Source organism: Lysobacter spongiicola DSM 21749, assembly GCF_900167055.1.
GTDB classification, from domain to species: Bacteria; Pseudomonadota; Gammaproteobacteria; order Xanthomonadales; family Xanthomonadaceae; genus Novilysobacter; species Novilysobacter spongiicola.
Window position 1 is genome coordinate 112,813 of record NZ_FUXP01000002.1, and the last position, 55,640, is coordinate 168,452.

Sequence of the window (55,640 nt, forward strand, 5' to 3'; positions counted from 1 at the left end):
GGAATGGGCCGGGTGTCGCCGGTCCACACCACACTGCCGTGCAACCGCAGGCCGAATGACGTGCCGGGCCAGTGGTGCCGCGTCGCGAACACCTCCAAACGCACACCCTCATGCCAGAAGGCATCGCCAACCGGGATGACCTGGAAAGCATCCCAGAAGTTCGCCCCCCCTTCGGCCAGCGGATTGGGGTAGTCGCCCACGCGCTGGTGCAGCAACGGGACGAGGCCGGCGGGCACGTACAGACGCACCTTGCCGCGCCACCGCTCATCGAAGTAGCTGTCGACAAACAGGCGCTCGAACCCGGCGACGTGGTCGAGGTGGGTATGGGTAATGAAGAGCGAGCGCGGCGCCTCGCCATACTGCGCCATGTAGGCGGTCAGGCCTTCCCCGCCGCAATCGATGGTCAACCAGGGGCGGCTGTCGAGTTCGATCGTCGCCATGGCCGAGCCCAGCTCCACGGCCGACGCGTTGCCCACGCCCTGGGGACGCAACTGCCAGCCCATGTCAGTACCCCCTCGCCCAGATGCGGTCGTAGGCCTCGCGGAGGCGGGCGAAGTCGCGCTCCACGGCGTCGGTCGACCGCTGGCCGCGCAGCTTCATCAACGAGCGTTTCAGGCGCGCCAGGTTGCCCTCTCGCCAGCGCGTTGCCGGGATCTGCATGCGGCTGCGATCCAGGTCGATCAGCCAGCCCTGGCCGGTGCGATCGAACAGCAGGTTGTGGGCGTTGAGGTCGGCGTGGTCGAGGCCCGCCCGGTGCGCCCGGGCAATCAGTCGCCCTGCCTCCTCCCATGGCGCACAGTCCCCGGCGACCGCGGCACGATCGGCCAGCGTACGCACGTCGGGAAGCCGCTCGACGAGGATCGCGGCGCGATAGTGCATGCCTTGCCGCAGGTAGCACGCTGCGATCGGCCGCGGAACCGGCACGCCCTTCTCTGCCGCCGCACGGGTCAGACGGAACTCGGCGAAACTGCGGGTACGGGCCGCGCCGCGCCACAGATAGCGGTCGCGGTTCACATGGGCAACCAGGCCGCCACGCAGGTAGCATCGCAGCACCGACTGGCCGAATGGCGCATCGACGAACCAGGCACCGCCTCGTCCGCCACTCTCGACCGGTCGCGCGCTGTCGCCCCAGAACGCCGGCGAAAACCATTCGGCCTGTGCTTGCCGCACCACCTCGAGGTCGAACAGAATCGCGCCGATGCCGCCATCCTCGCGGAAAGGCGTCAATCCTTCGGTAGCGTCATACCCCGTCATCCCCCGGAGTCTAGCAATTACCATCCCGCCCGCACCCTCTTCCATCTGCCTCCTCCGCCTGTCCGCGCTGGGCGACGTCACCCACGTGGTGCCACTCGTACATACGTTGCAGGCGGCCTGGCCCGGCACCCGGTTTTCATGGGTGATCGGCAAGGGGGAGCATCGGCTCCTGCAGGGACTGCCCGGAGTGGAGTTCCTGGAGTACGACAAGAAATCGGGTTGGGCTGGCATGAAGGCACTGCGGCGAAGCATCCGCGAGCGCTCGCCAAGGGGGTTCGACGTCCTGTTGCAGATGCAGGTCGCCGCGCGCGCGAACCTGCTCTCGGCCTTCGTGCCCGCGAAGGTTCGGGTGGGCTACGACCGTGCACGCTCCAGGGACGGGCACGGACTGTTCATCAACCGCCGCATCCCGGACCGGCCGGGCATCCATGTGCTGGATGCAATCGGCAGTTTCTGCGAGCCGCTGGGGCTGAGGCAGACGCAGGTGCGATGGGACCTGCCGGTCCCGGACGACGCACGCCAATGGGCCCGTGACCAGTGGCCGGAGGATGGAACGCCGACGCTGATGATCTCGCCCTGCTCAAGCCACGTACTGCGCAACTGGCGGGCGGAACGCTACGCCGCACTGGCCGACCATGCCGTGGGACGCGGGTGGCGGGTGGTGCTGTGCGGCGGACGCAGCGAGCTGGAACGGCAGACCGCCGACGCGATCATCGCGGCCATGGACGGGCCGGCGATCAATCTGGTCGGCAAGGACACCCTCAAGCAATTGCCGGCCCTGCTGGAACGCGCCGACCTGCTGGTCACCCCGGATTCCGGCCCGATGCACATTGCCAATGCCATGGGTACCAAGGTGCTGGGGCTGCACGCGGCGAGCAACCCCGCCCGGAGCGGCCCCTACTCCGACCGCCGCTACTGCGTCGACCGCTATGACGATGCTGCCCGCAAGTACCTCGGCAAACCGGCGGCGGTACTTCGCTGGGGCACCAAGATCGAGCGCGAGGGCGTGATGGACCTGGTCAGCGTCGACGACGCCGTCGACGCATTCGAGCGCTACCGTGCCGACATCGATGCCTGAGCGTGCGGGGCCCGGTGGGGTTCAGGGGGCGTCGCCGCTCCGGTAGTCCTGGTAGGACTTCTCCTCGACGTACGAGGAACCCAGGGCCAGGTTGATCTCGCGCTTGAGGCGGGCGCGCTCGTCGTTCTCGAAGTAGACGCTGCGGGCCAGGCGGACGAACTCGTCGTCGAATTCGCGGGCCTTTTCCTTCACCCGGATGGCGTCCTCGATCTCCCAGAGACGCTCGTTGACCTGTTTGAGCTCGGCACGCAGGCGAACGACATCACCCACTGCCGCCGGGTGTCCCATCCAGGTCTTCTCGAGCGCCGAGAGCTCCTTGCGCACGTTCTCAAGCTTGGCGGCGTCTTCGATGCGCTCGGACTTGATCTGCAGGATCGCGATCTTGTCCAGGAGCTCGCCAAAGGACACGGGAACAAGGATCTCGGACATGGAGGAATCTCGCGCAGGCTGTCGGGGAGCGGGCAGTGTACCGTCGCCGGTGGTGGTGTCATGGCGCTTGTCCGCGCGCGCGGCGGACCGTATCATGGCGCCCCCACGGCAGCTTCCGGGCCGTCGGGATCCGGAGAGGTGGCAGAGCGGTTGAATGTACCTGATTCGAAATCAGGCGTACGTTAATAGCGTACCGGGGGTTCGAATCCCCCCCTCTCCGCCAGATGACGCAGGAGGGCTGCCCCGGCAGCCCTTTTTGCTGCCCGCGCGCCTTGTGCCGAGGCCGGCACGCCACGATTATTGCGTTATTCCCCGGAACGCAGACCACTCCGCATCAGGCATGCTCGACACATGATCGAATTCGGACACCTGACGCACGTCGGCCTGCGCCGCGAGCTGAACGAAGACAGCTATTACGGGGACAGTGAACTGGGACTGTGGCTGGTGGCCGACGGCATGGGTGGGCACGAGTACGGCGAAGTGGCCAGTGCGCTGGCGCGCGACACCATCGTGCGGGAGATCCGCGACGGTACGCCGCTCATCCAGGCCATCCGGGTCGCGGACGAAGAGATCATCCGCACCTCGCGCCGCCGCCATGACGCGCTGCCGATGGGCACCACGGTGGTGGCCGCGAAGGTCCATGGCAGCAGGTTCGAGGTCGCGTGGGTGGGCGACAGCCGCGTCTACCTGTGGCGCGACGGCCAGCTCGCACAGCTGTCGCAGGACCACAGTTACGTCCAGGAGCTGATCGCCAACGGTGCGATCACCCATGAGCAGGCCCGCAACCACCCGCACCGCAACGTGGTGACCCAGGCATTGGGCGTGACCGACCCGCGCAACCTCAACGTCGAAACGATGACCGGGGAACTGCGTCCCGGCATGCAACTGCTGTTGTGCAGCGACGGACTCACGGAGGAGGTCGGGGACCGGGAGATCGCGCGCGTACTCGCCAGGGGCGACTGCAGTGCCCAGGAGTGCGTCGACACGCTGGTGGCGGCTGCGCTCGACGGCGGCGGCTCGGACAACATCACCGTCGTCCTGGTCCGCAGCCACTGACGGCGGTTCAGGCCGGCACCGGCTCCCTGTCCCCGTTCGCCGGCTCGAACGCCAGGTCCCATACCGCACGACCGGCGCGCTTGCGCAGTGTCTCAAGCCGTGCCTCATGGGCCGCCTGTTCGTCTGCGGCCACCACCACCCGCGGTCGCGGGCGATCGGGATCGACGCGGAACACGATCTTCGTTTCCACCGCCGGGTCGTTGCTGCCGAAGCCGATCTCTTCCTGTCCGGACGTCAGGCCAATGTACACCTCGGCCAGCAACTGGGCATCGAGCAGGGCCCCGTGCAACTGGCGGTGCGCATTGTCGACCCCGAGGCGCCGACAGAGCGCATCGAGGGAGTTGCGCTGCCCGGGGTAGCGCTGCCGCGCGAGCAGCAGCGAGTCCTCGATGGCGCAACGATCGGCCAGGCATCCGTGCGCGGCACCCGCCAGCCGCAGCTCGTTGTCCAGGAACCCGACGTCGAAGGCCGCGTTGTGGATCACCAGCTGGGCGCCATCGATGAACTCGAGGAACTCGTCGACGACCTCTGCGAATCGTGGCTTGTCGGCAAGGAACTCGCGCGTCAATCCCGTGACTTCCTGAGCACCCTGCTCGAACTCGCAGTCGGGGTTGAGGTAGCGGTGGAACGTACGGCCCGTGGGACGGCGCTCCACGAACTCGACGCAGCCGATTTCGACCACCCGGTTGCCGCGTTCCCAACTCAGGCCGGTGGTTTCGGTATCGAGGATGACCTGTCGCATCGCCACAGTGTAGTCCAGCCTCGCCGTGCCCTACCGCGACCCGGCGCGCAGCTTGATCGCCTCATCGCGCGCCAGCACATCCACGCGTTCGTTGTCCGGATTGCCGGAGTGGCCCTTGACCCACCGCCAGTCGATCACGTGCCGCTGCGCGGCCGCATGCAGCCGCTCCCACAGGTCGCGGTTCTTGACCAGGCCGCCGCCGGCGGTCTTCCAGCCACGCCGCAACCAGTTCGGCACCCACAGGGTGATGCCCTGCCTGACGTACTGGGAGTCGGTATGCAGCACGACGGCGCACGGCTCGCGCAAGGCCTCCAGCGCGGCGATGGCCGCCATCAGTTCCATGCGATTGTTGGTGGTGTCCGGCTCGCCGCCGACCAGCTCGCGCTCGCGGTCCCTGTAGCGCAGCAGCGCAGCCCAGCCCCCGGGCCCCGGATTGCCCAGGCACGCGCCGTCGGTGTGGATCTCTATCGTCTTTCCAGCTTCAGTCATCCGGCCATTATCCCGACTTGCGGCCAGCCGAGGGGGTTTGCCGATAGCCCGGCTGCCGGCCCGCCGCGCCCTGCACCACCCCGGGCGACCAGCGCAGCCGGCGGACGGGATCCGGCGGCACCGCTGCATGCGTGCGCTTGTCCACGGTGAGCACGAGGCCACCCCTGACCCGATCCAGCGGCCCGACACCTGCCGGGTCGCCCGCCAGAGACCAGCGCGGTCCCACCCACTGCACGTTGACCGAACCGGCGACGAAACCCGCGCGGCGAAGTATCGCCTGCCAGCTGCCCGTGCCGCGGGCCCGCAAGCCACTTCGCATCCAGCGGGCGCGCCACGGCGACCACGGGTTGAGCGTCGCCAACCACAGCGTGCCACCCGGCGCGAGCACGCGGTGGCATTCCTCGAGCAGTGGCAATGGATCCCGGCGATCGTCCAGTGCGTGTTGCAGCATCAAGGCCCCGAAGGATTCGCTGGCGAGTGGCATCGGCAACGCGCAGCGCAGGGCGCCGTCGAAGCCCTCGCGCCGGCGCTTAAGCACCAGCCCGCGGCGCCCCGGCTCCGGCGACGGCGCAGACGCCAGGCCAAGCCATGCCCAGGGCAAGGCCGGGCAGCCTGCCAGTACGCGATCCAGCGCGCCCTGCTCCGCCGACAACAGCGCTCGGCCGTGGCGGCCGGCGAACCAGTCCAGCGGCGGAGCATCAAGTTGACGGTGGGGCACGATCGCGGGCATGGTCGCCGGTTCCGCCGTGGGCGTAACCGCCGATTCTGCGGCATGCACCGGCGCAGCCCAAGGAGTTCCGCGATGGACCTGCAGCCACTTCGAGCGTTCGACGACAACTACATATGGTTGCTGCACGATCAAACCGGTGGCGCCATCGTGGTCGACCCGGGGGAAGCAGAACCGGTCCTTGCCGCGGCCGAAGATGGCCTACGCCCCACGGCGATCCTCCTGACCCACCACCACGCCGACCATGTCGGTGGGGTGCCCTCGCTGCTGGAGCACTGGCCGGAGCTGCCCGTCGTCGCCCCGCCAGACCCGCGCATCACCTGCGCGAACCGGATCGCCCACGACGGCGACGCAATCGAAGTGGGTGGGCGCACATTCAAGGCCTTGTCCGTTCCCGGTCACACCTCAAGCCATGTCGCCTTCCACCTGGAAGAGGAAGGCGAAGCGGTGGTCTTCAGCGGCGACACTCTGTTCAGCCTGGGCTGTGGCCGCATGTTCGAAGGGTCGCCCGCGCAGATGCTGGCTTCGCTGTCGCGGCTGGCCGGGCTACCGGGCCTTACCCGGCTGTGCTGCGGGCACGAGTACACGATGTCCAATGCGGCATTCGCCGCAGCGGTCGAACCCCACAATCCCGATCTTCGACAACGCACCCGCGAGGCCCAGGCCATGATTGATGCGCATCGCCCGACCCTGCCCAGTTCGATTGCCAGCGAGCTCGCCTGCAATCCCTTCCTGCGCTGCGGACAGCCGGAAATCGTGGCCACCGTGGCGCATCGGTTGGGCCGTGAACCGGTCGACGCCGTGGAGGTGTTTGCCGAGTTGCGGCGCTGGAAAGACGGGTTCTCCGCATGACCGCGCTGCGCGCCGCAGTGGGCGCGGTGCTCGCATTGTGGCTGGTCGTGTTCGCTCCGGACTCGGCCGCAGCCCAGGATGCGGCGGGGGCCTCCCCGGTAGCGGAGGAAGCGACCGAAAGCGCCCCTGCCCGGACCGGCCTTGATATCTACCGCGAGTTCCGCGAAGGCCTCGCCGCCCCGGAATGCGGGGCCGACGTGAGCACGCGCTGGCGCAAGCATTTCGCCGCTGCACCACGTCGCCTTGCATCCGCCGATGACGAGACGTTGCTGTTGTTCGGATACGTGGTCGACGAAGTGCGCAAGTCGCACCTGCCCACCGAATACGCACTGATTCCGTTTGTCGAGAGTGGCTACCGGCCCGACGCACGCAGCCCGCTCGGGCCAGCCGGACTGTGGCAGATGATCAAACTGACCGCCCGCGACCACAAAGTACCGATCGGCAAGGGTTACGACGGCCGCCTGTCCCCAATCGACTCCACCCGCGCCGCGGTCCGCTATCTCAAGACATTGCACGGCATGTTCGCCGGCGACTGGCGGCTGGCAGTCATGGCCTACAACGCCGGCGAATACCGCATCCTCGGAGCGCTGAGGCGCGGCGGCCAGGTGGCCCGTGATGCGCAACCGGAGAGCCTGCCCGGGCTGCCCCGTATCACCCACGCCTACGTGCGCAAGCTCCACGCACTTGCCTGCGTATTACAGGACGCGGGGGAGGACGCGACTTGGATCGCAGCCCTGGAGCGCGGGGTGCCATCGCTCGAGGCCGTCGAGGTCGGCCCGGGTGTCACCCGCATCGCACAGTGGGCGGAGCGCCACAACCAGGACGCCGAGCGCCTCCGGTGGCTCAATCCGGTGCACAAAGGAAGGATCCGCCGCAGCGGACAGGGACCTGCGCAACTGCTCGCGGTCTCGCCAGTGGTGCTGCCGGTGCCGGACGAGGCACCCGCCGGCGGCGCTGCCGGGTCCCCCTGAGCGGCGGTTACACTTCCCGTTTGCCCGGCCATCCGGCCGCGGCCCTGATGATTCGAGGAGCAACCATGGGTTTCCTGCAAGGCAAGCGCGCATTGATCACCGGCATCGCCAGCGACCGCTCGATCGCCAGCGGCATTGCCGAGGCGATGCACCGACAGGGCGCGGAACTGGCCTTCACTTACCTCAACGACAAGCTGAAGCCCCGGGTCGAGAAGGCAGCAGCAGCGCTGGGAAGCGACATCGTGCTTCCACTGGACGTCTCCAGCGACGACAACATCAGCGCCTGTTTCGAGCAGCTTGGCCAGCACTGGGACGGTTTCGACATCCTCGTGCATGCCATCGCCTACGCGCCGCGCGAGGCCATCGAGGGCGAATTCCTGGACGGGCTGACCCGCGAGAACTGGAACATCGCCCACGAGATCTCTGCGTTTTCGCTGGCCGCCATGGCCAAGGCGGCCCGGCCGCTGATGGCCAACCGCAACGGATCGATCCTGACCTTGAGCTACCTCGGCGCCGAGCGTGCGCTGCAGAACTACAACGTCATGGGCGTGGCCAAGGCCAGCCTTGAAGCGACGGTGCGCTACCTGGCCCTGAACCTCGGACCCGAGGGCACCCGGGTCAACGCCATCTCCGCCGGGCCCATCAAGACCCTTTCGGCCGCCGGCATCGCCAACTTCCGCAAGATGCTCGGGCACTTCGAGCAGTACGCGCCGCTGCGCCGCAGCGTCACCATCGAAGATGTGGGAAACACCGCGGCATTCCTGTGCTCCGACCTGGCCGCCGGCATCACCGGCGAGGTCACCTACGTCGACTCCGGCTACAACATCCTCGGCATGACCGGCATCGGCGACGCCGACTGAGAAAGCTGCAGGTTCCGAACCGGAACCCCAAACGCGAAGAAGCCCGGTGCGAACCGGGCTTCTTCTGTTTCGGCTGGCGTGAAGCGACAGTCAGAGGTTCTCTTCCACTACCTCGACCTCCACCTGCTTCCGCAGGCGGGCCGTCATGGCCTGCAGATCTTCGGCACCGCCAATCTGGGCAAGCTGCTGGTAGAGCACCTCACGCTGCTCCGGCGGAACCTCCGCGGTGTCACCTGGAACCACCTTGTCCACGGTGAACACCACGGCGCGCCCATCTTCCAGCACCTCATGGCCGATGCCGGGCCCGCCTTCCCCGTCGATGCGCGTGGCGAATATCGCTTCGGATACGCCTTCGGCGACCAGCGGCGCGCCACGGGGGATGCCGGGGATCGCTTGCGGTGCAGGCAGGGTCTCGGCTTCCGCCAGCGCCTCCAGTGTCTCGCCGGCTTCCAGACGCTTGACCAGCGCCTCCACCCGCTCGGCAGCGGCCTTCCGGGCGAGATCGGCTCGAACCGCCGCCACGACCTCCTCCCGGACCTGCTCAAGTGGTCGGGCACTCTCCGGGGTGTGCTCCACCACGCGGATCCAGACGTGGTGGCGCGGCGCCACCTCGATCGGGTCGCTCGCGGTGCGGTCTTCGATACGCGTGCTGGAAAACGCCTCGCGCAGGATGTCCGGCTGGGCGGCAAGCCCTTGGGCCGATTCACGACTGAACGGGCCCAGCCTGCGGATTTCCGCACCAGCTACCTCGGCCGCGGTCTGCAGCGTGTTCGGGTCGCTCAGGACGGCATCCACCACCTGCCCGGCCACCTCGCTGAACGACTCTTCCCGATCGGCTTCGGCCTGCTCGAGCGCCAGGGTGTCTCGCAGCTCCTCGAACGAAGCCATCTCACCGCCGGTCCGCACTTCACGCAACTGGACGACGTGCCAGCCGAAGTCGGTACGCACCGGCTCGCTTACTTCGCCCTGCTCCATCCCGAACAAGGCTTCCTCGAACTCGCCGGGCATCATCCCGCGGCCGACCCAGCCCAGGTCGCCGCCGCTGTTGCGCGAACCCGGATCATCGCTGTGCTCGGCGGCCAGCGCGGAAAAATCGGTGCTGGCGGTACGGGCGCGCTCCGCCAGTTGGGCCGCTTCCTCGCGGGCGGCATCCCACGCGGCTTCGTCGGCGTCGTCGGCCACCTCGACCAGGATGTGCGAGGCGAGTCGTTCTTCCTGTTCGCCCATCTGCGAACGCTGCTCCTCGTATCGTTCGCGCAATGCCTGCTCATCGACAGGTGGTGCGGGCAGCGAATCGGCGGTGAGCTCGAAGTACTCGAGCGTGACCGTCTCCGGGGCGCGGTAGTCGGCGGCGTGCGCCTCGTACCATGCCTGGACCTGTTCGTCGGTGACGGAGACAGGCTCCGCCTGCTCCGGCGGCGGCACCAGGAGAACCGTGGCATCGCGGCGCTCGCCCATCAGCCGGATAAGGCGGTCGAGCTCGGAGGTCGTGACGAAGTTGCTCCCGGCCACGGCCGCAGCGACCAGGCTCTGCTGGAGGCTGTCGCGGATGATCTGCTCGAACTGGGCCGGCGTCTGGTTCTGCGACGCAAGCGCAAGCTGGTAGCGCTGCGGGTCGAAACGCCCTTCCAGCTGGAATGCGGGCACCTGCTGGATTGCATTACGCACCATCGCGTCGCTCACCACGATGCCCGCCTGCTCGGCCGCCATCGCCTGCACCTGCTGGTCGATCAGGGTGTCCAGCACCTCCAGCTTGGTTTCGCGACTCTGGAACGCCTCGTTGTCGAAGGCATCGGCCTGTTCGGCGCGGCGCTGCTGGCGAACCTGTTCGAACCGGTTGCGGAATTCGTCGACGGTGACTTCCTCGTGGCGCCACAGCACCGACACCGGCCAGAACGAAGGCGCCGATGACCACCACGTGGGCGGCGCCTTGATGTTCGCCACCGTGGTGTCGCTGCGCTGGACCATGTACTGATCCAACCCGAAGAAGGCAAAGGGAATGATCATCAGGCCGATGATCACGGTCGCAACCCAGCCTGTGGTCTTGTCGCGGAGATTCTGCAGCATGGTCCATTCGCGTCGGGGCGGAAGCCGCACAGTCTAGCGCGGTTGCCGCGGACAAAAAAAAGCGCCGTTGCCGGCGCTTTCGGAAATCAGGACTGGCGGAGCGGACGGGACTCGAACCCGCGACCTCCGGCGTGACAGGCCAGCATTCTAACCAACTGAACTACCGCTCCAACGTCCTTCAACTTTCCGGCGCCGCCTCCGTGCGATGCACGAAACCAACGCCCTCACTAAATGGAGAAGGCGCCGGGATGAACCCGACGCCTTCGGTACAACTGGCGGAGTGGACGGGACTCGAACCCGCGACCTCCGGCGTGACAGGCCAGCATTCTAACCAACTGAACTACCACTCCGCACTTTGAACTCTTCTACCGGTGCCTGGTGGGTGCTGAGGGTTTCGAACCCCCGACCCTCTCCGTGTAAAGGAGACGCTCTACCACTGAGCTAAGCACCCTTGAGTGCAGAACCGGCGCTGATGGGCGCCGGCCGGTGAGCTGCTTAGTTTACAGCGTCCTTCAGAGCTTTGCCAGCCTTGAAAGCCGGATTCTTCGAAGCCTTGATCTTGATGGTCTCGCCGGTCTTCGGGTTGCGACCCTGGCGGGCGGCGCGCTTGCGGACCTGGAAGGTTCCGAAGCCGACCAGCGTGACCGTGTCGCCCTTCTTCAGCGTCTTGGTGATGACGCTGACCACGGCGTCGACGGCATTGGCGGCGTCGGACTTGGACAGCTCTGCAGCGTCGGCGACGGCAGCAACAAAATCAGCCTTGTTCATTCGTATGGACTCCTGGGCGGTGGGAACCGCGGTGCTCTGAGAATCGGACGACCGCCGCGCACGGCGGCCCCCCGATCGACCTTGCCGCAAAGGCGGCCCTTGCGGGGCCGCCCTGCGGTTGCCAGTTGTTATACCAGCGGCATTTTGGTGGTGCAAGACGGAAAGCTAGCAATGACGCGGGTTCCAGCGCATTTTGCGTCATTTGCGGAAATCGAAGGCTCAATGCTTGACGTCAGGCTGCGCGGCAGGTTTGTTTTTGCCCCTGACGGGCAGGTCGCCCTGTCCCTGCGCGGGCGTCGGCGTCACCGGCCGCTCCAGCGCCACGTCCAGCACCTCGTCGATCCACTTGGCAGTGACGATCTTCAGCCCCTGCGTCACGCTCTTGGGCAGATCGACCAGGTCCTTTTCGTTCTCCGCCGGGATGACCACCGTGGTGATGCCACCACGGAGCGCGGCGAGCAGCTTCTCCTTCAGGCCGCCGATCGGCAGGACGCGTCCCCTGAGGGTGATCTCGCCGGTCATGGCGACCTCCGCGCGCACGGGGTTCTTCGTCAGCATCGAGACCAGCGCGGTCGCCATCGCAATGCCGGCGCTCGGACCATCCTTCGGCGTCGCCCCTTCCGGCACGTGCACGTGGATGTCCTGCTTCTGCAGGAACTCCAGGTCAATGCCGAGCGCCTCGGTACGCGCACGCACCACCGACAACGCGGCCGAAGCGGACTCCTTCATCACGTCGCCCAATTGGCCGGTCAGCATCAACTGGCCCTTGCCCGGCACCATCGTGGTTTCGACCTGCAGCAGGTCGCCGCCCACCTCCGTCCACGCCAGCCCGGTCACCAGGCCGATTTCGTTCTGCTCCTCGGCGCGTCCGAAATCGAAGCGGCGCACGCCCAGGTACCTGTCGAGGTTCTTCGCGCTCACCTGCACCGTCTTGGTCTTCTTCGCCTGCGGGCCCGCCAGTGCGATCTCCTTGACCACCTTGCGCGCGATCTTGGAGATCTCGCGCTCAAGGTTGCGCACGCCGGATTCGCGGGTGTAGTAGCGGATGATGTCGCGCACCGCGGCCTCGCCCACCTTCAACTCCTCCGGCTTCAGACCGTTGTTCTTGATCTGCTTGGGCAGCAGGTAGCGCATGGCGATGTTGAGCTTCTCCTCCTCGGTGTAGCCCGGGATACGGATCACTTCCATCCGGTCCAGCAGCGGGCCCGGGATGTTCAGCGAATTGGAAGTCGCCACGAACATCACCTCCGACAGGTCGAGGTCGACCTCCAGGTAATGGTCGTTGAAGGAGTGGTTCTGCTCGGGATCCAGCACCTCCAGCAGCGCCGAAGACGGATCGCCGCGGAAATCCATCGACATCTTGTCGATCTCGTCCAGCACGAACAGCGGGTTCTTCGTGCCCGCCTTGTTGAGGTTCTGCACGATCCTGCCGGGCATGGACCCGACGTAGGTGCGGCGGTGTCCGCGGATCTCCGCCTCGTCGCGCACGCCGCCCAGGCTCATGCGGATGAACTTGCGGTTGGTGGCCTTCGCGATGGACTGGCCCAGCGAGGTCTTGCCGACGCCGGGCGGTCCCACCAGGCACAGGATCGGCGCCTTCATCTGCTTCACGCGGGTCTGCACGGCCAGGTATTCGAGGATGCGCTCCTTGACCTTCTCCAGGCCGAAGTGGTCCGCGTCCAGCACCTCCTGGGCCGCGCGAAGGTCCTTGCGTACCTTGCTGCGCTTCTTCCACGGCACGCCCAGCAGCCAGTCCAGGTAGTTGCGCACCACCGCGGCCTCGGCCGACATCGGCGACATCTGCTTGAGCTTGTTGAGCTCGGCCTTGGCCTTGGCTTCCACCGGCTTGGGCATGCCGGCGGTAGCGATCCGGCGGGTCAGGTCCTCGATGTCGTTGGGAGCGTCGTCGATGTCGCCCAGCTCCTTCTGGATCGCCTTCATCTGTTCGTTGAGGTAGTACTCGCGCTGGCTCTTCTCCATCTGCGACTTGACCCTGCCGCGGATGCGCTTTTCCAGCTGCTGGACGTCGATCTCACCGTCGACCAGGCCGACCAGCTGCTCCAGTCGCGCACCGATGCCCGGCGTTTCCAGCAACTTCTGCTTATCGCCGATCCGCACCCCCAGATGGGCGGCGATGGTGTCGGCCAGCCGCCCCGGCTCCTCGATGCCCGACAACGTCTGCATCAGCTCCGGCGGCAGCTTGCGGTTGGTCTTGACGTACTGCTCGAACAGGCCAAGCAGCGAGCGGGTGATCGCGTGGATCTCGCGCTCCTCCCGGTCCACCTCCGGCTCAAGGGTCTCGGCGACGCCCACCAGGGCCCCGTCCTTCTCCTCCACCCCGGTCATGCGGACGCGGGCCACGCCCTCCACCAGGACCTTGATGGTGCCGTCGGGCAGCTTCAGCAGCTGCAGGACATGGGCCAGCGTGCCGACCTGGTAAAGGTCGTCGCCCGACGGGTCGTCGACTTCAGCCGACTTCTGGGCCACCAGGAGGATCTGCTTATCCCCCTCCATGGCCGTGTCCAGCGCACGGATCGATTTGTCACGCCCCACGAACAGGGGGATGACCATGTGGGGAAAGACGACCACGTCGCGCAGCGGCAGGACCGGCAGCTCGCTCAGCTCGATGGCGTCGCTCTCGGCGGTGTCGCGGGTAGGTTCAGTCATATGTGCTCCGGGGCAATCAGGGTCGTTGGCGGACTCGTCGACCACTGCAAGTTCCAGGCCCGCGGGATGCAGGGGGCCTCGGCACGGTTATGGGGGTAGCCGGAAAAGGATGCAAGGAACTGCGTTCAAGCGCCATGCATCACGAAATTATTCCCCAAAGAAATCAGCCGCTTGCAATCGCAAGCGGCTGATCGGGGCAAAGCGGACGGGCGCTCGGCGTTCAGTCGCCGGATGCGGCCTTCTGCGGGGCCACGGGCGGCGTCTCGTAGATCAGATAAGGCTCGGTCTTATGGTCGATGACAGATTCGTCCACCACGACCTTGGAGACGCTTTCCAGCGAGGGCAATTCATACATCGTGTCGAGCAGCACGGACTCCACGATCGTGCGCAGGCCGCGCGCGCCGGTCTTGCGCTTGAGCGCCTTCCGGGCGATGGCCGCCAATGCGTCGGTGCGGAACTCCAGTTCCACCCCTTCCATCTCGAACAGCTTGCGGAACTGCTTGGTGATGGCGTTGCGCGGCTCGGTCAGGATCGTGATCAGGGCGGCTTCATCGAGCTCCTCGAGCGTCGCCACCACCGGCAGGCGCCCCACGAACTCGGGAATCAACCCGAACTTGACCAGGTCCTCGGGCTCGACATCGGCCAGCACCTTGCCGATCTCCGCCTTGCGCTCGGCACTCTTCACCTTGGCTCCGAAGCCGATGCCACCCGCCTCCGTGCTGCGCTGCTGGATGATCTTGTCGAGCCCGGCAAATGCGCCGCCCACGATGAACAGGATGTTGCGGGTATCAACCTGCAGGAACTCCTGCTGCGGGTGCTTGCGCCCCCCCTGCGGCGGGACCGAGGCCACGGTGCCTTCGATCAGCTTCAGCAACGCCTGCTGCACCCCCTCACCCGAGACATCACGGGTGATGGACGGGTTGTCGGATTTGCGCGAGATCTTGTCGATCTCGTCGATGTAGACGATGCCCTGCTGCGCCTTCTCGACGTCGTAGTCGCACTTCTGCAGCAGCTTCTGGATGATGTTCTCCACGTCCTCACCGACGTAACCGGCTTCGGTCAGCGTGGTGGCGTCGGCCATGGTGAACGGGACATTGAGCATGCGCGCCAGGGTCTCGGCGAGCAGGGTCTTACCGGAGCCGGTCGGGCCGACCAGCAGGATGTTGGACTTGGCGAGCTCGACGTCGTCGTTCTTCTGGCGGCTCTCGATGCGCTTGTAGTGGTTGTAGACCGCCACCGCCAGCGTGCGCTTCGCGCGCGCCTGCCCGATCACGTACTGGTCCAGGACCTCGAGGATCTCCTTGGGCTTGGGCAGGTGGCTGCGGCCGGACTGCGCCTTCTCCTCGAGCTCCTCGCGGATGATGTCGTTGCACAGTTCCACGCACTCATCGCAGATGAACACGCTCGGGCCCGCGATCAGCTTGCGGACCTCGTGCTGGCTCTTCCCGCAGAACGAGCAGTACAGGATCTTGCTGCTGTCACTGGTGCTGCGGCTGTTTCGATCGTCGGTCATGCGTGTGCCTGGCTCTTCGTTCCGGGGGCGTCGGCCGGGGGCCGCGCCCTGAGTGTCGCGATTTCGAGAATAGCACAGCGATCCCGGCCACCTCGATGGCAGCGGGAATCGCGCAAATGCTTGTTAATCAAGTACTTGGGTATACCGCAAAGACGTCCGGTCAGCTCGCCTGGATGGACTCTTCCGGCCGCCGCTCCAGGACTTCGTCCACCAGACCGTACTCGCATGCCGCAGCGGCGCTCTTGAAGTTGTCGCGCTCGGTGTCGCGCGCGATGGTCTCCAGCGGCTGTCCTGTGTGGTGCGAAAGCACTTCGTTGAGCTTCTGCTTGAGCGCGAGGATCTCGCGGGCGTGGATCTCGATGTCGCTGGCCTGGCCCTGGAAGCCGCCCAGTGGCTGGTGGATCATCACGCGCGAGTTCGGCAGCGCATAGCGCTTGCCCTTGGTGCCGGCGGCGAGCAGCAGCGCGCCCATCGAAGCGGCCTGGCCCACGCAGATGGTGCTCACGTCCGGACGGATGTACTGCATCGTGTCGTAGATCGCCATGCCCGCGGTGACGACACCACCCGGGGAGTTGATGTACAGGCTGATGTCCTTCTCCGGGTTCTCCGCCTCGAGGAACAGCATCTGCGCCACGATCACGTTGGCGACGTGGTCATCCACCGGCCCGACCAGGAAGATCACCCGCTCCTTGAGCAGGCGCGAGTAGATGTCATAGGCGCGCTCGCCGCGGCTGGTCTGCTCGACCACCATCGGGACGAGGTTCAGGGCTTGGGTCTGGTTATCCATCGGGAGCGACACCTGTAGCTGCAAGGAGTGGGCGGGCACGACCAACGTGGGGCCGATGGCGCCTGCGCGCAAGTGGCAGCCGGCGCCACGGTGGGCGCCGGTTGTGGATCGGTTACTGGCGGATGGCTTCGGCGAAGGACATCGGCTTCTCGGTGTGCTGGGCGCGCTCGGCGATCCAGTCGATCACCTGCTCCTCCATCACCCTGCCCTGCAGTCCCTGCATCAGCTGCCGGTCGTTGCGGTAGAGATCGATGACCTGCTGCGGCTCCTCGTAGGTGGAGGCGATCAGGTTGAGGGTTTCATTGACCCGCTTCGGGTCGAGCTTGAGCTCGTTGCGACGGGCGACCTCGCCCACCAGCAATCCGACCAGCACCCGCTTGCGCGCGGCTTCCAGGAACTGCTCGTGCGCGTTCTCCGGCAGGTCGACCTTGCGGCCCTGGCGACGGGCCTGCTCCACCGCCTGGTTGGCCATGTCGCGTGCCTCGTTCTCGACCAGCTTCGGCGGCATTTCGACTTCGGCATAGGCGGCGATCAGCTGCTCGCCCACTTCGCGGCGCAGTCGCGACATCAGCGCGCCCTTGAGCTCGCGCTCCAGGTTGCTGCGGATGTCCTTGCGGAACTGCTCCGGCTCGCCACTCTTGATGCCGAAGCTGCGGATGAACTCGGCGTCGACCTCGGGCAGCACCGGCTCGGACACCTTCACCGGCTTGACGGTGACCTTGACCTTCTTGCCGGCGAACTGCTTGACCCGCCAGTCGGCCGGGAAATCGACCTCGACTTCCTTCTCCTCGCCCGCCTTCATGCCGACCAGCGCCGACTCGACCTCCGGGTACATGCCGCCGGTGCCGAGCACCGTGGTGCCGCGCTCGGCGCCCTCCGCCGGGAAACGCTCGCCGTCCACCTGCGACCAGGTCTCCAGCTCGACTGCATCGCCGTTCTGGGCACCCCGGTCGACCGGATTCCAGGTGCGGCGCTGCAGCCGGAGGTTCTCGATCATCGCGTCGATGTCTTCGTCCTTCACCTCGGAGGTGTGGCGGACGACCTGCAGCTTGCCGACGTCGATGTCGCCAAAGTCCGGCACCACTTCGAAGGTGGCGACGTAGGCGAGCTCCTCGCCCTCGGCGGGCTCGATGCGGGGGTTGCCGGCGATCTGGAGCTCCTGCTCGCGCACGGCGTTGCCGAAGGTCTCGCGCAGCATGCCGTCGAGGATCTCCGAGCGGACCTGCTGGCCGAAGCGCTGCTCAATCACGCGGGTAGGCACCTTGCCCGGCCGGAAGCCCTTGATCTTGGCACCGCGCGCCATCTCGCGGAGACGGCCACCCACCTGGTCCTCCAGCCGATCGGCCGGGAGGCTGAAGGTCATGCGGCGTTCCAGGGTACCGAGCGATTCGACCGAGACTTGCATATCCACTCCTGCGACCGCGGCACTGCCGCGGCAAGATGTTTGATGAACACTAGGGTTCGAGGGCTGTCGCCGCGACAACCATGCACCGCGGCGGAACGCACTAGTTTGGCGGATTCGGGCCGCGGCTGCCAGTGGGCGGGCTTGACAGCACGACAGGCTTCCGCGAAGCAGAAAAACCATCTCAACGGGCGGCGGCGACGCTCGCGAACGCTCGTTGAGCCCGCCGGGCTGTTCGTTCCCTGCCTGGGTTGGTGCGAAAGGGGGGACTCGAACCCCCACGCCTTGCGGCACTGGAACCTAAATCCAGGGCGTCTACCAATTCCGCCACTTTCGCCCGTCCGCCGTGCGGCGGGAGCCGAATTCTAGCCCGACCCCGCCCCAGGGTGCCGGACAAAAAAAAGCACCTGGCGCGAACCAGGTGCTTCCCTTGTTTGGTGGGCCGTCAAGGATTCGAACCTTGGACCTATTGATTAAGAGTCAACTGCTCTACCAACTGAGCTAACGGCCCGCTAGCACTGAATTATAGCAGGAAATTCCTGCCTGGAAACACCACCCGCTGACGCGGAATGGGGTGGAAGACGGGATTCGAACCCGCGACCCCCGGAATCACAATCCGGTGCTCTAACCAACTGAGCTACATCCACCACAGGTACCACTTGCTTCATCGTGTTGCTGGCGCGCCCGGCAGGACTCGAACCTGCAACCACCGGCTTAGAAGGCCGGTGCTCTATCCGGTTGAGCTACGGGCGCCTTCGAACATCCTACTGGCGCCGCCGAATGGTCGGGGCAGAGGGATTCGAACCCCCGACCCTCTGGTCCCAAACCAGATGCGCTACCAGACTGCGCTATGCCCCGATCCGGGCTCTCCGTTGCGCGCCTGCGCCGCGGAAGGCCGGCCATTCTGGGCTGGCCGCAGCCCTCTGTCAACGGCGCGCGGCTACCGCTATGCTTCCCGACATACCAAGACGGCCTTAGGGGGCATGCATGATCCGCAGTGGCAATCCGGCATTGAAGCAGTCGACCTTCCTCGACTCCAGCAGCGGCGCCATCGTCCGCGGCGGCGACAACGTGATGACGCTCAACGGCACGGTCAACAAGACCGGCATGCTGCTGCTGATGTGCGTGCTCACCGCGGCGTTCGCCTGGGGCCAGGTCAGCACGCCCCAGGGCATCGTCGGTGCCGCGCCGTACATGTGGGGCGGCCTGATCGGCGGCTTCGTGCTGGCGATGGTCACCATCTTCAAGAAGACCTGGGCACCGATCACCGCGCCGATGTACGCGCTGGTGGAGGGCCTGTTCCTGGGTTCGGTCTCGGCCATGTTCGAGAGCATGTTCCCCGGCATCGTGATGCAGGCGGTCCTGCTGACCTTCGGCACCCTGTTCGCCCTGCTGTTCGCGTACCGGTCGGGCCTGATCAAGGCGACCGAGAACTTCAAGCTCGGCGTCGCGGCGGCCACCGGTGGCATCTTCCTGGTCTACCTGGCCAGCATGGTGCTGGGCTTCTTCGGCATCCAGATCCCGCTGATCCACGAATCGGGCCTGGTCGGCATCGGCTTCAGCCTCTTCGTGGTGGTGATCGCGGCCCTGAACCTGGTGCTGGACTTCGACTTCATCGAAAGTGGCGTCGAGCAGCAGGCACCGAAGTACATGGAGTGGTACGGCGCGTTCGGCCTGATGGTGACCCTGGTGTGGCTCTACATCGAGTTCCTGCGGTTGCTCTCGAAGCTGCAGTCGCGCTGAGCTGCCGACGCATTTACGAAAAGGGGCGCTTCGGCGCCCTTTTTCTTTGGCGCGGATCCCCCGCCTGTTACCCGGATACCGCGACCCTTCGCCGTCCCGGCCAGAGCATGAACCCGATTGCGACGGCTGCCAGCAGCCAGCAATACCAGACCTTGCCGGCGATCAACAGCGGCGACAGGCCGGCCAGTGAGCCGGCCAGCAGGATCTGTGCGCCGTAGGGCAGCACGCCCTGCACGACGCAGGAGAAGATGTCGAGGATGCTGGCGGAGCGCCGGGCACTGACCCCGTGGCGCTGGGCGATGTCCTTGGCCAGGCTTCCGCCCACCAGGATCGCCACCGTGTTGTTGGCCGTCAGCGCGTCGCCGCCTGCCGCCAGGGCGGCAATGCTCACCTCGCCGGCGCGGCGCCCGGTGTGTCCGCGTGCGAAGCGCGCGATGGCGCCGGCCAGCCAGGCCAGACCACCGCTGGCCCCGATCAGCGCCGCCAGTCCGCCCACGAAAACGGACAACAGCGTGATCTCCACCATGCCCTCGAAGCCGGCGTAGATGTCACTGCCGAAACTTACGAGGTCATAACCGCCCCCGGCGAGCCAGCCCATCCCGCCCGCGAGCACCAGGCCCAGCGCAAGGACCAGCACGACGTTCATGCCGGTCAACGCGAGGACCAGAACCGCCACGTAGGGAAGCACCAGCCATGCCGGGACCGGGTCGGGCGCGGTGACAGGCGCGGCGTCGCCGGCGAATGCCAGCAACACCATGGTCACCAGCGCCGCCGGCAGCGCGATCCGGAAATTCTCCCGGAACTTGTCGGCCATGCGGCAGCCCTGGCTGCGGGTGGCGGCAATGGTGGTATCGGAAATGATCGACAGGTTGTCGCCGAACATCGCGCCGCCCACCACCGCCCCGAGCACCAACGCCCCGTCCAGGCCGGCGGCATCGGCAAGGCCCACCGATATCGGCACCACGGCCGCGATCGTACCCATCGAGGTACCAATCGACAGCGACACGAAGCCTGCGACCAGGAACAGGCCCGGGAGGATCAACGACGGCGGCAGCGCGCCCAGGCCGAGAGCGACGACGGCATCGACGGCGCCGATCGACCTGGAGACGGCCGCGAATGCGCCGGCCATCAGGAACACCAGCACCATCAACATCACGTTCGGGTGGCCCATGCCCTGCAGCAGGGTGTCCAGCGCCCGGATGCCGCGGCGATGTGCCAGCCACGCCCCCAGCGCCAGCGCCGGCAGGATCGCCACCGGCGCACGCAACTGGTAGAAGCCCATGGCCTCGCCCTGGGCGGTGAAATACAGGCCCGCCCCGAAGAACAGCGCGAGGAACAACAGCAGGGGGGTCAGCGCCAAGGCGCTCGGCCGTGGCTCCGGCTCCGGAAGGCGCGGACTATTCATCGCTCTATTCGGATGGAAATAAACAGCCGCGAGTGTGCCGTGCGGATGCAAGCTTGTCGAGCGCCGCGAGCGGGCTGGTGCCGGCCGCCACCCAAAAAAAAGGGCGCCGCGAGGCGCCCTTCTCCCGGGACCACCCGCCGGCGATCAGAGCCGGCTGGCGATGGCCTTGGCAAAACCCATGGTGGTGCCGCTGCCGCCCAGGTCGCCGGTGACGCCGTCACGGGCTTCCAGGGTGGCGACGATGGCCCCGCGCAGGCGGGTGGCCTTGTCGGCCATGCCGAGGTGGTCGAGCATCTGCGCCGCACCCAGCAGCAGTGCGCACGGGTTGGCCTTGCCCTGCCCGGCGATGTCCGGCGCCGTGCCATGCACGGCCTCGAAGATGGCCGCGTCGGTGCCGATGTTGGCACCCGGGGTCAGGCCGAGGCCGCCGATCAGGCCTGCGCACAGGTCCGAGATGATGTCGCCGAACAGGTTGGTGGTCACGATGACGTCGAACTGTTCGGGACGCATCACCAGCTGCATGCAGCAGTTGTCGACGATCATCTCCTCGCAGGCGATGTCCGGGTATTCGGCGGCCACTTCGCGCGCGGTCTTCAGGAACAGGCCCGAGGTGGACTTCAGGATGTTGGCCTTGTGGACGACCGTGACCTTCTTGCGGCCGGTCTTGCGGGCCAGCTCGAAGGCGTAACGCACGATGCGCTCGGAACCGCGGCGCGTGGTGCGGGTGATCGAGGTGGCCGTCTCGCCATCCTCCGACACCGCCTGTCCCTCGGCGCTGTAGGCGCCTTCGGTGTTCTCGCGCACCGTCACCAGGTCCACGCCCGAATCGAACCGGGACTTGGTGTTGGGGAAGGACTTCGCCGGGCGGACGTTCGCGTACAGGTCGAAACGCTTGCGCAGCTCGACGTTGATCGAGGAAAAGCCGCCACCGACCGGGGTGGTCAACGGGCTCTTGAGTGCCACGCGGTTCTTGCGGATGGAATCCATGGTCGCGGCCGGCAGCAGCTCGCCGGACTGCTCCAGGGCCACCAGCCCCGCTTCCGCGAACTCGTACTGCAGCCCGGTATCGAGCGCATCGAGTACGTGCAGGGTGGCTTCCATGATCTCGGGGCCGATACCGTCGCCACGGATCACCGTAATGGTCTGGGTCATTTGAGGGGGTCTTCCAGCTGGGGGGCGCGGCACGCGGGAAACCCGTACGGCACCGTTCGTGAACCCGTCAATTATGCCAAAACCGTGCGGTTCCTGCAGTCGGCGCCCCGGTTCCGGAGCGCCTTCGGCACCCTCAGGCGTGGTCGTGCCCGGCAGGAGCGGTTGCGGCGCCCTGCTCAAGCTGGTCGAGGAAATCCACCGCCCGGCGCAGGTGCGGGATGACGATGCTGCCCCCCACCACCAGCCCGACCGAGAACGTCTCGAACATCTCCTCCCGCGAAGCCCCCGCCTCGCGGCACTGGGCGACGTGGTAGCTGATGCAGTCGTCGCAACGCAGCACCAGCGACGCCACCAGGCCCAGCAACTCCTTGGTCTTCACGTCCAGCGCGCCGGCCTGGTAGGCCTGCGTGTCGAGGGCGAAGAACCGCCTCACCACCTGGTTCGGCTCGGCGAGGATCCGCTCGTTCATCCGCTTCCGGAACGCCGTGAATTCCGCGATGCGGTCGCCTTCGCCGGCTTCGGGTCCGGAGCTCAAGCGCCTAACTCCAGCAGCGCCTCGAGGCGACCGTCGCGATGCATCGCGATCATGTCGTCGTAGCCGCCCACGTGCTCCTCTCCGATGAAGATCTGCGGGACGCTGGTGCGCTTGGCGCGGGCCACCATGCGTTCGCGCTCGGCCGGGTCCAGGTCGATCCGGACCTCCCGCCACTTCTGTCCCTTGCTGGCCAGGAAGTTCTTCGCCGCCACGCAGTAGGGACAGGTGGCGGAGGTGTACATGACGATCTCCGGCTGGCCGGCGTTGTCGCTCTGGGTCGGGTTCAAGGCGTTCTCCTTCGGTGAACTCGAATGGCTGGATGTGGTCGAATGTCGCGTGGAAACATGTGGGTCCGCCCGGGCCGCATTTCCAGAGGGGGCGACCGGCCGGCCATTCAGGCGCGGTGCACGCCCCGGCGCCATTCTGCCAGTGACACCACTGCCTGCCTGCAGGCCCATCGGAGCAACCGCTTGCGCCGCATCGCCCTGATCACCGCCGCCGCAGTCTTCGCCCTGGCCCATGCCACTGCCCCGGCCCAGGACTCCTTGCCCGACATCGGTTCTTCGGCCGGGCGCCTGCTGACCCCGCACCAGCAGGAGGAATACGGGTCGATGCTGCTGGCGCAACTGCGCCACTACGAATACGTGCTGGAGGATCCGCTGGTCGACGACTGGCTGGACACCCTCGGCACCCGCCTCGCCGCCAACAGCGACAACCCCAAGCAGCCCTTCACCTTCTTCATGCTGCGCGAGCGGCAGGTCAACGCGTTCGCGACGCTTGGTGGCTACATCGGCGTCAACGCGGGACTGGTGCTGGCGGCCGAGCGCGAGGACGAGGTCGCGGCGGTGTTGTCACACGAGATCGCCCATGTCAGCCAGGAACACGTGCTTCGCGGCGTGGAGCGGGCGCAGCGCGACCAGTTGCCGATCCTGCTGGCGATGCTCGGCGCAGTGGTGGCCGCGCAATCCGCCGGGGGCAACTCCTCGGCCGAAGCCAGCCAGATCGCCATCTTCTCCGCCATGGGGCTGGCCCAGCAACGTCAGATCAACTACACGCGCTCCAACGAGCACGAGTCCGACCGCATCGGCATCCGCACCCTCGCCCGCAGCGGCTACGACCCGCAGGGCATGGCCGACTTCTTCGGCACGATGCTGGCGCGGTCACGGGCGGCGGGCGCCGGTGCCTACGATACGCCGGACTACCTGATGACCCACCCGGTCAGCACCACCCGCATCAGCGAGGCCAAGGCACGTGCCGAACAGATCGCGCGCTCGCCCGGCGGCTTCGCCCCGTCGCCTTTCACCACGGACAACCCGCTACTGCCGGGCGGGCTGGACCTCTCGACCGGCGCCTCCTCCGGTGCAGGCGCCGGGACCGGGCATTTCGACCTTGCACGCGAGCGCATGCGGGTACTGAGTGCGGCCACGCCGGCCCAGGCGATCCGCGAGTATGAGCAGACGGCGCGCGCCGGCGAGCTCGACCCCGCGCAACGCTACGGGCTTGCGATTGCACGGCTGAAAGCGAACGACGCGGCCGAGGCACGCAAAACCCTGGAAGACCTGGTGGCGGCGGAGCCGGGCAATATCTGGCTCGAACTGGGCCTGGCCGAGGCCGAGGCCCGCAGTGGCAGGCAGGCCGCCGCGGACGCGCGTTTCGAATCGCTGCTGCAGCGTGCGCCGCGCAACCGGCCGGTGGTCCTGACCTATGCCGGGCTGCTCTCGGAGCGCAACACCGTGGCTGCGGGACAGCGCGCGCAGGCGGTGCTCCGCCCACTGCTGTCCACCTCCGCCGACGACCCCACTTTCCAGCGCACCTATGCACGTGCCAGCGAGATCGCCGGTGAACCGATCCGGGCGGGCGAGGCGTATGCCGAAGCGGCACTGCTGACCGGCCGGGCGGAGCAGGCGCTGGTCCAGCTCAACACCCTCAAGCGCCACCCGGACGTGGATTACTACGCCCGGGCCAGGATCGAGGCACGCATCGCCCGCATCACCCCACTGGTGCTGGAACTCCACCGCCAAGGCATCCGCGACGATGCGCTCAACCGCAGGTAGCACGGGCTCTCCATCCTGCGCGCTTGCCGGGCATGACAGCTGCCTGACGCTGTCACCGTCGTGTCACAAAACGGTAGTGTACTGAGGCTGCTCCCGTCGCCGGCCCAATGGCAGACGGACATCCCGGTCCCTGCCCCTGGTGATACGTGCAGAAGCGAATACTGATTGTCGAAGACGAGCCGGCCATCCGCGACATGGTGGCGTTCGCCCTGCGCAAGGGCGAGTACGAACCGAGCCATGCGGGGGATGCCCGCGAGGCCCAGGCCTCCATCGCCGACCGTGTCCCCGACCTGATCCTGCTGGACTGGATGCTGCCGGGCACCAGCGGCCTCGAGCTGGCCCGGCGCTGGCGCAAGGATCCGCTGACGCGCGAGGTCCCGATCATCATGCTGACGGCCCGCGGAGAGGAAAACGATCGCGTGGGCGGCCTCGAGGCCGGGGTCGACGACTACGTGGTCAAGCCGTTCTCGGCGCGCGAGCTGCTGGCGCGGATCCGCGCGGTGCTGCGGCGCTCGCGGGAGGATGACGAGGACGGCAGCGTCGGCGCCGGCGGCCTTCGCATCGACGGCGCCGCCCACCGCGTCTTCGCCCGGGTCGACGGAGACGACCAGCCGATCCAGATCGGCCCCACCGAATACCGCCTGCTGCACTTCTTCATGACCCATCCCGAACGCGTGTATTCGCGCTCGCAGCTGCTCGACCACGTATGGGGCGGCAGCGTCTACGTCGAAGAACGCACCGTCGACGTGCACATCCGGCGTTTGCGCAAGACACTGGAACCGTACGCGCTCGACGGGATGATCCAGACCGTCAGGGGGAGTGGCTACCGCTTTTCCGCGGCGATGGATGCCTGAGCGCCGGCCCGCATCCATACTTGCCCCATGTCCCCACGCGTCCGTACCGCCTGGCTTCGCACGCTTGGCCTGCTCATCCTTGTCCTGGCCGCTGCGACGGCGGTCGGCCTCCTGCTGGGCCACCCGTGGCCGGTCATCACCCTTACCGCACTCGGCATCCTGGCGTGGCACTACTGGCGGCTTCGTAAGCTGCTGGATCGCCTGACCAGCCGGCGCCGGGCCAAGGCACCGACGGGATCGGGTGTCTGGAATGAGCTCGATCGCCTGCTCCACCGGGGACAATCCGAGATGCGCGGGCGCAAGCGCCGCCTGATCGAAATGTTGCGTGCCTATCGCGCCGTGGCTGCTGCGCTGCCGGACGCGGTCGTTGTGGTCGACAGGAACACCCAGCGGATCCTGTGGTTCAACGAGTCCGGCGGGCCCCTGCTGGGGCTGCAGTATCCGCGTGATGTGGGGGCTTCGCTGGTGGAACGCCTGCAACCCTTGCCGCTGGCGCACTGGCTCGCAGCGGGGCGCAACGCCGAGCCACTGGAGATCGCGTCCCCGCTCGACCCGTCCGCAACGCTGAGCCTGCGCCTGATCCCGTACTCGGAGAACCTCTGGCTGCTGGTGGCCCGCGATGTCAGCCGGCTGCTCGCGCTGGAACAGATGCGCAGGGATTTCGTCGCCAATGTCTCGCACGAACTGCGAACGCCGTTGACGGTGGTGCACGGCTACCTGGACATGATGGACGGCGACGAGCATCCGGAATGGAAGCCGATGCTGAAGGAAATGCAGACGCAGTCGCAGCGCATGGCCCAACTGGTGGAGGACTTGCTGACGCTGTCCCGGCTGGAATCCCAGGACGCACTGCCAGGCGCCGAGACCGTGGCGATGGCGCCGATGCTGCATGCGCTGGGCCGGGAGGCCAACGCCCTGAGCCAGGGCCGGCACCAGGTCAGCATCGAGGACGAAGCGGCCGTGGACCTGTGGGGCTCGACCCGGGAACTGCACAGCGCGTTTTCCAACCTCGTCAGCAATGCGATCCGCTATACGCCAGCCGGCGGCACGATCAGGATCCGCCTGTGCCGCCTCCCCGGTGGAGGCGCCGCCCTGGAAGTGCAGGACAGCGGCTACGGCATTCCAGCGACCCACCTGCCCCGCCTGACCGAACGCTTCTACCGCGTGTCCACCAGCCGGTCGCGGGAAAGCGGCGGCACCGGCCTCGGGCTGGCGATCGTCAAGCACGTGCTCAACCTGCACCAGGCACGTCTCGAGGTCCGCAGCGAAGTCGGACGTGGCAGCATGTTCGCCTGCCATTTCACCGCCGATCGCGTTCGCACCCGCGAGAACGGCGGCCCAATGCTGGAGAAGCATGCATGAGCCCCCCTGTCGCACCCGGCACGCCTTCCGCACCCCACACCGGCCCGGACCTGGCACCGCTGGACGCGGGGCTCTACAGCGACGGCACGAGGCAGGATCCGATTCGGGACCCGGCGCTCTACTTCAACCGCGAGCTCTCGCAGCTGGATTTCAACTTCCGCGTGCTGGCCCAGGCGCAGGACGACAAGGTGCCGTTGCTGGAGCGCTTGCGATACCTGTGCATCAGTTGCACCAACCTGGACGAGTTCTTCGAGATCCGCGCCGGTACCCTGCGACACGCGCAGGACCTCGGGCTGGTCCCCGGCGCCGACGGCCTCTCCCCTGCAACCGTGCTGTCGCGCATCCACGACCGCGCCGCCGAACTGGTCGAGGCGCAGTACCACTGCTGGAATGACGTACTGCGACCCAGGTTGAACGAGGCCGGCGTGCGGGTGCTCGGGCGCGACAGCTGGAATCCCGCGCAGACCGAGTGGCTGCGCACCTACTTCCGCGACGAGATCATGCCGGTGCTGTCGCCGCTGGGCCTGGATCCTGCGCACCCGTTCCCCAAGATCCTCAACAAGTCGCTGAACATCGTGGTGGTGCTGCATGGCCGCGACGCATTCGGCCGCAGCGGCAACCTGGCGATCGTCCGGGCACCACGCTCGCTGCCGCGGATCATCCCGATCCCCGAAGAGATCAGCGGCGGCCCGCACGACTTCGTATTCCTGTCCGCGGTGCTCTCGACCTTCGTGGACGAGTTGTTCCCCGGCATGGAGGTCAAGGGCGCATACCAGTTCCGCGTCACTCGGAACTCGGAGCTGCTGGTCGACGAGGAGGAGGTCGACAACATCGCCCTTGCGCTGCGCGACGAGCTGGTCGGGCGTGGCTACCTGCGTGCGGTGCGGCTGGAGATCGCCGAGCAGTGTCCGGATGCGATCGTGCGCACCCTGCTGGAGAACTTCGATCTCGGCGAGAACGCCGTCTATCGCATCAACGGGCCGGTGAACCTCAACCGCGTGATCCAGGTCTACGACCTGGTGCAGCGCGCGGACCTGAAGTTCCCGCCCTTCCAGCCCCGGCAACTGAAGGGCAGCGACGCGATGTTCGAGACCGTCGCCAAGGGCGACGTGCTGCTGCACCACCCCTTCGACGGCTTCGCACCGGTGGTGGACATGCTGCGCCAGGCGGCGGAAGACCCGCACGTCCTCGCCATCAAGCAGACGCTCTACCGCTCCGGCAAGGATTCGCAGATCGTCGAGGCGCTCATCCAGGCCGCCCGCAACGGCAAGGACGTCACCGTGGTGGTCGAGCTGCGCGCGCGGTTCGACGAAGAGGCCAACCTGGGCTTCGCAGACCGGCTGCAGGAGGCCGGCGTGCAGGTGGTGTACGGCGTCGTCGGCTACAAGACCCACGCCAAGATGTTGCTGGTGGTGCGGCGCGAGGGCAGCCGTTTGCGGCGCTACGTGCACTTGGGCACCGGCAACTACCACGCCGGCACCGCCCGGGCCTACACCGACCTGGGGTTGTTCACCGCCGATCCCGACATCGGCGACGACGTGCACCTGATCTTCCAGCAGTTGTCCGGGCTGGCGCCGCAACTGGGGCTCAAGCGCATGCTGCAGGCGCCTTTCACCCTGCACGCCGGCGTGCTCCAACGGATCGACCGCGAAACCGCACTGGCGCGCGATGGGCGCCCGGGACGGATCGTGGCCAAGATGAATGCCCTGAACGAACCGCGTGTGATCCGCGCCCTCTACCGGGCTTCCCAGGCGGGGGTGGAGATCGACCTCATCGTGCGTGGCGCCTGCACCTTGCGGCCGGGCGTGGCGGGCATCAGCGAGAACATCCGCGTGCGCTCGATCGTCGGACGCTTCCTGGAGCACTCGCGCATCTACTGGTTCGGCAACGACGGGCGGCCGGAGATCTTCTGTGCCAGCGCGGACTGGTTGGAACGCAACCTGCTGCGCCGCGTGGAAACCTGCTTCCCGCTCCTGGACCCGGACGTGGCCGAGCGCGCCCACGACGAGGCCTTGTCCAACTACCTCGACGACAACCTCAACGCCTGGATGCTGAAGGAGGATGGCCGCTACGAGCGCGTGCCGGAGGAGTCGGTACCGCATTCCGCCCAGGCGTCGTTGCTGGCGAAGCTGTGCGGATGAGGCGCGCGCCACGATGACCGACTTCCCCACCGCCGCCATGCCGCTGCAGGACGGCGACCTGCTCGCCGCCGTCGACCTGGGCTCCAACAGCTTCCACATGGTGGTGGCGCAATCGCTGCTGGGACAGTTGCGCGTGGTCGACAGGTTGCGCGAAACCGTGCGCCTGGCCGAGGGGCTGGATGCGCGCGGGGGCCTGTCGGCCGAAGTGCGCCAACGCGCGTTCGAGTGCCTCGCCCGCTTCGGCCAGCGCATCCGTGACATCCCGCCACAACGGGTCCGCGCGTTGGCCACCAACACCGTGCGCCGGCTCGCCGCGCCGCAGGCGTTCCTGATGCCGGCCGAGAGCGCACTGGGGCACGGCATCGAAGTGGTTTCCGGCCGCGAGGAGGCGCGACTGGTCTACCTCGGGGTGGCCCATGCGCAACCGTCCAAGCCCGACCGCCTGCGCCTGGTCATCGACATCGGTGGCGGCTCCACCGAGTGCATCATCGGCAGCGGCTTCGATGCGATCGAACGCGAGAGCCTGCAACTGGGCTGTGTCGCCACCACCCGTCGTTTCTTTGGTGACGGCAAGCTCAGCCGCCGGCGCTGGGACGAGGCCCTGACCGAAGTCACTGCCGAATTCCAGCAGTTCGCAGCCGCCTATCGCGCACTCGGCTGGGACGACGCACTGGGGTCTTCGGGCACCAACAAGGCCATTGGTGAGATCTGCGCCGCCATGAAGCTCACCAAGGGCGCGGTCATCGCCGATGCCCTGCCGCACGTGCGCGACCGGCTGCTCCAGGCCCGCACCATCGAGCAGATCGACCTGCCCGGGCTCTCCGCCGACCGCAAACCGATCATTGCCGGTGGCCTGCTGATCCTCGAGGCCGCCTTCGACGCGCTCGGTCTGCAGCGGCTCATGATCAGCAAGGCGGCAATGCGCGAAGGCGTGCTGTACGACATGCTCGGCCGGGGTGGCGCGGACGATCCGCGCGACGCGGCGGTCGCGGCGCTGATGCAGCGCTACGGCATCGACAAGGCGCAGGCCGAGCGTGTCGAGGTCACCGCGCTGCACCTGTTTGACCAGGTCGCCGAACCTTGGCAACTGGACGCCGACGACCGCCTGATGCTCGTGCGCGCTGCGAGATTGCACGAACTCGGCCTCACCATCGCCCACAGCCAGTACCAGGTGCATGGCGCGTACGTGGTGGAACACACCGACATCGAAGGGTTCTCCCGCCAGCAGCAACAGTTCCTCGCGGCACTCGTCCGCACCCATCGCCGGAAGGTCCCGAAGACCGCCTTTGACGCGCTGCCCGACCGGTTGTTGCCATCGGCGCGGCATCTGTCGGCGCTGCTACGCCTGGCGGTACTGATGCACCGGGCCCACGAGGGCGACCCGATCCCGCGGCTGGATGCCCGCGCCGGCGACGGCTCGCTGGCGCTGTTGCTCGATCGCCAGTGGCTTGAGGCGCGCCCCCTGCTTCGTGCCGACCTGGAAGGCGAGCCGCAGGGCATGGCGGCACTCGGCGTGCGCCTGCAGATCGGCACCGCCTGAGTCCTGCCGGCACACGGCTGCCGGGGCACCTGCTGCCGGAGCACGTGTCACCGCACCGTCATCGTCCTGTAACCCGGCCTACACCCTGTCGCCGCACCCTGCGCATGACCACAAAGGGGTGCGTGCATGCGCTACGCGATCGTCACCGAAACCTACCCGCCGGAAGTCAACGGCGTCGCGTTGACGGTGCGTGCCCTGGAAACGGGTTTGCGGGCCCGTGGGCACGAAGTCGATCTGGTCCGGCCACGCCAGCAGACGGCGGATCGCGCAGCCGCGCATGAGTGGCTGACCAGGGGCTCCAGCCTGCCGCGCTACCCCGGCCTCCGGCTCGGATGGGTCCGGCCGGCCGCACTCCGGACGCACTGGCAGCGCGCGCGCCCCGATGCGATCTACATCGCCACTGAAGGGCCGCTGGGATGGGCGGCCCTGCGGGCGGCGCTGCGCCTGCGCATCCCGGTGGCAACCGGCTTCCACACCCGCTTCGATCGCTACATGCATGATTACGGCGCGCCCTTGCTCGCCCCGGTGGCGCTGGCATGGATGCGGCGCTTCCACAACCGTGGCCAGGCCACCCTGGTACCGACGGTGGAGCTGTTGCACCAGCTCGACCAGGCAGGGTTCCGAAAGGTCCGGCGCCTGCCACGGGCGGTGGATTCGGCCGCGTTCCATCCCCGCCATCGCGACGCCACGCTGCGCGCCTGCTGGGGTGTCGGCCCGAGGGACCCGGTGGTGATTCATGTCGGCCGGCTCGCGGCGGAGAAGAACCTCGATCTCGCCGTGCGGAGTTTCCGGCGGATACAGCAGCGGCTGCCTTCCGCCCGGTTCGTCTGGGTCGGCGATGGTCCCTCGCGTGCCGCACTGGAGACAGCCAATCCGGACTTCATCTTCTGCGGCGTGCAGCGTGGCGCGGAGCTTTCCAGGCACTACGCGAGCGCCGACCTGTTCCTGTTTCCCAGTGCCACCGAGACTTTCGGCAATGTCACCCTGGAGGCCCTTGCGAGCGGGGTGCCGACCGTGGCCTTCGACTACGGCGCCGCCGCGGAACACCTGCCGGAGGGGCCGGCTGGTGGCACGGCAGCGGTAGGCGACGAAGCCGGATTCCTGGCCATCGCCGAACGCAGTGCACTCGCCCTCGCTGCCATGGACGGGCAACAGCGGGCGGCGCAGGTGGCCCTGTGCCGCGCCGCCGTCGCCGGGCTGGAACCCGCACGGGTGGCCGCGGACTTCGATGCGATCCTCTCCCACCTCCCCGGAGCCTGCCGTGAGCTACCGCATCCCGCTGCACAAGCGCTTCGTCGACGCTGAGTCGGGCTGGTGCGTCCGGCTCAACCGGATCTGCCGGGGCCGCCCCACCCGTGGTTTTTTTGCCGTCGTCAGCCGCCTCGGCGACGGGATGTTCTGGTATGCACTGATGGCGGCGCTGGTCGTGCTGGAAGGCATGGCAGGTCTGGTGGCCTCGGCACACCTCGCCGCTACCGGAGCCATCGCACTCGGTCTCTACAAGCTGCTCAAGCGGTGGACCCGGCGGCCCCGCCCGTTCGCCGCGGACCTCGGCATCCGGGCATGGGTGGCGCCGCTGGACGAGTTCAGTTTCCCCTCCGGGCATACGCTCCATGCAGTGGCCTTCAGCGTGGTCGCCGTTGCGCACGTGCCGTGGGTGGCCTGGCTGGTGTTGCCATTCACCGCCTGTGTGGCGGTGTCACGCGTGGTGCTGGGCCTGCACTATCCGAGCGACGTGCTGGCCGCGACCATCATCGGCTCGGCGTTGGCAGGCCTTTCGCTGTGGGTGGTCTCGCCGTGGTTGGCGCTCGCCTGACGCAACGCCGACGGGATCTCTCAGCGCGCGCGCTCCAGCGGCCTGGCCCAGCAGGCCATCGGGTGCGCCACCACTCCAGCGCCCTCTTCGGACCAGCCGCGGTCCATCGCCATCCGTGGCCGCGGGGAATAACCGCGCTTGTGCCAGAAGCCATCGTGCCCGCGGCCGAACGGCGGCCTGCGCGGATGGTCGGGCTCACGTTCGACGGCCCAGAAGGCCGTCAGGTCGAACCCTCCGATGATGCGGGCGTGCGACTCCCGCTCGTCGAAGAAGCGATGTCCGAGTCCGCGGCCGCGGTAGGCCGGCAGCAGCACCGATCCGCTGAAGTGGAAGATGCGCGAGGGGTCGATCCCGGCCCCGAGCGCAGCCTCGCGCCACTCGCGGCCGTCATCGGCCAAGGGGAGCCCGGTGGCCGCGCCGACCAGCGTGTCCCCATCGAACGCGAGCACCGCCACGCTCCGCCAGGAGTCCAGGCATGCCTGCAGTGTCTGCGGACCTTCCAGCGGGCTGGCGCCATCCCACAGGTACGGCCAGCCGGCCAGCACCCGGGCGCGGAGCTCGAGGATGTCGTCTCGGAACTCGCCGATCGCAGTTCCGACCACGGTCCGGACCCCCACGATGCGGGTGGAGGGATGGCCGGCCCGGCGGTCCTCGGTCATCGTCAGGGGATTCATGGCGTGCTGCATCGTAGGTCGGGCGACATGGGCGCTGCTGGAGTCGATGAACAGGATCAACGGGGTTAGCGCCCACTTCAGGACGCAGGGCCGCGACCACCGGAGGGTGGCCGCGGCCGCATTCAAGCACCGTGATGGTCAGGCCGGCGGCGACACCGCCGGCCGTGCCGCTCCGATCCGGTACCAGTCGACCCGGCGCGTGATCGTCATCAGGCCTGCCAGGATCACGAACAGCAGGCCCGCGCCCAGCACCAGTGCGTTGTCCTCCGAGACCAGCAATCCGTAGAGCGCCGCGTAGAGCATTGCCAGCATGCCGGCGAACCCCAGAGCTCGGCCCAGGCTCTGCAGCACTGCCGTCAGGTAGAAGGCGATCAGCCCGATGCAGGCACCCGCTGCCACGAGGTAGGCCCAGCCGAAGTCGATGTGCTCGCTCAGGCTCAGCAGCAACAGGAAGAAGATCGCCAGCGCCAGGCCGACCAGGCCGTACTGGATCGGGTGGATCGGCAGTTGCTTGGTCAGCTCGAAGATGAAGAACCCGACGAAGGTCAGCAGCACGAACAGGATGCCGTACTTGCTGGCGCGGTCGGTCTTGGCATAGATGTCGACCGGCTCGACCAGCGACACGCTCAACGCATCTTCCGACAGCGGCGGCACCCCACTGGCGTCGGAGCGGGCGGTGAGCATCAGGAAGCGCTGCTGGGCGTTGCTCGCCAGGCCGGGGATCTCCCATTCCGCGCGGAACCCGTCGGCACTGATGTCCCGGGTCCGGGGCGACGTGCCGCCGAAGCTGGGATGCGGCCAGCTGGACGACAGCGCGATGCGGTTCTGCGTGCCCAGCGGCAACACCTCCAGCCGTTCGGTCCCGGCCAGGGTGAACTGCAAACGGGTGTCGATGCGGTGGGTACGCCCGGCAGCCAGTCCGGGGAGGAGGACGTGCACGCCCTCGGCGTTGCGGTAGCCCTGCCCCTGCTCGAGCGCGACCGGGCGGCCGTCCACCTCGAGCTTTGAACCGATCAGCCCGCGGACGTCGCCGATCGCGTAGCTCAGGTACGGCACGCCCACCCGCCGCGTCGCCGAGGGATCGGTCTCGGAAGGAATGGCGATTTCGAAGGTGGCCTGCGCCACCGCTTCCCATTCGTAGACGGGCACCTCGTATAGGCCACTGCGCCTCATGCCCGGCTCCAGGTCACCGGTGACCGCGAGTTCGTCGGGGAAGAACGTCCATCGGTCGTCGCGCACGCGCTTGACCGTGCGCAGGACACCATTGGCGTCGGCTTCCTCGACCTCCACCGTCTCCCGGAACGGCACCACCAGCACCGGGCCGGCGAACGACTGCTGCCCCGCGTTGCTGCGCGCGACCGTCGCCACTGCTTCGGCGCGGTACTGCTGTCGTTCGTTGATCACGCCACGCACCATCGTCAGCGGAACCAGCACCGCCAACGTCATTCCCAGTACCACCAGCACCTTCAGCCAAAGCCGCATTTCATACTCCTGTCAGGGCAACGGCCGACAGGATCGCCAGCCGGGGTGCGGCGACGATGGCGCGACGGTGAAGCGGGGGTGAAGCGCGCGGACTACGCGTGGAGTGGCAGGTGCAGGCGGGCCACCGCCCCGCCGCCATCGCGGTTTCCGAGCGTGGCCCGCCCACCGTGCAGGGCCGCCACTTCGGCGACGAAGCACAGTCCAAGCCCGCTGCTCCGGCTGCCCCCGCGTGGGCGAGGCAATGAGAAAAAGCGCTCGAAGACGCGCGGCAAGGCATAGTCGGGCACACCGGGGCCTTCATCGGCGACTTCCAGCACCACTTCGCCCTCGCCATCCGCGGTCGCCGATGACAGCTCGACCTTCACCTTGCTCCCGGCAGGCGCGAAATCGATTGCATTCTCGACCAGGTTGGCGATCGCCTGGCGCAGCAGGAAGGCGTCGCCGGCGACGACCGGTGCATCCGTGATCTTCGACTCGAGCCGCACCGAGGCCGCCTCCAGCCGCGGCTCGCACAGCGCCTCCACCTCCCGGACCAGCAGGTCGAGCCTGAGTGGAATGGCGTCGATGCGCTGGCGGTGTTCGACGGCAGCGAGCGCCAGCAGCTTGTCGATCATCTGGGCAAGACGCTCACTCTGGGTCCGGATGCTGCCCGCGAAGTGCCTGCGGTCGGCCTCGGGCAGGGGCGACTCCAGCAGTTCCGCACTTCCGCGGATTGCCGCCAGCGGGCTCTTCATCTCGTGCGTCAACGTGTGCACGTACTGCTCGACGTACTGCTTGCCTTCCAGGCGCGTGCGCATCGTCTCCAATGCGCGGCCGAGCTCGCCGAATTCGCCGGCCGCACGTGGCGCGTCCGCCCGCTCGCCCGCGGTGACGGCGTGGGCATACTGGCGCAGCCTGCCGATCTGTCGCGACAGCCACCACGCCACCAGCAGGCCCACCAGCAGCGACACCCCCATCAGCACCATGCCCCATCGAAGCACCACCGCCTGGCTGCGCTCGATGAAGGGACTGATCGCGCTGTTCGGCTTGGCCACCGTCAGCACCCCGATGACCGCCCCTGCATCGTCGAGGATCGGCGCCGCGACGTGCATCACCGTCGACTCCGGATTGCGCGGATCCGGACTGGACCGGGCGCCATAACGGCCACGCAGGGTCAGGTGGACGTCGTTCCACTGCGAATAGTCGGCTCCGACGTCCCGGCCGCTGCTGTCGAACCGGACAATGCCCTGCGCGTCGGTCACGTAGACGCGGTAGCTGGCGGCACGTTTGCCAAATCCCCAGACCTCGGCACCGAAGTCCCGCTCGGCGAGCGCACGCACGCGGTGGGCAAAGCGGCCGTCGTCGATCCGACCCGCCTCGAAGTCATCGGTCGCCAGCTCCGCCAGCACGTTGGCGGTATCCACCAGGGTGTCTTCCATCGCCTGCCGCACGCCCGGCTTCACCTGGGCCAGGAATACCTGGGCCAGCAGCAGGGCAGCCAGCGCCACGATCAGGAAATAGCCCAGGAAGATGCGCAGCCCGATCCTCACGCCGCGCCGCCCTCCGCGTCGACCGAATAGCCCAGCCCCCGGTGGGTGCGCAGGAATTCGGCGGCCGGATCGACTTCGCGCAGCTTGGCGCGGATCGTCTTGACGTGCGTATCGACGGTGCGGTCGCCGCTCTCGAGCGCGTCGCCCCAGACGCGATCCATCAACTGCGCGCGCGACAGTACAGCGCCGGGGCGGTGCAGCAGCGCCGCCAACACGCCGTATTCGTAGCGGGTCAGGTCCAGCAGTTGGCCGCGGAAGCGGATGCGTCGACCTTCCACGTCATGTTCGAAACATCCCCGCATCGCCCCACGTTCGGTGCGCTGTCCCCGCCGCAACACCACCCGGACACGGGCCACCAGTTCGCGTGGCGAGAAGGGCTTGGTGACGTAGTCGTCCGCACCGATCTCCAGCCCGAGGATGCGATCGGCCTCCGCGCCCTGCGCCGTGAGGAAGATCACCGGCAGGCCATCGTCGCGCCGCAGTTCCCGGCACAGGGCGAAGCCGCCCATGTCGGGCAGCCCGACGTCCAGCACCGCGAGGTCGAAGCCGCCGCGTGCCGCTTCGTCCAGCGCAGCCCGCCCGGTCAGGCAGTGCACCGCTTCGAAGCCTTCGGCGCGCAGCGCATACACCACGGTTTCGGCGATGGCCGGTTCGTCTTCGACCAGCAGGATTCGGGGCATGGGCGGTTACCTGCCACTTGTGTGGGCGACAGGATAAGCGAGGCGGCGGGTACGACCGCTACCGCGCCGCCTGCAGCCGTGCCCGCAGTGCCATGCCCCGCTCCATCGCCCACGCGAACACCTGGCACGTGGCTGACGAAAGCCATGGCAACGGCACTTCGGGCGGCGGCGACCACGGCGTGCCGCGCAACATCTGCGCCCGGGCCAGCACCGGAGGCGGCAGCGTTTCTTCCGGGGTCCGGAACACACCGACGTCGCGTAGCCATCGACCGGCGTCCGGCGCCGAGGTCAGCGCCACGATCGGCATCGAGAGCACCATGCCGAGCAGGACCGGCAACATCCACAGCGCGAGCGCGGGCGAGATGGCATAGCTGCAGACCGCCCCGGCCAGCCCCCAGGCGGTCACGCCGCCGTAGCGCTGCAGCAGCCCCGACAGTGGCAGGGTGCCGTCGTCGCGCCGCTGGCTCTCCCAGCCGGAGTCGCGTCCGGCCAGGACCTCGGCGACGCCGCGCGATTGCACATACATCGTCACCGGCGCCATCAGCGTGGTCAGCAGGGTCTCCAGCAGCAGGCCCAGCGTCAGGCGCACGGCGCCGCCACAGCTGCGACGCGCCCACGGGTCGACCAGGGTCAACACGAAACCCAGCAGCTTCGGCCCCAACAGCAGGAGCATGGTCAGCATGAACACCCAGAGGAACCGGCCGGTCTCATCCGGCACCTGCCATCCCGCCGGTACCGTGCCCGAGTTGGCCATCGTCATGAACAGGCCGATGACCATCAACATGCCCCACAGCGGCGCGGTGGCGTAGTGGCCGATGCCGGTCATCAGGTGCCAGCGGCTGATCCAGTGCAGGCCCTTCGCGGGCAGCACGCCCGCGTGCTGGAGGTTGCCCTGGCACCAGCGGCGATCCCGCACCAGCATGTCGGTCAAAGACGGCGGACCCTCCTCATAGCTGCCGCCGAGGCCGGGCACCAGGTGCAGCGCCCAACCGCCGCGCCGCATCAGCGCCGCCTCCACGAAGTCATGGCTCAAAACGCTGCCGCCGAACGGTTTTCGCCCCGGCAACTTCGGCAGGCCCGCATGGGCGGCGAACGCGGCGGTGCGGATGATCGCGTTATGACCCCAGTAGTTGCCCTCGGTGCCGTGCCACCAGGCGTTGCCATAGGCCAGCACCGGGCCGTACACGCGCCCGGCGAATTGCTGCATCCGTGCGAACACGGTACTGCCGTTGACCACCACCGGCAGCGTCTGGATCAGCGCGACCCGCGGATTGCGCTCCATCGCCATCGCCAGCCGCACCACCGCCTTGCCGGTCATCAGGCTGTCCGCGTCCAGTATCAGCATGTGCGGATAGGCACCACCGAACCGGCGCACCCAGTCGGCGATGTTCCCGGCCTTGCGTTCGGTGTTGTCCTTGCGATGGCGATAGAACAGCCGCCCGTGGCCACCGACCCGCTCGCGCAGTGCGAGGAAGGCGGCAAGCTCGCGATCCCGGATATCCGGCTTGTTGGTATCGCTCAGGACGAAGAAATCGAACGCTTCCGGCTGCCGGGTGGCCTCGACGGATTCGTAGATCGCCTGCACGCCGGCCATGAGGCGTTCGGGGTCCTCGTTGTACGTCGGCACCAGCAGCGCCGTGCGCGTGGCAAGCGGCGGCAGCGGCCCGGCGTCGATCACCCCGAGCCGGCCCGGACGGCGATAGCCGTGCACGATCAGCGCGAAACCGGCCAGCGCACTGACGAAGCTCTGTGCGACCCAGACGAACAGCAGCGCGAACAGGACCAGCCCGATCCAGTCCAGGATCCCCACGCCACCCGCGCGCAGCGCCCACCACAACTGCCCCGTGGCCAGCAGGGTGAGGCCGGCGGTCCCGCCGAATACCCACGCCCTTCGCAGCTCGATACCGGCGGGCCTGCCAGGCAAGCGCATCGGGGCCGGCGCAGCCTCTTCGAAGGACTGCACCGGCATTGCCAGCGGCGTCTCCGGCGGGAGCAGGGGCACACCGGCGCCTGGCGCCGGCGGAGGGGTCGAAGCTGTCATCGCGTCCATCGATACAACCAGTTTTCGGATAAGGGTCGGCCATCGGCCGTGGCCAGGCGGGCCCGCATCTCGACCACGTCGGCATCGCCCGGCTGCATTTCAAAGCTGATCCGCCAACGGCCTTCGCCCGGCATCGGGTGGGCAACCACGTTGGCGACGTGCCCGGTGTCGGCGACGACCTGCGCGACCGGCTCCGGAGCCGCCGCCAGCGCGGTGCCGCCTTCCAGGTCGACCGCCACCCGTCGCGCCCCGTCGGGCGCGGCGCCGATGCGCGTGCGCACCACGCGGGCCAGTGCGGGATTCCAGCGGTGCCGATCGGTCCAGTGCAGGCGGTAGTCGAAGCGGTGTTCACGGCCGGCACGGAGAGGCCGCAGCGGGCGCCAGAAGGCGACGATGTTGTCCTGGTACTCGTCGGCAGTCGGGATCTCGACCAGATGCACCCGGCCCTGCCCCCAGTCATCCAGCGGCTCGACCCACAGGCTCGGTCGCCGGTCGTACCGCGCCTCCGCATCACCGTAGTCGGAGAACCCGCGCTTGCGCTGCATGAGCCCGAACCCGCGGGGTGTCCCGCCATCGAAGGTGCTGTGCTGGAGCGACGCGGGATTGTGCAGCGCCCGCCAGGAGACATCACCGGAGGCATCATGGATCGCCAGACCGTCGGAATCGTGCACGGCATCGCGGTAGTCATCGATGCCGGCTCGGTCGGCGGCGTCGAACTGGAACATGCTGGTCAGCGGTGCGATGCCCGCCGCGTCCAGGTGGACGCGCGGGAACACCCGCGCGGTGACATCGATGAGGGTCTCTTCCCCGGGCCTGATCACGAAGCGGAACGCACCCGCGGCACTCGGGCCGTCCATCAAGGCGTGGACCACGATCGAATCCGCTCCGGGAGCCGGGCGCTCCATCCAGAACGTTTTGAAACGGGGGAACTCTTCCCCTCGCGGATCAGCCGTGCGCAGGGCAAGCCCACGTGCCGACAATCCGTAGACCTGCCCCTTGGCCACCGCCCGGAAGTAGCTGGCGCCCAGGAACGCGCAGACCTCGTCGAAGTAGTCGGGGCGATTCAACGGAGCATGCAGCCGGAAACCGGCGAACCCGGCGCCGGCGGCACGCGTACCCGCATCGGCCACGGCCGGACCGAAATCGAACATCTCCGGACGGTATCCGACGGCGGTGGTCACTCCGCCGTCGACCTCGTACATGTCGACCGGTTCGCGGAACAGGAACCCCTGATGGAAAAACTGGGCCTGGAACGGGAGCCCCGTGTCGCGCCACAGCGCCTGCGCAGGATCGAAGCGGATGTCCCGATAGGCGTCGTAGCCGATCCCTTCCAGCCAGGCGGGGGCGCGCCGTGGATCGGGCACGAACGCCTGCTCCGCCAGTGCGCGCGCCATCGCTGGCACCGTGCCCGGGTTGAATGGAACGGGCCGCTCCCGTGCCGACGCCGACCAAGGCAGCGCCACACCCGCCAGCAAGGCGATCGGCGCGGATACTCCGGCGATGAGCAGTTCTCGGCGCTTCATGGGAATGGTCGGGGTTGCCGGCAAACCGGCCATTCTAGGAATGCCCCGTTAGCGCCAGATAAACAGGCCCCTGCCGGGTGTCGATGCCGGTAACCTGTCGCCATGAACTATCGCCACGCCTTCCACGCCGGCAACCACGCCGACGTGCTCAAGCACATCGTGCTGCTCGCGACCTGCGATGCCCTGACCGCCAAACCGGCGCCCGTATTCGCACTGGACACGCACGCTGGCCGTGGCTTGTACGCGCTCGACGGGAACTCCGCCCAGCGTACCGGCGAAGCCGAGGGTGGCATCGGCCGGCTGCTCGCCGAGGCACCGAAGCACCCGCTGGTCGCCCGCTATCTCTCCGCCATCCGGGCCTGCCGGGCAACGCACGGGCAGGCCAGCTACCCCGGTTCGCCGTGGCTGCTGGCGCATGCGCTGCGCGAAGACGACCGCATCGCCACCTGCGAGTTGCTGCCGGAGGAAGCGGCGCAACTGAAATCGAACTTCGCCGACGAGCCGCGGGTCGCCGTGCACGCGCGCGACGGCTATGAAGCGATGAAGGCCCTTCTGCCGCCGCGCATCGGCACGACCCGGTTCAACCGTGGACTGGTGCTGATCGATCCGCCCTACGAAGCACAGCTGGAAGAATTCGACCGGATCATCGGCGCAATACGCGATGCGCTGACGCGCTGGCCCCAGGCCTGTTACCTGGTCTGGTACCCGATCAAGCGGCGGCGGTCCCTGCAGCCGTTCTTCCGGCGCGTGGCGACGCTCCCCGTCAAGGGCGCGCTGCTGGCGGAACTCATGGTGCACCCCGACGACTCGCCACTGCGGATGAATGGCAGCGGCATGGTGGTGCTCAATCCACCGTGGCAACTCAACCAGTCCATTGGCGGCGTGCTGCCGGCGTTGCGTGACGTGCTCGGCGAGGCAGGTGCGTCGTCACGGATCGAGTGGCTGGCGGAACCGCGCTGACGGCTTCGGCGTACGGCCGGCAGATGAAGAAAGCCTTTACATTTGCTGTGCCAGTATCCCGGCCATGGCACGCGAACGTCTTCCGCCCTGGCACGAGCGCCAACGCTTGCCCAACGGCCGTGAACTCCTGATCCGTCCGATCCGTCCCGAGGATGCCGAGCCCCTGCGCGCCGGCTTCCCGTTGTTGCAGCCCGAAGAGGTGCGGCAAAGGTTCCTGCACGCGATGCGGGATCTCACGCCGGAGATGGCCGAACGCTTCAGCAAGGTCAACCCGAAAACGGAGTTCGCACTCGTCGCCGCGGAGCCGCTGCCCCCGGGCGAGGCACTGGTCGGTGCGGTCGCACGGGTGCTGGTCGACCCGGACGGGCGTGGTGGCGAGTTCGCCATCCTGGTGAGCCGCTACATCGCCGGCATGGGATTGGGGCGCTACCTGATGACCCGGCTGGTCAAGTGGGCGCGCAGCCGCAAGCTCGAGTACCTCTACGGCGATGTCTTCGAGCACAACCAGCCGATGCTGTCGCTGGCGCAGTCGCTGGGCTTCGAGCGCGAATCCCAGAGCGACGGCCTGGTCCGGGTGGTGCTGAAACTGGACGGCAAGCCCGGCGGCTGAGGTCGACGGGTCCGGCGACCTCCCACCTTCGCCTGCTAAAATCGCGGTTCCATGCCATCCCCCACCTTCCCCTCCCCGCCGCTGCCAAAGGCCGGCCAGCAGCGCGCCTGGTGGCGTGCGCCCGCCTCGCCCTCCGCACTCGCCTTCCACGTTGCCGGCGCCGCTGCCCACCACGCCGGGCCCGTGCTCGCGATCGCGAAGGCCAACCACGCCGCCCACCAGCTTGAATCCGACCTGCGCACGCTGATCGGCGCGGGCGGCGCGACTGGCCTGCCGGTGCTGCCGTTTCCCGATTGGGAGACGCTCCCCTACGACCACTTCAGCCCCCACCCCGACATCGTCAGCCAGCGGCTCGCCGCCCTGCACCGGTTGCCGGCGCTCGGGCGCGGCATCGTCGTGGTACCGGTGCAGACGCTGTTGCAGCGCCTGGCACCCCTGCGCCACGTCGTCGGAGGGAGCTTCGACGTGCGCGTGGGACAGCGGCTGGACCTGGAAGCGGAGAAGCGGCGGCTGGAGTCGGCCGGCTACCGCAACGTGCCACAGGTGCTCGACCCCGGCGACTTCGCGGTCCGAGGTGGCCTGCTGGATGTCTTTCCGATGGGCGCGGAACAGCCGTTCCGGGTCGAACTGCTCGACGACGAGATCGACACCATCCGTGGCTTCGACCCTGAGACGCAGCGCTCTTCGGACAAGCTCCAGGAAGTCCACCTGCTCCCCGGGCGCGAAGTCCCGCTGGACGAGGCATCGCTTAAGCGGGCGCTGGATGCATTGCGCGAGCGCTTCGACCTCGACATCCGTCGCAGCTCGCTCTACCAGGACCTGAAGTCGGGCATCGCGCCTTCCGGCATCGAGTACTACCTGCCGCTGTTCTTCGAGGACACCTCGACCCTGTTCGACTATCTCGCGACGGACACCTTGCCGATCCTTGGCGAGGGCGTGTTCGAGGCGGCCGAGCACTTCTGGACCCACACCGGCGACCGCTACGAGCAGCGCCGGCATGACCTCGAACGCCCCCTGCTGTCTCCCGAGGCGCTGTACCTGTCCCCGGCGTCCCTGCGCGAACGGCTGAACCAGGGCGTTCGGGTGGAGGTGTGCGGCGAAGGGCATCCGCAGCGCGAACGTGCCGAGGTACTGGCCAGCCAGCCGGCACCGTCGCTGCCGATCGCCGCACGTGACCAGGTACCGGCGCAGGAGCTCAAGTCGTTCCTGGAGCACTACCCGGGCCGCGTCCTGTTCGCGGCGGACTCCGCGGGCCGACGCGAAGCCCTGCTGGAGATACTGCAGGCGGCAGGCCTGCAACCCGCTATCGTTGCCGACTGGCCGAGCTTCGCCTTCGCCCCCGATGCCCCCGCCTTCGCCCTGGCCGTCGCTCCACTGGACGACGGATTCGCGCTCGACCAGCCACGGGTCACCATCCTCACCGAGCGCCAGTTGTTCCCGGAGCGCGCCAGCCAACCGCGTCGCAGGCGCCGGGCCGGGCGCGAGCCCGAGAGCATCATCCGTGAGCTGGGCGAGCTGTCCGAAGGCGCGCCGATCGTGCACGAGGACCACGGCGTCGGTCGCTACCGCGGCCTGGTGGTGCTGGAGGCCGGCGGCGAGAAGAACGAATTCCTCGAGATCGAATACGCCAAGGGCGACCGCCTGTACGTGCCGGTCGGCCAGTTGCACCTCATCAACCGCTACTCCGGCGCCTCGCCGGAGACCGCGCCGCTGCATTCGCTGGGTGGCGAGCAATGGACCAAGGCCAAGCGCAAGGCCGCCGAGAAGGTGCGCGACGTCGCCGCCGAACTGCTGGAGATCCAGGCCAAGCGCCAGGCGCGGGCCGGGCTGGCGGTGGATGTCGACCGGTCGATGTACGAGCCGTTCGCCGCCGCCTTCCCGTTCGAGGAAACGCCCGACCAGCACGCCGCCATCGAGGCGGTGCTGCGCGACCTGCAGTCCAGCCAGCCGATGGACCGGGTGGTCTGCGGCGACGTCGGCTTCGGCAAGACCGAGGTGGCCGTGCGCGCCGCATTCGCCACGGCGGTGGCCGGCAAGCAGGTCGCGGTGCTGGTGCCGACCACGCTGCTGGCCGAGCAGCACTACCGCACCATGCGCGACCGCTTCGCCGACTGGCCGCTCAAGGTCGAGGTGCTGTCGCGGTTCAAGAGCACCAAGGAGATCAAGGCCGAGCTGGAGAAGGCCGCCGAGGGCACCATCGACGTCATCGTCGGCACCCACCGGCTGCTGCAGAAGGACGTGCGTTTCAAGGACCTCGGCCTGGTGATCGTCGACGAGGAGCAGCGATTCGGCGTGCGCCAGAAGGAAGCGCTCAAGGCCCTGCGCGCGAACGTGCACCTGCTGACCCTCACCGCCACCCCGATCCCGCGCACGCTCAACATGGCAATGGCCGGGCTGCGCGACCTTTCGATCATCGCCACCCCGCCCGCCCACCGCCTGGCAGTGCAGACCTTCGTCGTGCCCTGGGACGATGCGCAACTGCGCGAGGCCTTCCAGCGCGAGCTCTCGCGTGGCGGCCAGGTGTACTTCCTGCACAACGACGTCGAGAGCATCGGCCGAATGGAGCGCGAGCTGTCCGAGCTGGTGCCGGAAGCGCGCATCGGCGTCGCCCACGGGCAGATGCCCGAACGCGAGCTCGAGCGGGTGATGCTCGACTTCCACAAGCAGCGCTTCAACGTCCTGCTCAGTACCACGATCATCGAGTCGGGCATCGACATCCCGAACGCCAACACCATCATCATCAATCGTGCCGACAGGTTCGGGCTGGCGCAGTTGCACCAGCTGCGAGGCCGCGTCGGTCGCAGCCACCACCGCGCGTATGCGTACCTGGTGGTCCCCGACAAGCGCAGCATCACCGCCGACGCCCGCAAGCGCCTGGACGCCATCGAGGCGATGGACGAACTCGGCGCCGGCTTCACCCTGGCCACCCATGACCTGGAGATCCGCGGCGCCGGCGAGCTGCTGGGCGAGGACCAGAGCGGCCAGATGACCGAGGTCGGCTTCAGCCTCTACACCGAGCTGCTCGAGCGCGCGGTGCGCAGCATCCGCCAGGGCAAGCTGCCCGATGCAGACGCCGCCGAAGAACGTGGCGCCGAGGTCGAGCTGCACGTGCCCGCGCTGATCCCGGACGATTACCTGCCCGACGTGCACACGCGGCTGACGCTGTACAAGCGCATCTCCGGCGCGCGCGATGCCGACCAGCTGCGCGAGCTGCAGGTGGAAATGATCGACCGCTTCGGCCTGTTGCCGGACGCCGCCAAGCACCTGTTCGCGATCGCGGAGCTCAAGCTGGAGTCCACCCGCCTGGGCATCCGCAAGATCGATCTCGGGCCCACCGGCGGCCGCGTGGAGTTCATCGAGAAACCGAACGTGGACCCGATGTCGATCATCAAGCTGATCCAGGGGCAGCCCAAGCTCTACCAGATGGACGGGCCGGACCGGCTCCGCCTGAAGCTGGAGCTGCCCGACGCGGCTGCCCGCCTCGCCGCTGCCCGCGGCCTTCTGGCAATGCTTGCCAAGGGCTGATCGGCGGTCGACACATTGCGGCGGGCCGAGCATCATCGGCGCTCCACCAAGTTGGGGCTGCCGATGAACCCGCCACGGATGCTGCACCGCCTGCTCATCGCAACGACGCTCACGGTGATGTCGGCTTGCTCGACCTCTCCGGTTGCCGAACCGGCGGGTGCCACCTTCGTGGTGGTCCGCCACGCGGAGAAGGCCGACGACGGCTCCAAGGATCCGCCGCTGACCGGTGCAGGTGAGGAACGGGCGCGCCGGCTGGCCGCGTCGCTTGCCGATGCCCCAGTGGTGGCCGTGTACTCGACCCACCTGCACCGCACCACCCGCACCGCCGAGCCCACCGCGCGCTTGCACGGACTGCCGGTAACGACCTACGACCCCGCCGAGCCCGCCGTGGACCTTGCGGCACGCCTGCGGTCGGCCCACCGGGCCGGGACGGTACTGGTGGTCGGGCACAGCAACACCGCACCCGCCATCGCGTCCGCGCTCTGCGAATGCGAGGTACCGCCCATGGACGAGCAGGAATACGGGCGGACGCTGACCATTTCCCCTGGTAGCGACGGAGCGCCAAGGCTCTCCCTCGGACACTGAAGCCTGACCGGCCCAGGCCGCGTGCGCACCTGGCGGTCACGCCCCGGGCACTACGGTCGAAACCCGATCCCGACCATTCCGAAGGAGCCGCCCGATGAGCCGATCCCTGCTAGTTGCCACCTTGCTTGCCATGACGGCGCCGGGCTGCGCCAGCGGCGGCGAGGATCCAGCCGCCGGTGCGCCGGGTGGCGAATACACGCTGCAACCGGGCGAACGGGTCGGCCTCGCTGACGACACCGCACTTCGCTATGTCGGGGTGATGTCGGATTCACGCTGCCCGCCCGGGGCCAAGTGCATCCGCGCCGGGGAGGCCGAGGTCCGTTTCGAGCTCACGCCCCAGGGCGGCCCCCCCACCACCGTGGATGTCATCACGCCCGACGCGCCCACCGCGAGCGGAGCCGGGTGGCGCCTGGAGTTGATTTCGCTGGAGTTTGGCGACGCACCGGCGGCACGGGTCCGCCTCGATCGCTGAGATCCATCGGGCCCCAGCGGATTCGGTTCGGAACATGAATCCGCGGGATTTGTCAACGCCCCCGAACTGCACTATTGTCGGAGCGTGGCCGGATCGGTTTCCGGCTGCGCACCAGGGGGAATACCGATGAGAAAGACGGCACTATGCCTGCCGTTCCTGCTGTTGGCGGCCGGGGCGGCGCATTCGCAAGACGTACAGGACCAGAGCGCCTGTCCACGCCTGCCGGCCGACGCCGGCCTGAGCTGGGAACACCTCAGCACCGGGGATGCCGACATCTGTCGGGCATTGCGCGAAGACGGCAGCGAAGCCTTCGGGCTCTACATCGCGGCGGACTCGCCGTTCGAACCCAACCGCCGGAACCGCGAAGAAGAAGGCAGCGTGGCGGGCCAGGAAGTGCTCTGGTATCGCGCGGAGCTGGCGAACAATCCCGACATCGAAGCCCGCGAAACGCTGATCGAACTCGACGACGGCCGCGTGGCCCATGTGTGGCTGCAGGCCCAGTCGGGCGACCAGTTGCAACAGGTGTTCGGGATCACCCGCGACCTGCGCTTCGGCGCTTCTCCGTTGCTGGAAACCCAGATCGCCGCGGGGCAGTAGCGGACGCCGGCGGGCGTCATTGATCCTGCAGGCAGAACCGATCGATTGCAGGGGAAGGCCAAGGCCTTCCCCTGCTCATTTCAGAACCTTCAGAACCTGCCGGCCCTGAGGTCTTCGAAAGCCTGCATGAGTTCTTCGCGGGTGTTCATGACGAATGGCCCGTGGCGCGCCACCGGCTCCCGCAGCGGGCGCCCCGCCACCAGGATCAATCGCGCTCCGCTGGCGCCAGCGCGGACCGCCAATCGCCGTCCACCGTCCAATACACCCAGTTGCCGCGTGGCCAGCTCCCGGGCGCCGACGCTATCCGCGCCCACCTGCACGGACCCTTCGAAGACATACGCGAAGGCGTTGTGCCCTTCCGGCAGCTCATGTTCCCAGGCGGCACCGGCCGCCATCGACACGTCCAGGTAGACCGGCCGGGTGGCGGGCTGGCTGATGGGGCCTTGCGCCTCGCCGACACGGCCCGCGATGACCTTGATCTCCACCCCGTCCGAGACCCTTACGCTCGGGATGCTTGCGGGGGAAAACTCCTGGTAGCGCGGCTCGCACATCTTTTCGCTGGCCGGGAGGTTGACCCACAACTGGAAGCCGCGCATCCGGCCCTCCAGTTGCTCCGGCATCTCCGAGTGGACCAGGCCACGGCCGGCCGTCATCCACTGGACGCTGCCGGGCACCAGCACACCCTCGTTGCCATGGTTGTCCCGATGCCGCATGCGGCCATCCAGCATGTAGGTGACGGTCTCGAACCCGCGGTGCGGATGGTCGGGAAATCCGGCCAGGTAGTCCTCGGGCCGGTCGGTGCCGAATTCATCAAGCAGCAGGAACGGATCCAGGTCGGGCAGCGACGCGCCGCCGATCACCCGGATCAGCCGCACGCCTGCGCCGTCGGACGCGGCCTGCCCGCTGACGATGCGATCGATCCGGACCTCGTGGGTATCGCTGGTGCTATGGGACATGGGGACCTCCTGCGTTCGATGGACAGGATCTGGTGGCCGCCGCGCCCCTTGCACAGGGCCGCGCCTGCAAACCTGCGTTCCAGCAGTGCAGCGAAAGCCCCGGCGTCAGCGTCGCCGCAGCTTCCAGCAACGATGGATCCGGGCATCCCTGGCAAAGTCCGGCGGGATCGTTTCGGCCGAGATCTCCTCGCACTCCGCGAATTCCGAAATCGCCGCCTCGTCCAGCTTGAAGCGGCGGAAGTTGTTGGAGAAGTACAGCACGCCGTCGCGCGCCAGCCTCGCCACCGCCGCCCGAAGCAGCCGCACGTGTTCGGCCTGGATATCGAAGTCTCCGGCGCGCTTGGAGTTGGAGAAGGTCGGTGGATCGCAGAACACCAGGTCGTACTCGCCCCCGTCGGCCTCCAGCCAGGCCATGGCATCGGCCTGCACCAGGCGGTGGCGGGCACCGGAAATGCCGTTGGCCTCCAGGTTGTCCGCGCACCACTGCAGGTAGGTCCCCGAGAGGTCGACCGTGGTCGTTGCACGCGCCCGCCCCACCGCGGCATGCACGGTGGCGGCGCCGGTATAGCCGAACAGGTTGAGGAAGCGCGTGTCCTCGGCTTCCGCCGCGATGCGCAGGCGCATCGGCCGGTGGTCGAGGAACAGGCCGGTGTCCAGGTAATCGAACAGGTTCACCCGCAGGCGCGCGTCACCCTCGGAAACGGTGATGAACTCGCCGCGCTGGTCGAACCGGCCGTACTTCGAACCGCCCTTGCCGCGCATGCGCGTCTTCAGGGCCACCTGTTCACGAGGAACGCCGAACACCTCGCGCGCAGCGGCCATCAACTCGTTGAGCCGTCGGCGCTGCACCGGCTCCGGGATGTCGGCCGGCGCGGCGTACTCCTGCACGTGCAGGAAAATGCGGGGATGGACCTCATCGGTCTGGTAGACGTCGATCGCCGCCGAGTACTCCGGCAGGTCGGCGTCGTAGGCACGGAAGCAGGTCACGCCTTCGCGCTGGCGCCACGCCTTCAGCTTGCGCAGGTTCTTGCGCAGGCGGTTGGCCACCATTTGCGCGCCTTCACCCAGCGCCGCTTGCGCCGGCTCGCCCTCGGCGCCTTCGCGCGCCGGCGGCGCCACCGGGTCGGCGACGATCAGGGTGCACTCGATCGCGCCGTTGAACACCTGGTACTTCTTGCGCGCGCGCAGGCCGGTGGCGTGTGCCAGCTCGGTATCGCCGCACAGCAGGCTGGCACGCCAAGCCGGCACGGCGCGCTTCAGCGCAGTGCCGAGTTCGCGATACAACGCCGGGTCGGCGGCCAGCCGGACGTCGTAGGGCGGGTTGCAGACCACCAGCCCCGTCTCCAGTCGGATATCACCGGCGGCCAATGCCTCGATTGCTGCCACCTGCAGGTCGATCAGGCCGGCCAGGCCTGCCATGACCTCGTTGTCGCGCGCAGCGCGGGTCGCGTGGGGATCGCTGTCGCGCCCGTAGAACACCGGGCGTAGCGCTTCGCGGCCGACCAGCTCGCGCTTGCGGGCGTCGTCGCACAGCGCTTCCCAGCCTGCCACGTCGAAGCCCTTCCACCGGCTGGGCAGGAAGCTGCCGTGGCGCAGCAGTCCAGGCGCAACGTCCGCGGCCATCAGCGCGCCTTCGATCAGCAGCGTGCCGCTACCGCACATGGGATCCAGCAGGCCGCCACCCTCCGCATAGATCCGGGGCCAGCCGCCGCGCATCAACACCGCAGCGGCGATGTTCTCCTTCAGCGGGGCCTCGCCCTGCTGCTGTCGCCAGCCGCGCCGGTGCAGGGGCCCGCCGCCGAGGTCGATCGAGATGATCGCCCGCCCCTTGCGCACCACGAGGTTCAGGCGCAGGTCCGGATGCTCGACATCGACGTCGGGGCGCTCGCCGGTGGCGTCGCGCATCACGTCCACCACGGCGTCCTTGACCCGCTGCGCGGCGAACCGGGCATGGGTCAGGGCGTCGCCGGACACGTGCGCGTCGACGGAAATGGTATCGCCCGGCGCCAGGTGCTCCGGCCAGGGCACCGCCGCCACGCCGGCGTACAGCGCCTGCTCGTCCGGGCATTCGAATTCGGTGATCGGCCACAATATGCGGCTCGCCAGCCGCGACCACAGCACCGCCCGTTGGGCATCGAGCAGGCTGCCCTCGACGTTGGCCCCGGCCATCGCTGCGGTGGCCCGGGTGCAGCCGAGCGCGACCAGCTCCTCGGCAAGCAGGTATTCGAGCCCCTTGCCGCAACTGGCGAAGAACTTCATGCCGTGGCTCCGGCAACCCGCTGCAACAGCTCGGAGAAGGCGGCGGCGCTGGCACGGACATGGCCCGAGAGGCGGTGCGAATCATCCACCAGCAACAGCCGGGCCCGTCGCGCGCTCGCCCACTCCACCACTTCGGGCGCGCCAATGAGTTCGTCGTCCCAGCCGTGCACGATGCTGATGGGCACGTGCGCCGCCTGCAACGGGTGCGCGGTGCCCATCCGGATCGGTGGCGCCATCAGGAACAGCCCGGCGACAGGCACCTGGAGCGAGGCCAGCCCGGAGACGTAGGCTCCAAGGCTGGATCCGGCGAGCACCAGTGGCCCGCGGGCCGCCGCTTTGGAGGCGATCGCCAGCAGGCGCTCCAGGCGTGCCGGCACGTCGCCCAGGTCGCTGACTTCGCGGCGGGCGTCGAGATCGGTGTAGTCGGGACGCTCGCAGGTCCAGCCGAGTTGCCCGGCCGCCTCGGCCAGTGCGGTGACCTTGGTCGCGTCGGGGCCGCTCTCGAAGCCGTGGGAGAGGATGCAGTGGCCGCTCATGGTCAATCCGGAAAGCTCGGGACGCGATGCTAGCATCGGCGGATGCCGCCCGACCCCACGCCGCCTGTACCGGCCGCTGCGCCAAGCATCCGGATCCAGCCCCTGCCCTACGAGGCGCTGCTCGAGGCGCGCCCGCTGGCGGCCATCGATCTGGTGGTGGTGCACTGTACGGAGCTGCCGGACCTGGCCATGGCCCGCGAGTACGGCGAGCGCGTGCTGCACCCCTCGGGAACCGGCAACAGCGGGCACTTCTACATCGACCGCGACGGCTCGGTGCTGCAGTACGTCGAGCCCGGACGCATCGCCCACCACGTGCGCGGCTACAACCCCCGCTCCATCGGAATCGAGCTGGTGAACACCGGCCGCTATCCGGACTGGCTGCACGCCCGGCACCAGGCGATGGACGAGGCCTACCCGCCCGTCCAGGTACAGGCGCTGGTCGACCTTGCCTTGCATCTGCGGCGAACCCTCCCGTCTCTGCGCCATATCGCGGGCCACGAGGACCTGGACACGGAACAGGTGCCGGCCAGCGACGATCCTTCGCTGAACGTGGCCCGCAAGCGCGACCCCGGCCCGTTGTTCCCGTGGGCGCAGGTTCTCCGGGCAACCGGGCTGGAACGCCTGGCCGGCGAAGCCCGGGAAGCCGTGCCCCCGCCGCTATAATTGCCCGCTATCCCCACCGGCTGGCCCTGCATGACCCCCCCCGTATCAGAGCTGATCGACCTGCTGTCGCTCGAGCGCCTGGAGGACAACCTCTTCCGCGGGCAGAGCCGCGACATCGGCACCAAGTATGTGTTCGGCGGACAGGTGCTGGGCCAGGCACTGTCGGCCAGCCAGGCGACGCTGAAGGAAGGCCGCACCGCCCATTCGCTGCATGCCTACTTCCTGCGCGCCGGCGACATCGACGCGCCGATCGTCTACCAGATCGACCGCACCCGCGACGGCGGCAGCTTCTCCGTGCGCAGGGTGACGGCGATCCAGCACGGGCAGGTGATCTTCTTCATGGCGGCCTCGTTCCAGCAGGACGAGGGCGGCGCCGAGCACCAGCTGTCGATGCCCCAGGTCCCGATGCCGGAGGACATCGAGCCCGCCCCGGCGGTGCCGCAGAAGGTGCTGTCGACGTTACCGATCAAGGTCCAGCGCTGGTTGTCGCGACAGGGGCCGTTCGAGTTCCGCCACGTGTATCCGCGCGATGAGCTCAATCCGCCCAAGCGTCCGCCCTACCAGCAGGTCTGGTTCCGTCTCAACGAACGGGTGGGCGATGCGCCGGAACTCCACCGCGCCCTGCTCGCCTATGCCTCGGATTTCCACCTGCTCGGTACCGCCACGTTCCCGCACGGCATCAGCTACTACCAGCCGAACGTGCAGATGGCCTCGCTCGACCACGCACTGTGGTTCCACCGTCCGTTCCGCGCGGACGAGTGGCTGCTGTACTCGATCGACGCACCGAGCGCGCAGGACTCCCGCGGCCTTGCACGCGGCCAGATCTACGACCGGCAAGGCCGACTCGTCGCCAGCACGGCCCAGGAGGGGCTGATCCGCGTGGTCGGGGATGCCGGCTCGGCGTCCCACGTCCCCGCAAAGGGCTGACCTGTCGTGCGCAAGGTCTTCAGCAGCCGACGGCTGGAAAACGCGGAGGGTGTGGCCGAGCTGTTGCGCAAGGCCGGGATCGAGGTGCGCATCACCAACGGACGCTCCTACCGGGGCAACCGTCGCGGCACCTTCAGCTATTCCGATCCGACTGCACCCGAGTCCGAGGTCTGGGTGGTCCGGTCCGAGCAGCAGTTGCCGGCGCGCGAGCTGCTCCGGGAAGCCGGGTTGATCGACTCCACCCGGCCCGGCGAAGGCTACAGCTTCCGTGCGCCGTTGGACGGCACGGCCGCGCGCACGCCGGCCAACCGGCGCCTGCTGCGCATCAAGCTCGGCCTGCTGGCCCTGATCGCCTTGGCGGTGGTACTGGCCGGCATCCACACCCTCAACCGCGTGGACCCGGAGCCGCAACTGGCGTCGCCGCCCTTCGACGGCAGCACCGCCGCCACCTTGCCGCCGGTCGCCCGCGCGGTCTTCGCCAGTGACGTCGTGGTCATCGACACCCCCGTCGCCTGCCTGGGCATCGACGGCGGCGATGCGAGCGAGCATTTGATCGAGACGCTGCCGCGCCAGGAGGCACTCCTGGTCCCGGCGACCTGGTGCGTCGAAGTCGCCGACGAAGCCCGCGGCAGCTTCCATCGCGCTTCGGGTAGTGAAGCCACCATCGTCGACGTGCATGCCTTCCGGCCTACCGCTCCCGACCGCGGCACGGTCGAAGTCAGCGCCTACCACCACCGGTCGTGGGCCAGCTACAAGACCCTGGAGGTGGCCCGCATCGAAGGCGAGTGGCAGGTCGTGGACGTGGTGAAGCACGTCGAAAGCCGCGGTTTGATGGGGTTCTGAGCGCGCGAGGGGTTCGCGGTCACGTTTCGGGCGGCTGGGCGTCCCTGGAGCAAAAGGAGGACACGCCATGCTTTCCGATTCCATCGCCCCGCCCCGACCCCTCGACAGCTTGATCGAAGCCCAGCTGCCTGCTGCGGCCTCCGGAGACAGCGCGGCCTACGGCCGGATCGTCGCAGCGTGCCAGAACTCCGTTACCGCCATCGCCCTGGCCATCGTGCGCGACGTACCAGCCAGCGAGGACATTGCGCAGGAGGCCTTCCTCAGTGCCTGGCAGAACCTCAGGCGCCTGCAGAACCCTTCCAGCTTCCTGCCGTGGCTGCGGCAGATCACCCGGAACCTCGCGCGCGACCACCTGCGCGCCCGCGGACGCTCCCCCAGGACCATCCAGGACGCCGATGCAGCCATCGCAATGGCGGCCGATCCCGATCCCTGCCCTGCGCAACGGGCGCTGGACGAGGAACGGAACGCAGTGGCCAGAGAGCTGATTTCCGCCCTGCCCGAGGACAGTCGCGAAACACTGCTGCTGTACTACCGCGAAGGCCAGAGCAGCCGGCAGGTTGCGGTCCTGCTGGGATTGTCGGACGAGGCGGTGCGAAAGCGGTTGTCCCGCGCCCGGGCCTCGGTCCGCGCGGCCCTGCTGGATCGCTTCGGCGAGTTCGCACGCGGGTCGGCGCCATCGGCCGCATTCGCTTCGATGGTGGCCACGGCGGTTGCGGTCGCCAGCCCACCCGCAGCTGCATCCGGCATTCTCACGGCTGCGGCAGCCACGGCCGGCGCAAAGACATTCGGACAGGTGTTGCTGGGTGCGGCAGGCAGCATCGGCTTCGCGCTGGTCGGCGGCTTCGCCGGCATCTGGTTGGGCCTGCGCAGCCAGCTCAAGGGTGCGCTCGACGATGCGGAACGGCTGGCCCTTGTGCGCAGTGCAGTCGTGTCCGCGCTCGCGTCCGTCGCATTCGTCGTCGCCCTGGTGTTCATCAGCCGGTATGACCAGGACTGGGAGTGGCCCTTGCTTGCCACGCTCGCTTTCATGGGCGTGGTGTTCTACCAGGCCCTCGTGGTGCAGCCACGCGTAATGGCAAGGCGCCACGCCATGGAGGCCAGGCGGGATCCCGCCGCGGCCGCGGCGCGCAGGCGGAAGGAGAGGTGGACCTGCAGGATCGGCGCGACTCTGGGTTTCATCGCCGCCATCAGCGGACTGTTGGCGGGGTTGATCAGTTCCGGACGCCTTTGACGGCGGGGCAAAAAAAGAAGACCCGTGCCGCGGAGACTGCGGCACGGGCCAAGCGGTTCCACCCGATCTTGCTCTGGCGGTCAGCGATGCCGCGGAGCCAGGTCGCTGCGCGTGAGGTAGCCGTCGCGGTCCTCGTCGAGGAAAGCGAAGGCCTTGGCCTTGTGCTCCCAGCCCGCCTCGACTTCGGCGCGGCTCAACCGGCCGTCGCCATTCGCATCGGCCTGCTTGAAGCGGGTTTCGAAGCGTTCGGCCGCCTTGGCCCGGTGTTCGCTCCGGCGTTGATCCGCCGAGGCCATCAATTCGCTGCGGACCAGGTAGCCATCGCGGTTGCCGTCGATCTGGTCGAAGCGTCCGGCGAGGCGGGAATCCTCCGCTTCGGCCTTGCTGATCCGGCCATCGCCATCGGTGTCCATGGCGATGATGTGTCCGAACGGTCCGGAGCCGCGACGTCCCATGCCCTTGTGCCGGCTGCCGTGGCCGCGACCGAACTCGCCGCGTTCCAGGCGACCATTGCCGTCCGCGTCGAGTTCGGCGAAACGCGCCGCGAGGCGCGGATGGGCTGCCGCCTCGGCGGCGTCGACGGCGCCGTCGCCATTGGTGTCCAGTTGGAACTTGCCATCCGCCTTGCCGCGATGCCCGTCGGCGGACGGCGGCGCGGCAAAGGCAGCACCGGCCATTGCGATGGATGCCGCGAGGATGGAAAGGCGGACCAGGGAGATATTCATGCGGGAGCTCCTGCGTTGGCACCGACGTGGCGCGCGTGATGGGGTAAACGACCACCGCGCGTAGCGGTTGACGCCACCGCCGATCCGTTCAGTTGACTTTCACCGAACTGGCATCACCGGCATCACGCTGGCCGGCGCTATGCTGGTGCCATGGGCAACACCCCTAGCCAGGACACCGAAGAGCTGCGCCTGTTCCACACCGGGGAGCACCCGTGCGGTTATTGGCCCGACCGCCTGGCGCGGGACCTCGTGCTGGACCCGCGGGACCCGCGACTGGCCGAGCGCTACGCCATGGCGCTGGGGTGGGGCTTCCGGCGCTCCGGCGACATCGTCTACCGGCCGCATTGCCACGGCTGCCGCGCCTGCGTGGCGGTCCGCATCCCGGTGGCGCGGTTCCGGCCGGACCGGAGCCAGCGTCGCTGCCTCGTCCGCAACGCCGCTGTCGAAATGCGGATACAGCCGGCACGGCGCACGGAAGAGCAACTGGCCCTGTACCGCCGCTACCTGAAAACCCGGCATCGGGACGGCGGCATGGACGACCATGGCGCCCGCGAGTTC

49 protein-coding genes, 9 tRNA genes and 1 pseudogene (2 of these 59 only partly in view) are annotated in these 55,640 nt (G+C 68.1%); 25 read left to right on the forward strand and 34 right to left on the reverse strand.

All coding sequences use genetic code 11. The annotated features are described in order from the left end of the window. Together B5D37_RS04745 and B5D37_RS04750 are read right to left on the reverse strand one after the other, a co-directional pair. A protein-coding gene (locus tag B5D37_RS04745) for an MBL fold metallo-hydrolase (RefSeq protein WP_078757576.1) crosses the window boundary here: on the reverse strand, positions 1-503 show its 5' portion. It extends 253 nt beyond the left edge of the window; the window shows 503 of its 756 coding nt (coding positions 1-503); the start codon lies at positions 501-503; its stop codon lies beyond the left edge, outside the window. Between the two features lies 1 nt (position 504). Beyond that, a complete protein-coding gene (locus B5D37_RS04750) occupies positions 505-1,254 on the reverse strand; it encodes a 3-deoxy-D-manno-octulosonic acid kinase (protein WP_078757732.1) in 750 nt (249 codons plus the stop codon). A 22-nt stretch (positions 1,255-1,276) separates the two neighbouring features. Between B5D37_RS04750 and B5D37_RS04755 the strand changes: the two genes are divergently transcribed. Then, a complete protein-coding gene (locus tag B5D37_RS04755) occupies positions 1,277-2,332 on the forward strand; it encodes a glycosyltransferase family 9 protein (protein WP_234987723.1) in 1,056 nt (351 codons plus the stop codon). 21 nt (positions 2,333-2,353) lie between these two features. Here B5D37_RS04755 and B5D37_RS04760 read toward each other — a convergent pair whose 3' ends face one another. Further along, entirely contained in the window at positions 2,354-2,761 is a 408-nt protein-coding gene (locus B5D37_RS04760) for a DUF6165 family protein (protein WP_078757578.1), read from the reverse strand. Between the two features lie 132 nt (positions 2,762-2,893). Between B5D37_RS04760 and B5D37_RS04765 the strand changes: the two genes are divergently transcribed. Continuing rightward, positions 2,894-2,984 (forward strand) — tRNA-Ser (locus B5D37_RS04765). Between the two features lie 128 nt (positions 2,985-3,112). Beyond that, a complete protein-coding gene (locus tag B5D37_RS04770; RefSeq protein ID WP_078757579.1) occupies positions 3,113-3,817 on the forward strand; it encodes a PP2C family protein-serine/threonine phosphatase in 705 nt (234 codons plus the stop codon). Between the two features lie 7 nt (positions 3,818-3,824). Here the strand turns inward: B5D37_RS04770 and dnaQ are convergent, their stop codons facing one another. The 3 genes from dnaQ to B5D37_RS04785 are packed head-to-tail and all read right to left on the reverse strand — an operon-like array spanning position 3,825 to position 5,778. Beyond that, complete coding sequence (gene dnaQ / locus B5D37_RS04775) at positions 3,825-4,559, reverse strand: DNA polymerase III subunit epsilon (RefSeq protein ID WP_078757580.1); 735 nt, start codon at positions 4,557-4,559, stop codon at positions 3,825-3,827. Between the two features lie 30 nt (positions 4,560-4,589). Continuing rightward, on the reverse strand, positions 4,590-5,048 hold the full coding sequence (gene rnhA / locus B5D37_RS04780) for a ribonuclease HI (RefSeq protein WP_078757581.1): 459 nt from the start codon (positions 5,046-5,048) through the stop codon (positions 4,590-4,592). Positions 5,049-5,055: 7 nt separating this feature from the next. Beyond that, the gene (locus B5D37_RS04785; RefSeq protein ID WP_078757582.1) at positions 5,056-5,778 is read right to left on the reverse strand and encodes a class I SAM-dependent methyltransferase; all 723 of its coding nucleotides are present in this window, start codon (positions 5,776-5,778) and stop codon (positions 5,056-5,058) included. Positions 5,779-5,850: 72 nt separating this feature from the next. On the opposite strand from B5D37_RS04785, the gene gloB reads away from it, so the two are divergent. The 3 genes from gloB (at position 5,851) to B5D37_RS04800 (ending at position 8,458) form a co-directional block, all read left to right on the forward strand. Continuing rightward, positions 5,851-6,627 (forward strand): hydroxyacylglutathione hydrolase, encoded by a 777-nt coding sequence (gene gloB / locus B5D37_RS04790; protein WP_078757583.1) that lies wholly within the window; start codon positions 5,851-5,853, stop codon positions 6,625-6,627. Further along, the gene (locus tag B5D37_RS04795; RefSeq protein WP_078757584.1) at positions 6,624-7,598 is read left to right on the forward strand and encodes a lytic transglycosylase domain-containing protein; all 975 of its coding nucleotides are present in this window, start codon (positions 6,624-6,626) and stop codon (positions 7,596-7,598) included. The genes gloB and B5D37_RS04795 overlap by 4 nt, the downstream gene beginning before the upstream one ends. A gap of 65 nt (positions 7,599-7,663) precedes the next feature. Further along, positions 7,664-8,458 carry an enoyl-ACP reductase FabI gene (locus B5D37_RS04800; protein WP_078757585.1) on the forward strand — a complete coding sequence of 265 codons (795 nt, stop codon included), beginning with the start codon at positions 7,664-7,666 and terminating at the stop codon, positions 8,456-8,458. Between the two features lie 90 nt (positions 8,459-8,548). Here the strand turns inward: B5D37_RS04800 and B5D37_RS04805 are convergent, their stop codons facing one another. The 14 genes from B5D37_RS04805 to B5D37_RS04870 form a co-directional block, all read right to left on the reverse strand. Next, a complete protein-coding gene (locus B5D37_RS04805) occupies positions 8,549-10,525 on the reverse strand; it encodes a SurA N-terminal domain-containing protein (RefSeq protein ID WP_078757586.1) in 1,977 nt (658 codons plus the stop codon). Positions 10,526-10,618: 93 nt separating this feature from the next. Next, positions 10,619-10,695 (reverse strand) — tRNA-Asp (locus B5D37_RS04810). Between the two features lie 103 nt (positions 10,696-10,798). After that, a tRNA-Asp gene (locus B5D37_RS04815) sits at positions 10,799-10,875 on the reverse strand. Positions 10,876-10,901: 26 nt separating this feature from the next. Beyond that, a tRNA-Val gene (locus B5D37_RS04820) sits at positions 10,902-10,976 on the reverse strand. Between the two features lie 44 nt (positions 10,977-11,020). Continuing rightward, the gene (locus tag B5D37_RS04825) at positions 11,021-11,449 is read right to left on the reverse strand and encodes an HU family DNA-binding protein (protein ID WP_327078550.1); all 429 of its coding nucleotides are present in this window, start codon (positions 11,447-11,449) and stop codon (positions 11,021-11,023) included. A 63-nt stretch (positions 11,450-11,512) separates the two neighbouring features. Further along, complete coding sequence (gene lon, locus B5D37_RS04830) at positions 11,513-13,960, reverse strand: endopeptidase La (protein WP_078757588.1); 2,448 nt, start codon at positions 13,958-13,960, stop codon at positions 11,513-11,515. A gap of 220 nt (positions 13,961-14,180) precedes the next feature. Beyond that, positions 14,181-15,473, reverse strand: a complete 1,293-nt coding sequence (gene clpX, locus B5D37_RS04835; protein WP_078757589.1) for an ATP-dependent Clp protease ATP-binding subunit ClpX — start codon at positions 15,471-15,473, stop codon at positions 14,181-14,183. A gap of 160 nt (positions 15,474-15,633) precedes the next feature. Then, complete coding sequence (clpP, locus tag B5D37_RS04840; RefSeq protein ID WP_078757733.1) at positions 15,634-16,260, reverse strand: ATP-dependent Clp endopeptidase proteolytic subunit ClpP; 627 nt, start codon at positions 16,258-16,260, stop codon at positions 15,634-15,636. Between the two features lie 112 nt (positions 16,261-16,372). Next, entirely contained in the window at positions 16,373-17,665 is a 1,293-nt protein-coding gene (gene tig / locus B5D37_RS04845) for a trigger factor (protein ID WP_078757590.1), read from the reverse strand. A gap of 249 nt (positions 17,666-17,914) precedes the next feature. Then, a tRNA-Leu gene (locus B5D37_RS04850) sits at positions 17,915-17,999 on the reverse strand. 98 nt (positions 18,000-18,097) lie between these two features. Continuing rightward, positions 18,098-18,173: transfer RNA gene (locus tag B5D37_RS04855), tRNA-Lys, on the reverse strand. A 59-nt stretch (positions 18,174-18,232) separates the two neighbouring features. Further along, positions 18,233-18,309: transfer RNA gene (locus tag B5D37_RS04860), tRNA-His, on the reverse strand. 29 nt (positions 18,310-18,338) lie between these two features. After that, positions 18,339-18,415, reverse strand: a tRNA-Arg gene (locus B5D37_RS04865). 28 nt (positions 18,416-18,443) lie between these two features. Further along, positions 18,444-18,520 (reverse strand) — tRNA-Pro (locus B5D37_RS04870). 132 nt (positions 18,521-18,652) lie between these two features. On the opposite strand from B5D37_RS04870, the gene B5D37_RS04875 reads away from it, so the two are divergent. Further along, the gene (locus B5D37_RS04875; protein ID WP_078757734.1) at positions 18,653-19,405 is read left to right on the forward strand and encodes a Bax inhibitor-1/YccA family protein; all 753 of its coding nucleotides are present in this window, start codon (positions 18,653-18,655) and stop codon (positions 19,403-19,405) included. A 67-nt stretch (positions 19,406-19,472) separates the two neighbouring features. Here the strand turns inward: B5D37_RS04875 and B5D37_RS04880 are convergent, their stop codons facing one another. From B5D37_RS04880 to grxC, 4 genes are all read right to left on the reverse strand, one after another. Beyond that, positions 19,473-20,810 (reverse strand): Na+/H+ antiporter NhaC family protein, encoded by a 1,338-nt coding sequence (locus tag B5D37_RS04880; RefSeq protein WP_078757591.1) that lies wholly within the window; start codon positions 20,808-20,810, stop codon positions 19,473-19,475. A 144-nt stretch (positions 20,811-20,954) separates the two neighbouring features. Next, positions 20,955-21,962 (reverse strand): isocitrate dehydrogenase, encoded by a 1,008-nt coding sequence (locus B5D37_RS04885; RefSeq protein ID WP_078757592.1) that lies wholly within the window; start codon positions 21,960-21,962, stop codon positions 20,955-20,957. Between the two features lie 133 nt (positions 21,963-22,095). Further along, on the reverse strand, positions 22,096-22,431 hold the full coding sequence (locus tag B5D37_RS04890) for a carboxymuconolactone decarboxylase family protein (RefSeq protein ID WP_078757735.1): 336 nt from the start codon (positions 22,429-22,431) through the stop codon (positions 22,096-22,098). Between the two features lie 62 nt (positions 22,432-22,493). Then, positions 22,494-22,739 carry a glutaredoxin 3 gene (gene grxC / locus B5D37_RS14905; RefSeq protein WP_200809193.1) on the reverse strand — a complete coding sequence of 82 codons (246 nt, stop codon included), beginning with the start codon at positions 22,737-22,739 and terminating at the stop codon, positions 22,494-22,496. 228 nt (positions 22,740-22,967) lie between these two features. Between grxC and B5D37_RS04900 the strand changes: the two genes are divergently transcribed. The 7 genes from B5D37_RS04900 to B5D37_RS04930 all read left to right on the forward strand — a co-directional run bounded on the left by B5D37_RS04900 (position 22,968) and on the right by B5D37_RS04930 (position 32,264). Continuing rightward, positions 22,968-24,551 (forward strand): M48 family metalloprotease, encoded by a 1,584-nt coding sequence (locus B5D37_RS04900; RefSeq protein WP_234987711.1) that lies wholly within the window; start codon positions 22,968-22,970, stop codon positions 24,549-24,551. 146 nt (positions 24,552-24,697) lie between these two features. Then, entirely contained in the window at positions 24,698-25,405 is a 708-nt protein-coding gene (gene phoB / locus B5D37_RS04905) for a phosphate regulon transcriptional regulator PhoB (protein WP_078757593.1), read from the forward strand. Between the two features lie 27 nt (positions 25,406-25,432). Continuing rightward, positions 25,433-26,767, forward strand: a complete 1,335-nt coding sequence (phoR, locus tag B5D37_RS04910; RefSeq protein WP_078757594.1) for a phosphate regulon sensor histidine kinase PhoR — start codon at positions 25,433-25,435, stop codon at positions 26,765-26,767. Beyond that, complete coding sequence (gene ppk1, locus B5D37_RS04915; RefSeq protein WP_078757595.1) at positions 26,764-28,908, forward strand: polyphosphate kinase 1; 2,145 nt, start codon at positions 26,764-26,766, stop codon at positions 28,906-28,908. The genes phoR and ppk1 overlap by 4 nt, the downstream gene beginning before the upstream one ends. A 13-nt stretch (positions 28,909-28,921) precedes the next feature. Then, entirely contained in the window at positions 28,922-30,448 is a 1,527-nt protein-coding gene (locus tag B5D37_RS04920) for a Ppx/GppA phosphatase family protein (protein WP_143814149.1), read from the forward strand. A gap of 126 nt (positions 30,449-30,574) precedes the next feature. Continuing rightward, positions 30,575-31,753: a glycosyltransferase family 4 protein gene (locus B5D37_RS04925; protein WP_078757596.1), complete on the forward strand. Its 1,179-nt coding sequence runs from the start codon at positions 30,575-30,577 to the stop codon at positions 31,751-31,753. Next, entirely contained in the window at positions 31,710-32,264 is a 555-nt protein-coding gene (locus B5D37_RS04930) for a phosphatase PAP2 family protein (protein WP_234987712.1), read from the forward strand. Before B5D37_RS04925 ends, B5D37_RS04930 begins: the two co-directional genes overlap by 44 nt. Positions 32,265-32,284: 20 nt before the next feature. On the opposite strand, the gene B5D37_RS04935 is transcribed toward B5D37_RS04930, so the two are convergent. From B5D37_RS04935 to B5D37_RS04960, 6 genes and pseudogenes are all read right to left on the reverse strand, one after another. Beyond that, positions 32,285-32,938: a GNAT family N-acetyltransferase gene (locus tag B5D37_RS04935; protein WP_234987713.1), complete on the reverse strand. Its 654-nt coding sequence runs from the start codon at positions 32,936-32,938 to the stop codon at positions 32,285-32,287. A 138-nt stretch (positions 32,939-33,076) separates the two neighbouring features. After that, positions 33,077-34,420, reverse strand: a complete 1,344-nt coding sequence (gene creD, locus B5D37_RS04940) for a cell envelope integrity protein CreD (RefSeq protein ID WP_078757597.1) — start codon at positions 34,418-34,420, stop codon at positions 33,077-33,079. Between the two features lie 92 nt (positions 34,421-34,512). Next, entirely contained in the window at positions 34,513-35,949 is a 1,437-nt protein-coding gene (gene creC, locus B5D37_RS04945; protein WP_078757598.1) for a two-component system sensor histidine kinase CreC, read from the reverse strand. Continuing rightward, a complete protein-coding gene (creB, locus tag B5D37_RS04950) occupies positions 35,946-36,629 on the reverse strand; it encodes a two-component system response regulator CreB (RefSeq protein WP_078757599.1) in 684 nt (227 codons plus the stop codon). Before creB ends, creC begins: the two co-directional genes overlap by 4 nt. Before the next feature lie 184 nt (positions 36,630-36,813). Next, a pseudogene (mdoH, locus tag B5D37_RS04955) lies at positions 36,814-38,679 on the reverse strand (glucans biosynthesis glucosyltransferase MdoH); the annotation flags it as partial. Beyond that, positions 38,667-40,193: an OpgD/OpgG family glucan biosynthesis protein gene (locus B5D37_RS04960; protein WP_143814151.1), complete on the reverse strand. Its 1,527-nt coding sequence runs from the start codon at positions 40,191-40,193 to the stop codon at positions 38,667-38,669. The pseudogene mdoH and the gene B5D37_RS04960, both read right to left, overlap by 13 nt. Positions 40,194-40,295: 102 nt before the next feature. Between B5D37_RS04960 and B5D37_RS04965 the strand changes: the two genes are divergently transcribed. From B5D37_RS04965 to B5D37_RS04990, 6 genes are all read left to right on the forward strand, one after another. After that, on the forward strand, positions 40,296-41,153 hold the full coding sequence (locus B5D37_RS04965; protein ID WP_078757600.1) for a 23S rRNA (adenine(2030)-N(6))-methyltransferase RlmJ: 858 nt from the start codon (positions 40,296-40,298) through the stop codon (positions 41,151-41,153). Between the two features lie 64 nt (positions 41,154-41,217). Further along, entirely contained in the window at positions 41,218-41,763 is a 546-nt protein-coding gene (locus B5D37_RS04970; protein ID WP_078757601.1) for a GNAT family N-acetyltransferase, read from the forward strand. 51 nt (positions 41,764-41,814) lie between these two features. Next, on the forward strand, positions 41,815-45,288 hold the full coding sequence (gene mfd, locus B5D37_RS04975; RefSeq protein ID WP_078757602.1) for a transcription-repair coupling factor: 3,474 nt from the start codon (positions 41,815-41,817) through the stop codon (positions 45,286-45,288). Positions 45,289-45,351: 63 nt separating this feature from the next. Continuing rightward, a complete protein-coding gene (locus tag B5D37_RS04980) occupies positions 45,352-45,873 on the forward strand; it encodes a phosphoglycerate mutase family protein (RefSeq protein ID WP_078757603.1) in 522 nt (173 codons plus the stop codon). 94 nt (positions 45,874-45,967) lie between these two features. Beyond that, positions 45,968-46,345 carry a hypothetical protein gene (locus B5D37_RS04985; protein ID WP_143814152.1) on the forward strand — a complete coding sequence of 126 codons (378 nt, stop codon included), beginning with the start codon at positions 45,968-45,970 and terminating at the stop codon, positions 46,343-46,345. A 126-nt stretch (positions 46,346-46,471) separates the two neighbouring features. Beyond that, entirely contained in the window at positions 46,472-46,942 is a 471-nt protein-coding gene (locus tag B5D37_RS04990; protein WP_078757605.1) for a hypothetical protein, read from the forward strand. A gap of 89 nt (positions 46,943-47,031) precedes the next feature. On the opposite strand, the gene B5D37_RS04995 is transcribed toward B5D37_RS04990, so the two are convergent. The 3 genes from B5D37_RS04995 to B5D37_RS05005 all read right to left on the reverse strand — a co-directional run bounded on the left by B5D37_RS04995 (position 47,032) and on the right by B5D37_RS05005 (position 50,693). After that, complete coding sequence (locus tag B5D37_RS04995) at positions 47,032-47,898, reverse strand: pirin family protein (RefSeq protein WP_078757606.1); 867 nt, start codon at positions 47,896-47,898, stop codon at positions 47,032-47,034. Between the two features lie 105 nt (positions 47,899-48,003). Further along, complete coding sequence (gene rlmKL / locus B5D37_RS05000; RefSeq protein ID WP_078757607.1) at positions 48,004-50,157, reverse strand: bifunctional 23S rRNA (guanine(2069)-N(7))-methyltransferase RlmK/23S rRNA (guanine(2445)-N(2))-methyltransferase RlmL; 2,154 nt, start codon at positions 50,155-50,157, stop codon at positions 48,004-48,006. Next, positions 50,154-50,693, reverse strand: a complete 540-nt coding sequence (locus B5D37_RS05005) for an alpha/beta family hydrolase (RefSeq protein ID WP_078757608.1) — start codon at positions 50,691-50,693, stop codon at positions 50,154-50,156. Before B5D37_RS05005 ends, rlmKL begins: the two co-directional genes overlap by 4 nt. A 42-nt stretch (positions 50,694-50,735) precedes the next feature. Here B5D37_RS05005 and B5D37_RS05010 point away from each other — a divergent pair, with 42 nt between their 5' ends. The 4 genes from B5D37_RS05010 to B5D37_RS05025 all read left to right on the forward strand — a co-directional run bounded on the left by B5D37_RS05010 (position 50,736) and on the right by B5D37_RS05025 (position 54,357). Next, positions 50,736-51,356, forward strand: coding sequence for an N-acetylmuramoyl-L-alanine amidase (locus B5D37_RS05010; protein ID WP_078757609.1), 621 nt, complete (start codon positions 50,736-50,738; stop codon positions 51,354-51,356). Positions 51,357-51,386: 30 nt separating this feature from the next. Then, positions 51,387-52,283 carry an acyl-CoA thioesterase II gene (tesB, locus tag B5D37_RS05015; protein WP_078757610.1) on the forward strand — a complete coding sequence of 299 codons (897 nt, stop codon included), beginning with the start codon at positions 51,387-51,389 and terminating at the stop codon, positions 52,281-52,283. Positions 52,284-52,289: 6 nt separating this feature from the next. Next, positions 52,290-53,126 carry a hypothetical protein gene (locus B5D37_RS05020; RefSeq protein ID WP_078757611.1) on the forward strand — a complete coding sequence of 279 codons (837 nt, stop codon included), beginning with the start codon at positions 52,290-52,292 and terminating at the stop codon, positions 53,124-53,126. Positions 53,127-53,193: 67 nt separating this feature from the next. After that, positions 53,194-54,357, forward strand: a complete 1,164-nt coding sequence (locus tag B5D37_RS05025) for an RNA polymerase sigma factor (RefSeq protein ID WP_078757612.1) — start codon at positions 53,194-53,196, stop codon at positions 54,355-54,357. An 80-nt stretch (positions 54,358-54,437) separates the two neighbouring features. On the opposite strand, the gene B5D37_RS15030 is transcribed toward B5D37_RS05025, so the two are convergent. Then, positions 54,438-55,082 carry an EF-hand domain-containing protein gene (locus B5D37_RS15030; protein ID WP_078757613.1) on the reverse strand — a complete coding sequence of 215 codons (645 nt, stop codon included), beginning with the start codon at positions 55,080-55,082 and terminating at the stop codon, positions 54,438-54,440. 150 nt (positions 55,083-55,232) lie between these two features. On the opposite strand from B5D37_RS15030, the gene B5D37_RS05035 reads away from it, so the two are divergent. Next, positions 55,233-55,640 carry the 5' portion of an arginyltransferase gene (locus B5D37_RS05035; RefSeq protein ID WP_078757614.1) on the forward strand. Its footprint extends 345 nt past the window's final position, so only the first 408 of its 753 coding nucleotides appear in the window; it begins with the start codon at positions 55,233-55,235; its stop codon lies off the right edge, out of view.

Bases quoted from the DNA above. Each gene is read 5' to 3' on its own strand.
- B5D37_RS04750 (WP_078757732.1), bottom strand. From the start codon at position 1,254: ATGACGGGGTATGACGCTACCGAAGGATTGACGCCTTTCCGCGAGGAT.
- B5D37_RS04760 (WP_078757578.1), bottom strand. From the start codon at position 2,761: ATGTCCGAGATCCTTGTTCCCGTGTCCTTTGGCGAGCTCCTGGACAAG.
- B5D37_RS04770 (WP_078757579.1), top strand. From the start codon at position 3,113: ATGATCGAATTCGGACACCTGACGCACGTCGGCCTGCGCCGCGAGCTG.
- dnaQ (WP_078757580.1), bottom strand. From the start codon at position 4,559: ATGCGACAGGTCATCCTCGATACCGAAACCACCGGCCTGAGTTGGGAA.
- rnhA (WP_078757581.1), bottom strand. From the start codon at position 5,048: ATGACTGAAGCTGGAAAGACGATAGAGATCCACACCGACGGCGCGTGC.
- B5D37_RS04785 (WP_078757582.1), bottom strand. From the start codon at position 5,778: ATGCCCGCGATCGTGCCCCACCGTCAACTTGATGCTCCGCCGCTGGAC.
- gloB (WP_078757583.1), top strand. From the start codon at position 5,851: ATGGACCTGCAGCCACTTCGAGCGTTCGACGACAACTACATATGGTTG.
- B5D37_RS04795 (WP_078757584.1), top strand. From the start codon at position 6,624: ATGACCGCGCTGCGCGCCGCAGTGGGCGCGGTGCTCGCATTGTGGCTG.
- B5D37_RS04800 (WP_078757585.1), top strand. From the start codon at position 7,664: ATGGGTTTCCTGCAAGGCAAGCGCGCATTGATCACCGGCATCGCCAGC.
- B5D37_RS04805 (WP_078757586.1), bottom strand. From the start codon at position 10,525: ATGCTGCAGAATCTCCGCGACAAGACCACAGGCTGGGTTGCGACCGTG.
- lon (WP_078757588.1), bottom strand. From the start codon at position 13,960: ATGACTGAACCTACCCGCGACACCGCCGAGAGCGACGCCATCGAGCTG.
- clpX (WP_078757589.1), bottom strand. From the start codon at position 15,473: ATGACCGACGATCGAAACAGCCGCAGCACCAGTGACAGCAGCAAGATC.
- clpP (WP_078757733.1), bottom strand. From the start codon at position 16,260: ATGGATAACCAGACCCAAGCCCTGAACCTCGTCCCGATGGTGGTCGAG.
- tig (WP_078757590.1), bottom strand. From the start codon at position 17,665: ATGCAAGTCTCGGTCGAATCGCTCGGTACCCTGGAACGCCGCATGACC.
- B5D37_RS04880 (WP_078757591.1), bottom strand. From the start codon at position 20,810: ATGAATAGTCCGCGCCTTCCGGAGCCGGAGCCACGGCCGAGCGCCTTG.
- B5D37_RS04885 (WP_078757592.1), bottom strand. From the start codon at position 21,962: ATGACCCAGACCATTACGGTGATCCGTGGCGACGGTATCGGCCCCGAG.
- B5D37_RS04890 (WP_078757735.1), bottom strand. From the start codon at position 22,431: ATGAACGAGCGGATCCTCGCCGAGCCGAACCAGGTGGTGAGGCGGTTC.
- grxC (WP_200809193.1), bottom strand. From the start codon at position 22,739: ATGTACACCTCCGCCACCTGTCCCTACTGCGTGGCGGCGAAGAACTTC.
- phoR (WP_078757594.1), top strand. From the start codon at position 25,433: ATGTCCCCACGCGTCCGTACCGCCTGGCTTCGCACGCTTGGCCTGCTC.
- ppk1 (WP_078757595.1), top strand. From the start codon at position 26,764: ATGAGCCCCCCTGTCGCACCCGGCACGCCTTCCGCACCCCACACCGGC.
- B5D37_RS04920 (WP_143814149.1), top strand. From the start codon at position 28,922: ATGACCGACTTCCCCACCGCCGCCATGCCGCTGCAGGACGGCGACCTG.
- B5D37_RS04925 (WP_078757596.1), top strand. From the start codon at position 30,575: ATGCGCTACGCGATCGTCACCGAAACCTACCCGCCGGAAGTCAACGGC.
- B5D37_RS04935 (WP_234987713.1), bottom strand. From the start codon at position 32,938: ATGAATCCCCTGACGATGACCGAGGACCGCCGGGCCGGCCATCCCTCC.
- creD (WP_078757597.1), bottom strand. From the start codon at position 34,420: ATGCGGCTTTGGCTGAAGGTGCTGGTGGTACTGGGAATGACGTTGGCG.
- creB (WP_078757599.1), bottom strand. From the start codon at position 36,629: ATGCCCCGAATCCTGCTGGTCGAAGACGAACCGGCCATCGCCGAAACC.
- B5D37_RS04960 (WP_143814151.1), bottom strand. From the start codon at position 40,193: ATGAAGCGCCGAGAACTGCTCATCGCCGGAGTATCCGCGCCGATCGCC.
- B5D37_RS04965 (WP_078757600.1), top strand. From the start codon at position 40,296: ATGAACTATCGCCACGCCTTCCACGCCGGCAACCACGCCGACGTGCTC.
- B5D37_RS04970 (WP_078757601.1), top strand. From the start codon at position 41,218: ATGGCACGCGAACGTCTTCCGCCCTGGCACGAGCGCCAACGCTTGCCC.
- mfd (WP_078757602.1), top strand. From the start codon at position 41,815: ATGCCATCCCCCACCTTCCCCTCCCCGCCGCTGCCAAAGGCCGGCCAG.
- B5D37_RS04980 (WP_078757603.1), top strand. From the start codon at position 45,352: ATGAACCCGCCACGGATGCTGCACCGCCTGCTCATCGCAACGACGCTC.
- B5D37_RS04985 (WP_143814152.1), top strand. From the start codon at position 45,968: ATGAGCCGATCCCTGCTAGTTGCCACCTTGCTTGCCATGACGGCGCCG.
- B5D37_RS04990 (WP_078757605.1), top strand. From the start codon at position 46,472: ATGAGAAAGACGGCACTATGCCTGCCGTTCCTGCTGTTGGCGGCCGGG.
- B5D37_RS04995 (WP_078757606.1), bottom strand. From the start codon at position 47,898: ATGTCCCATAGCACCAGCGATACCCACGAGGTCCGGATCGATCGCATC.
- rlmKL (WP_078757607.1), bottom strand. From the start codon at position 50,157: ATGAAGTTCTTCGCCAGTTGCGGCAAGGGGCTCGAATACCTGCTTGCC.
- B5D37_RS05005 (WP_078757608.1), bottom strand. From the start codon at position 50,693: ATGAGCGGCCACTGCATCCTCTCCCACGGCTTCGAGAGCGGCCCCGAC.
- B5D37_RS05010 (WP_078757609.1), top strand. From the start codon at position 50,736: ATGCCGCCCGACCCCACGCCGCCTGTACCGGCCGCTGCGCCAAGCATC.
- tesB (WP_078757610.1), top strand. From the start codon at position 51,387: ATGACCCCCCCCGTATCAGAGCTGATCGACCTGCTGTCGCTCGAGCGC.
- B5D37_RS05025 (WP_078757612.1), top strand. From the start codon at position 53,194: ATGCTTTCCGATTCCATCGCCCCGCCCCGACCCCTCGACAGCTTGATC.
- B5D37_RS15030 (WP_078757613.1), bottom strand. From the start codon at position 55,082: ATGAATATCTCCCTGGTCCGCCTTTCCATCCTCGCGGCATCCATCGCA.